This window comes from Streptomyces sp. NPDC048290 (genome assembly GCF_040652095.1).
Taxonomy (GTDB): domain Bacteria; phylum Actinomycetota; class Actinomycetes; order Streptomycetales; family Streptomycetaceae; genus Streptomyces.
On sequence record NZ_JBEZLM010000008.1, the window covers coordinates 262,692 to 320,362 of the forward strand.

The following is a 57,671-nucleotide window of genomic DNA, read 5'->3' on the forward strand; positions in this document are numbered from 1 at the left end:
CGATGCCTTCCTCCGTGAGGTGGCCGGATTCCAGCTGCCCGAGGCCGGAGCGTACGCCGTCGGTATCGCCTTCCTCCCGGAGGCCACCACCGACGCCGCCGTCTCGCATATCGAGACGATCGCCGCCGACGAGGGCCTGACCGTCCTCGGCTGGCGCGAGGTCCCCGTCGCCCCCCAGCTCCTCGGCGCCACCGCCCGCTCCACGATGCCCGTCTTCCGGCAGCTGTTCGTCACCGACGGCTCCTCGACCGGCATCGACCTCGACCGCAAGGCGTTCGTGCTGCGCAAGCGCGCCGAGCGCGAGGCCGATGTGTACTTCCCGTCGCTGTCCGCGCGGACCATCGTCTACAAGGGCATGCTGACCACCGGCCAGCTGGAGCCCTTCTTCCCGGACCTGTCCGACCGGCGCTTCGCCTCCGCCATCGCCCTGGTCCACTCCCGGTTCTCCACCAACACCTTCCCGTCCTGGCCGCTCGCCCACCCGTACCGGTTCGTCGCCCACAACGGTGAGATCAACACCGTCATGGGCAACCGCAACTGGATGCGCGCCCGTGAGTCCCAGCTCGTCTCCGACCTGTTCGGCGACCGCGCGCTGGAGCGGATCTTCCCCGTCTGCACCCCCGCCGCCTCCGACTCCGCGTCCTTCGACGAGGTCCTGGAACTGCTCCACCTCGGCGGACGCTCCCTGCCCCACTCGGTGCTGATGATGATCCCGGAGGCATGGGAGAACCATGACTCCATGGACCCGGCCCGCCGCGCCTTCTACCAGTTCCACGCCACCCTGATGGAGCCCTGGGACGGCCCGGCCTGCGTCACCTTCACCGACGGCACCCAGGTCGGCGCGGTCCTCGACCGCAACGGACTGCGCCCCGGCCGCTACTGGGTCACCGACGACGGACTCGTCGTCCTCGGCTCCGAGGTCGGCGTCCTCGACATCGACCCCGCCAAGGTGGTCCGCAAGGGCCGCCTCCAGCCCGGCCGCATGTTCCTCGTCGACACCGCCGAGCACCGCATCATCGAGGACGACGAGATCAAGGCCGCCCTCGCCGCCGACCAGCCCTACGCCGAGTGGCTGGACGCCGGGGAGATCGAGCTGGGCGACCTGCCCGAGCGCGAGCACATCGTGCACACCCACGCCTCCGTGACCCGCCGTCAGCAGACCTTCGGCTACACCGAGGAGGAACTGCGGGTCATCCTCGCCCCGATGGCGAAGGCCGGCGCCGAACCCATCGGCTCCATGGGCACCGACTCGCCGATCGCCGCCCTCTCCGAGCGCCCCCGGCTGCTGTTCGACTACTTCACCCAGCTGTTCGCGCAGGTCACCAACCCGCCCCTGGACGCCATCCGGGAAGAGCTGGTCACCTCGCTGCGCTCCCCGCTGGGCCCCTCCGCCAACCTCCTCGACCTGACGTCCGCGTCCTGTCGCACGGTCACCCTGCCCTTCCCGGTGATCGACAACGACGAGCTGGCCAAGCTCATCCACATCAACGCCGACGGCGACATGCCCGGCTTCAAGGCCGCCACCCTCTCCGGCCTCTACCGGGTGCACGGCGGCGGCGACGCCCTCGCCGCCCGGATCGAGGAGATCTGCGCCGAGGCCGACGCCGCCATCGAGAACGGCGCCCGGCTCATCGTGCTCTCCGACCGGCACTCCGACGCCGAGCACGCCCCGATGCCGTCGCTGCTGCTCACCGCCGCCGTCCACCACCACCTCATCCGCACCAAGCAGCGCACCCACGTGGGCCTGCTGGTCGAGGCCGGGGACGTCCGCGAGGTCCACCACGTCGCCCTGCTCATCGGCTACGGCGCCGCCGCCGTCAACCCGTATCTGGCCATGGAGTCCGTCGAGGACCTGGTCCGCGCCGGGACCTTCCTGCCCGGCATGGAGCCCGAGCAGGCCATCCGCAATCTGATCTACGCGCTTGGCAAGGGCGTCCTCAAGGTGATGTCCAAGATGGGCATCTCCACCGTCGCCTCCTACCGGGGCGCCCAGGTCTTCGAGGCCGTCGGGCTCGAAGCGGCCCTGGTCGAGAAGTACTTCAACGGCACCACCTCCAAGATCGGCGGCATCGGACTCGGCGTCGTCGCCCAGGAGGTCGCCGCCCGGCACGCCAAGGCGTACCCCGCCTCCGGTATCGCGCCCGCGCACCGCGCCCTGGAGATAGGGGGCGAGTACCAGTGGCGCCGCGAGGGCGAGCCGCACCTCTTCGACCCCGAGACGGTCTTCCGCCTCCAGCACTCCACCCGCACCGCCCGCTACGACATCTTCAAGAAGTACACCGAGCGCGTGAACGAGCAGTCCGAGCGGCTGATGACACTGCGCGGCCTCTTCGGCTTCACCTCCGACCGCCCCGCCATCCCGGTGGACGAGGTCGAGCCGGTCTCCGAGATCGTCAAGCGGTTCTCCACCGGAGCCATGTCCTACGGCTCCATCTCCCGCGAGGCCCACGAGACCCTCGCCATCGCCATGAACCAGCTCGGCGGCAAGTCCAACACCGGCGAGGGCGGCGAGGACCCGGAGCGGCTCTACGACCCCGCCCGCCGCTCCGCCATCAAGCAGGTCGCCTCCGGCCGCTTCGGCGTCACCTCCGAGTACCTGGTCAACGCCGACGACATCCAGATCAAGATGGCCCAGGGCGCCAAGCCCGGCGAGGGCGGCCAGCTCCCCGGCCACAAGGTCTACCCCTGGGTCGCCAAGACCCGGCACTCCACGCCCGGCGTCGGCCTCATCTCGCCGCCCCCGCACCACGACATCTACTCCATCGAAGACCTCGCCCAGCTGATCCACGACCTGAAGAACGCCAACCCGACGGCGCGCATCCACGTCAAGCTGGTCTCCGAGGTCGGTGTCGGCACCGTCGCCGCCGGAGTCTCCAAGGCGCACGCCGACGTCGTCCTGATCTCCGGGCACGACGGCGGCACCGGCGCCTCCCCGCTCACCTCCCTCAAGCACGCGGGCGGCCCCTGGGAACTCGGCCTCGCCGAGACCCAGCAGACCCTGCTGCTCAACGGCCTGCGCGACCGGATCGTCGTCCAGACCGACGGCCAGCTCAAGACCGGCCGGGACGTCGTCATCGCCGCGCTGCTCGGCGCCGAGGAGTTCGGCTTCGCCACCGCGCCGCTCGTGGTGTCCGGCTGCGTCATGATGCGCGTCTGCCACCTGGACACCTGCCCGGTCGGCATCGCCACCCAGAACCCGGTGCTGCGCGACCGGTTCGCAGGCAAGGCCGAGCACGTCGTCAACTTCTTCACCTTCATCGCCGAAGAGGTCCGCGAACTCCTCGCCGAACTCGGCTTCCGCACCATCGAGGAGGCCGTCGGCCACGCCGAGGTCCTCGACGTCACCCGGGCCGTCGACCACTGGAAGGCCCAGGGCCTGGAACTCGCCCCGCTGTTCCACGTCCCCGACCTGCCCGAGGGCGCCGTCCGCCATCAGCTGATCGAGCAGGACCACGGCCTCGCCAAGGCCCTCGACAACGAGCTGATCAAGCTCGCCGCCGACGCGCTGGCCGCCGACTCGGCCGCCGACGCCCAGCCGGTGCGCGCCCAGGTCGCCATCCGCAACATCAACCGCACGGTCGGCACCATGCTCGGCCACGAGGTCACCAAGAAGTTCGGCGGCGCCGGACTCCCCGACGACACCGTCGACATCACCTTCACCGGCAGCGCGGGCCAGTCCTTCGGCGCCTTCCTGCCCCGCGGAGTCACCCTGCGCCTCGAGGGCGACGCCAACGACTACGTCGGCAAGGGCCTGTCCGGCGGCCGGGTCATCGTCCGCCCCGACCGGGGCGCCGACCACCTCGCCGAGTACTCCACCATCGCGGGCAACACCCTCGCCTACGGCGCCACCGGCGGTGAGCTGTTCCTGCGCGGCAAGGTCGGCGAACGCTTCTGCGTCCGCAACTCCGGCGCGCTGGTGGTCTCCGAGGGCGTCGGCGACCACGGCTGCGAGTACATGACCGGCGGCCACGCCGTCGTCCTCGGCGAGACCGGCCGCAACTTCGCGGCGGGCATGTCCGGCGGCGTCGCCTACGTCATCGACCTCGACCGGGACAACGTCAACACCGGCAACCAGGCCGCCGTCGAAGCCCTCACCGACGACGACCGGGACTGGCTGCACGACGTGGTGCGCCGCCACGCCGAGGAGACCGGCTCCACCGTCGCCGGGAAGCTGCTCGCCGACTGGCCGGCCGCCGCCGCCCGGTTCAGCAAGATCATCCCCAGTACGTACAAGGCAGTGCTCGCCGCCAAGGACGCCGCCGAGCGAGCGGGTCTCTCCGAGACCGAGATCACCGAGAAGATGATGGAGGCGGCGACCCATGGCTGACCCGAAGGGCTTCCTGAACCACGGCCGTGAGACCGCCACCTCCCGCCCGGTCGACGTCCGGCTGCGGGACTGGAACGAGGTCTACGTCCCCGGCTCCCTGCTGCCGATCATCAGCAAGCAGGCCGGGCGCTGCATGGACTGCGGCATCCCGTTCTGCCACAACGGCTGTCCGCTCGGGAACCTGATCCCCGAGTGGAACGACTACGCCTACCGCGAGGACTGGGCGGCGGCCTCCGAGCGGCTGCACGCCACCAACAACTTCCCCGAGTTCACCGGCCGTCTGTGCCCGGCGCCCTGCGAGTCGGCGTGCGTCCTCGGCATCAACCAGCCCGCCGTCACCATCAAGAACGTCGAGGTCTCCATCATCGACAAGGCGTGGGAGACCGGCGAGGTCGCCCCGCAGATCCCCGAGCGGCTGTCCGGCAAGACCGTCGCCGTGATCGGCTCGGGCCCGGCCGGACTCGCCGCCGCCCAGCAGCTCACCCGGGCCGGGCACACGGTCGCCGTCTACGAGCGCGCCGACCGCGTCGGCGGCCTGCTGCGCTACGGCATCCCCGAGTTCAAGATGGAGAAGCGGCACATCAACCGCCGTATCGAGCAGATGCGCGCGGAGGGCACCCGGTTCCGCACCGGCGTCGAGATCGGCCGCGACCTGAAGGCCGGCGACCTGAAGAAGCGCTACGACGCCGTCGTCCTCGCCGTCGGCGCCACCACCGCCCGTGACCTGCCCGTCCCCGGCCGCGAGCTGACCGGCATCCACCAGGCCATGGAGTACCTGCCGCTCGCCAACAAGGTCCAGGAGGGCGACTACGTCGCCCCGCCGATCACCGCCGCCGGCAAGCACGTCGTCGTCATCGGCGGCGGCGACACCGGCGCCGACTGCGTGGGCACCGCCCACCGGCAGGGCGCCGCGTCGGTGACCCAGCTGGAGATCATGCCCCGCCCCAACGACGACCGGCACCCGGTCTCCCAGCCCTGGCCCACCTTCCCGCTCCTCTACAAGGTCACCTCCGCGCACGAGGAGGGCGGCGAGCGGGTCTACTCCGTCTCCACCACCCACTTCGAGGGCGACGAGGACGGGAACGTGCAGTGGCTGCATCTGGCCGAGGTCGAGTTCGTGGACGGCGGGCTCACCCAGAAGCCGGGCACCGAGCGGAAGATCCCGGCCCAGCTGGTCACCCTCGCCATGGGCTTCACCGGCACCGACACGGAGAACGGGCTGGTCGAGCAGTTCGGTCTTGACCTCGACGCGCGGGGGAACATCGCGCGGGACGGGGAGTACCAGACCACTGTGCCGGGTGTCTTCGTCGCCGGGGACGCCGGGCGGGGGCAGTCGCTCATCGTGTGGGCGATCGCCGAGGGGCGGTCGGCCGCGCGGGGGGTGGATCGGTTCCTCACGGGGGTGAGTGAGCTGCCCGCGCCTGTTCGGCCTACGGATCGGGCGTTGGTGGTGTGACGCCGGTGACTTGGGCGACTCTGGGTGACCGGGGGCCCAAGTGGTCCGGGGTGACCTGGGTGGCCTTGGGCGCCAGGGTGACCCGAACGACTCGAATGACCTGAGTGGTCTGAGGACAGGGCCTGCGGGTCCGTCCTGAGCCTCCTTCAGACCTCCCGTACAACGGCGTACGGGCGGGATGTCCGGGGGACGTTCCTGGGGCGCTCCAGGGATGTCCCCCCGACCACCCGCAGACGGCGTCTGCCTCGTCCCCGACCGGACTAGGGGCAGGCGCCGCTTTGTTGTCCCTGGTCCGGGCCGTGCCCGCCGCCGTGCCCGTCGCCGTGCCCGTCCAGTACCGCCGTCACGCACTCCTCGGGCGTCCCCCACGCCCCCCGCAGCGCCCGTGCCTTCAGCAGCCACAGCGACAGGTCGTACTCCGCCGTGTAGCCCAGCGCGCCATGCAGATGCAGCGCCGTACGGGCCGTCGTGTACGCCGCCTCGCAGGCTCTCGCCTTGGCGGCGGCGAGGTCGGCCGGTGCCATGGTGAGGGCGGCGCCGAGGACGAGCGGGGCGGCGAAGTCCAGGGCGATCCGCGCGTCCGCCAGCCGGTGCTTGACGCTCTGGAAGGAACCGATCGGCACCCCGAACTGGCGGCGCGCCTTGACTTGTTCGACCGTGCGGTCCAGCAGGGCGAGGCCGACACCGAGGGCCTGGGCGGCGGTGGCGAGCCGGGCCCAGGACACGGCCGTGGCCAGCGGCGGGTCGGCGGCGAGCAGTTCACCGCCGGGCAGCAGCGGGGTGCGGCGCCGGGCCGGGTCCAGGGACGGGCTGACCGGGCCGTGACCGGGCGCCGCGCGCAGGGCGTCCGGCGAGAGCGCGAGACGCAGATCGGCCGCGTCCCCGTCGAGGGCGTACCCCGACCCGGGCGGTGCGAGCGTCGCCAGGGTCTCGCCCCGGGCCAGCGCGGGCAGCAGCCGCCCGGCGGGGCCGGGATCGGGCAGCGCGGTCAGCAGCGCGGCGGCGGCGACCGTCTCCACCAGCGGCCCCGGTACGGCGTGGCGGCCCAGTTCGGTGAAGGCGACGGCCAGATCGGCGGGCCGGGCGCCGAGACCGCCGTACGCCTCCGGGACGGCCAGCGCGAACACGCCCGCGTCGGCGATACGGGACCACAGGGCGCGTCCGCGCGGGTGCGCGCCCCGGCTCCACTCCCGGATCACGGCGGGCGTGTCGGCCTTGGTCAGCAGGGTGCCGAGGGAGGCGGCGAAGGCACGCTGCTCGGGGTCCGGGCGCAGACGCATCAGCGGCGTCCCCTCTCCAGGCCGAGCAGCCGCTCGGCGACGATGTCCCGCTGGATCTCGTTGGTGCCCGCGTAGATCGGCCCGGCCAGCGCGAAGACGTACCGCTCCGCCCAGTCCGTGGCGGCGGACTCGCCGTCCTCGCCGAGCAGATCGAGGGCCGTCTCGGTGAGCGCGATATCCAGCTCCGACCAGAACACCTTGTTCAGGCTGGACTCCGGGCCGAACGGCTCGCCGTCCAGGAACCGGGTCGCGGCGGCGTAGGTGAACAGTTGGTACGCGCGGGCGCCGGTCAGCGCTTCGGCCACCCGCGCGCGGTGCACGGCGGGGCTGCCCCGCGCCCGCCAGAGCGCGGCCAGCCGGTCGGCCGCGGCGAGGAAGCGGCCGGGGGAGCGCAGGGTCAGTCCGCGCTCGTTGGCGGCGGTGGACATGGCGATCCGCCAGCCCTGGCCGGGCTCGCCGATCACCTCCTCGTCCGGGACGAAGACCTCGTCGAGGAAGATCTCGGCGAACGCCGGGCGGCCGTCCAGCCGGGCGATCGGACGGACCGTGACGCCCGGCGCCCGCAGGTCGAACATCACATAGGTCAGGCCCTGATGGGGTTTCGGCGTGTCGGGGTCACTGCGGAACAGGCCGAACGCGCGATCGGCGAAGGCCGCGCGGGACGACCAGGTCTTGTGCCCGGACAGCAGCCAGCCGCCGTCCGTACGGCGGGCCCGCGCGCGCAGCGCCGCCAGGTCCGAGCCCGCGTCCGGCTCGGACCACGCCTGCGCCCACACCACCTCGCCGGTCGCCATCGGGGGCAGTACCCGCGCGCGCTGCTGCGGTGTGCCGTGGTCGAGCAGGGTCGGGGCGAGCAGCGCGATCCCGTTCTGCCCGACCCGGCCCGGGGCGTCCGCCGCCCAGTACTCCTCCTCGAACACCAGCCAGCGCATCAGACCGGCGTCCCGTCCGCCGTACTCGACCGGCCAGGACACCACCGACCAGCGGTCGGCGGCGAGTTCGGCCTCCCACGCGCGGTGCGCCGCGAAGCCGTCGGCGGTCTCCAGGGAGGGCAGCGGGGCGCGGGGCACGTGGGCGCGGAGCCAGGCGCGGGCTTCGGCGCGGAACGCTTCGTCGGCGGGGGAGTGGGTGAGATCCACGGAGGTCCTTCCCTAACAAGTGTTTGGTAGATTACCGTGGGGCTATGACAGACGTCGAGAGTCCCGCCTACGTCCCAGGTCACGGCCTGCTGGCCGGTCGTACGGCGGTGGTGACGGCGGCGGCCGGGGCCGGAATCGGCGGGGCGACCGCCCGGCGGCTGCTGGAGGAGGGCGCCCGGGTCGTCGTCAGCGACGCCCACGCGCGGCGCCTCAAGGACCACGAGGCCGAGCTGGCGGCCGAGTTCGGCACCGCGGTCACCGCCGTACGCTGCGATGTCACCGACGACGCCGAGGTGCGGGCGCTGTTCGACGCGGTCGTGGAGACGCACGGGCGGCTGGACGTGGTGGTCAACAACGCCGGCCTCGGCGGTACGGCGGAGCTGGCCGACATGACCGACGACCAGTGGTCCCGCGTCCTGGACGTCACCCTGAACGGCACCTTCCGCTGTCTGCGCGCCGCCCTGCGGATCTTCCGCGCCACCGGCACCGGCGGGGTCGTCGTCAACAACGCCTCGGTCCTCGGCTGGCGCGCCCAGGCCGGACAGGCGCACTACGCCGCCGCCAAGGCCGGGGTGATGGCCCTGACCCGATGCGCCGCGATCGAGGCGGTGGAACACGGCGTCCGGGTCAACGCCGTCGCCCCGAGCCTCGCCCTGCACCCGCATCTCGCCAAGGTCACCAGCCCCGAACTCCTCGCCGACCTCACCGCACGCGAGGCGTTCGGCCGCCACGCCGAACCCTGGGAGGTCGCCAATGTGATCGTCTTCCTGGCCTCCGGCTACTCCTCGTACCTCACCGGCGAGGTCGTCTCCGTCAGCAGCAGACACCCCTGACCCCTCGAGACGCCCCGGCCCCGTCGGCCCCGTCATGTGCAGGACCACAATGTGTATGTGCCGAACAAGAAGAAGCCCCAGGTGACCGCCGCCCCCGAGCGGCGCCGCGAGCTGCTCCGCACCGCCGCCGAGGTGTTCGCCGAGCAGGGCTACAACGCCACGACCGTACGCAAGATCGCCGACGAGGCCGGGATGCTCGCGGGCAGCCTCTACTACCACTTCGACTCCAAGGAATCGATGCTGGAGGAGATCCTGCGCAGCTTCCTCGACGAGCTGTGGGACGGCTACGACGGTGTACTGGGCGCCACGCTCGGTCCCCGCGAGACGCTGGAGGCGCTGGTCACCGAGTCGTTCCGGGAGATCGACCGGCATCGCGCCGCCGTCGCCATCTACCAGAAGGAGTCCCGCCAACTCGCCGCCCAGGAACGGTTCGAGTTCCTCGCCGAGTCCCAGCGCAAGTTCGAACGCACCTGGCTGTCCACGCTGGAGCGGGGCGTCGCCGACCGGGTCTTCCGCGCCGACCTCGACATCCGGCTCACCTACCGGTTCGTCCGGGACACCGTCTGGGTCGCCGCCTCCTGGTACCGGCCCGGCGGACAGCACAGCCCCGAGGAGATCGCCCGCCAGTATCTGTCGATGGTGCTGGACGGGATCGCCGTACGCGAGTGACCCCGCCCCGGGGTCGCCGACTGTCCCACCGCACGGGGGGACGTGAGGGAGCCGACATGGCCGAGGCATACATCGTCGAAGCGGTCCGTACACCCGTCGGGCGGCGCGGAGGAGGACTCAGCGCGGTCCACCCGGCCGACCTGGGCGCGCGGGTGCTCAAGGAACTGATGGACCGGGCCGGGGTGGACCCGGCGGCCGTCGAGGACGTCGTCTTCGGCTGCCTGGACACCGTCGGACCCCAGGCCGGGGACATCGCCCGCACCTGCTGGCTGGCCGCCGGACTTCCCGAGGAGGTGCCTGGCGTCACCGTCGACCGCCAGTGCGGGTCCTCCCAGCAGGCCCTGCACTTCGCCGCCCAGGGCGTGCTGTCCGGCACCCAGGACCTGGTGGTCGCCGGGGGCGTGCAGAACATGTCGCAGATCCCCATCGCCTACGCCACCCGCCAGGCCGCCGCCCCGCTCGGCTTCACCGAGGGACCCTTCGCCGGAAGCGAGGGCTGGCGCGCCCGCTACGGCGACCGGCCCGTCAACCAGTTCGCCGGTGCCGAGATGATCGCCGCGAAATGGGGTATCAGCCGCGTGGACCAGGAGGAGTTCGCGCTGCGCTCCCATCAGCGGGCGGTCCGCGCCATCGACGAGGGCCGCTTCGCCCGCGAGACCGTCCCCTGCGGGGAGTGCGTCACCGACGAAGGGCCCCGCCGGGACACCTCCCTCGCGAAGATGGCCGCGCTCAAGCCGGTCATCGACGGCGGCACCGTCACCGCCGCCTGCTCCTCCCAGGTCTCCGACGGCGCCGCGGCCCTGCTGCTCGCCTCGGAACGGGCCGTCCGCGAACACGGGTTGCGGCCCCGCGCGCGGGTCCACCACCTCTCCGTCCGCGGCGAGGACCCGATCCGGATGCTCAGCGCGCCCATACCGGCGACGGCCCACGCCCTGAAGAAGACCGGCCTGGGCATCGACGACATCGATCTGGTCGAGATCAACGAGGCGTTCGCGCCGGTGGTGCTGGCCTGGCTGAAGGAGACCGGCGCGGACGCGGAACGGGTGAATGTGAACGGCGGCGCGATCGCACTCGGCCATCCCCTGGGGGCGACCGGAGCGAAGCTGATGACGACGCTGGTACACGAGCTGGAGCGGACGGGGGGTCGGTACGGGTTGCAGACGATGTGCGAGGGGGGCGGACAGGCGAACGTGACGATCGTGGAGCGCATCTGAGGGACGGCGGTTCGGGGGGCCGCGGGCGCGGGCGCGGGGGTTTGGGGCGCGGTCGGGGGTGGGGGGGGGGTGCGGGTTCTGTGGCGGGTGCGGGTGGGAGGTGGCCGATCGCGCAGTTCCCCGCGCCCCTAGGGGGTGCGCCTGACCGGCACGGGGAAGGTCGCCCCCCAGGGGCGCGGGGAACTGCGCGACCAGCCCCCACCGGACCGGTACCCGTACGACACCTTTGCCGCCCCCCACGTCGTACGAGAGAGTGCGCTTGGCCCGCATGGGGAGGGTCACCCCCCCAGGGGCGCGGGGAACTGCGCGATCAGCCCCCACCGGACCGGCAGCCGTACGACAACCTCCGCCGACCCCCACGTCCTACGCGAGGGTGCCTGGCCGGTGCCAAGGGGCGCGGGGAACTGCGCGATCGGCCCCCACCGCCCGGCAGCCGTACGACAACCTCCGCCGCCCCCACGTCGTACGCGAGGGTGCCAGGCCGGTGCCAAGGGGCGCGGGGAACTGCGCGATCGGCCCCCACCGCCCGGTAGCCGTACGACAACCTCCGCCGACCCCCACGTCGTACGCGAGGGTGCCAGGCCGGTGCCAAGGGGCGCGGGGAACTGCGCGATCGGCCCCCACCGCCCGGCAGCCGTACGACAACCTCCGCCGCCCCCACGTCGTACGACACCCCACCCCTAAGGACGTTGGGGCGTGCGGAGTTCAGGGGATGTCAGGGTCGTCAGGATGGCGTCGGCCTCCTCGATGACGCGGGTGATCAGGGCCTCGCAGGACGGCAGGTCGGCTATCAGACCGGCCACCTGGCCCGAGGCCATCACCCCCGCGTCCGGATCGCCGTCCACCATGGACGCCTTGAGCAGCATCGGCGTGCTGGCGGCCAGCAGCACCTGCGCCCAGGTGAGGTCCTTGCCGTGCCGCAGGGCCCGCCCGTCGTGCAGCAGCGCCCGCGGCCCGAGACCGGAGACCCGGCGGAAGGCCGCCGCGTGACGCAGCGCGCGGAGCAGGGCCCGCACCCGGCCCGCGCGCTCCAGATCCCGCACCAGGTCCGTGCGGAGCATCCGATGGGGGAGACCGTCCACCGCACGCGTGACCGTGACATCCCCGACCCCCGCCGACAGATACCGTGCCTTGACCGCGTCCGGGACCGTCGAGTCCGAGGTGAGCAGGAAGCGCGTGCCCATCGCGATCCCCGCCGCCCCGTACGCCAGCGCCGCCACCAGCCCCCGCCCGTCGCAGAACCCCCCGGCCGCCACCACCGGTATCCCCACCGCGTCCACCACCTGCGGCAGCAGGACCGTCGTCGCCACCTCCCCGGTGTGCCCACCGCCCTCCGCGCCCTGCACGATCACCGCGTCCGCACCCCACGCCGCCACCTTCTCGGCGTGCCGCCGCGCCCCCACGGTGGGCACCACGACCACCCCCGCCTCCTTCAGCGTGGCGATCAGCCCGGGTGACGGGGCCAGCGCGAAGGACGCCACCCGCACGCCCTCCTCCACGATGATCCGCACCCGCTCCGCCGCGTCCGCCGCGTCCGCCCGCAGATTGACCCCGAACGGCGCCGACGTCCGCGACCGCACCTCCCGCACCGCCGCCCGCAGCCGGTCCGGCGTCATCGTCGCCGACGCCAGGACGCCCAGCGCGCCCGCGTTCGCCGTGGCCGACACCAGCCGGGGGCCCGCGACCCAGCCCATCCCCGTCTGGACCACCGGATGCCGGACCCCCACCAGCCGGGTCAGCGCCGTGTCCAGCGTCCGCGTCACCGCCCCACCTCCCGCTCCCGCGTGTTCGCCGGGTCGATCACCGCACGGATCAACCGCAGCTCCTCCGCCGTCGGGTCACGCGTGTACGGCACCTCGTCCGGGATCGTCAGGGCGAAGCCCGTCGCCGCCACGATCTCCGCCACCGCCACCCCCGGATGCCGGGCCGCCAGCCGCATCGAGCGGTCCGGCGTGGCGAAGTCGAACACCCCCAGGTTCGACACCACCCGGGGCAGCCGGTGGAACCGGGCACCGGCCGCCCGGTCGTACCCCACCCCGCACACCAGGTCCACCCGCTCCACGAACACCCGCCGGGAGTGCCGGGGTATCCAGTAACTCGTCGGATTGTTCAGCGTGTTGACCGGCGCGCCCCGCACCCCCAGCAACTGGCGGTCCGGCCGGTGCCAGTCACCGATGCACGCGATGTTCTGATTGCCGAAGCGGTCGATCTGGCTCGCGCCCATCATCACGTGCCGCCGCCCGCCCGCGACCAGCTCCAGATGCTGCCGGTACGGCAACCAGCCCGCCACACTCCCGTCCGCCTCGACCAGCAGCGCCTCACCGTCCGTCAGCAGCAGCTCCGGCGCGAACGTGGCCCGCGCCAGCCGGGCACCCACCGACGGGATCAGCCCCATCGGACTCGCCAGGATCTCGCCCGCACCCCGCCACGCCTCCGCGCAGGCCACGACGCAGTACTCGGCGCGCGTCACCGCCGCCGCCCCGTCACCGGGCCCGTCGCCCCGGTCCGCCAGGCCCCCCACACCGGCCCCCTCTCCACCGTCGGCCGTCACCGCGCCCGCTCCCCGTGCCACACCCGCACCGCCTCCCGGTACGCCGCCTCGTCGCCGCCCAGGAACCGTTCCTGGAACTCCCCCCACCGCGCCCCCGCGTACGCCCGCTGTATCTCCTCGTCCCGCCCGTAGTCCGGCGGGCAGGACGTGAAATGCGCGCCCGACGGGGCCTCGACCACCCCTGTCACCGTGTGCCGCTTGATCAGCAGAGCCTGCGGCGGCGCCTGCTCGGTCAGCTCGGCCGTGTCCACGATCCGCTCGCACGACACATACGCCGTGTCCGCCGCCGCGCAGAACAGGTCGTCGAAGTACGGGTCGGGCCCCAGATACGCGCCGCTGCCCCGCCGGTCCGCGCGGTGGACATGGACCAGCGCCGCGTCCAGCCGCAGCGCGGGCATCGCCACGAACGTCTCGCCGTCGTCGTACGGTGATGTCACCGTTCTCAGCGCGGGGTTGACCCGCATCACGTCCGAGCCGATGCCCGCCCGCACCGGCAGGAACGGCAGCCGGTTCGCCGCCGCGCGCAGCCCCCACATGAACATCGCCTCGTCGATCTCCATCAGCTCGAACGCGCCCCGCTCACGCGCCGCCCGGTAGTGCGGCTCCAGCGGGATCGAGTCGAGAGTGACGAACGCCGCGACCAGCTTCCGCACCCGCCCCGCGGCGGCCAGCATCCCCACGTCCGGGCCGCCGTAGGAGACCACCGTCAGGTCCCTGACGTCCGTCCGCAGCAACGCCCGGATCAGGGCCATCGGTTTGCGACGCGAACCCCAGCCGCCGATACCGACGGTCATCCCGCTGGCCAGCCGGGCGACCGCCTCGTCCGCCGTCATCGTCTTGTCCGTCATCGCCCCCCACCACCTTCGGCTCCGCCGCCGGTCCGCCCGACCTCCGCCGCTCCCGCCGCGCCCGCCGCGCGCTCCGTCCCACCGACCGTGCCCGTGCCCCCGCCGACCGCGCCCGTGCCCCCGTCGAACGTGTTCCGCACCCGGTCCGCCACCCCGCTCACGCTCGCCTCGTATGTGAAGCCCTGCTCGAAGCGGTAGCTGCGCCGGACGTCCACCGGGTCGATGCCGTTGATCGCCGCCTTCGCCAGCCGCAGCAGCTCCCCGTCCTTCGCGGCCACCTCGCCCGCCAGCTCCAGCGCCGCCGCCCGCAGCTCCGCGCGGTCCACCACCCGCCACACCGAGCCGTGTCCGCGCAGCTCGGCCGCGCTCACCGTGCGCGAGGTGTAGTACAGGGCGCGCATCAGATGCTGGGGGACCAGCCGGGACAGATGCGTGGCCGCGCCCAGCGCGCCCCGGTCCAGCTCGGGCAGCCCGAAGCGGGCGTCCTCGCTCGCCACCACCACATCGGCGTTGCCCGCCAGACCCACGCCCCCGCCCAGACAGTGGCCCTGCACCGCCGCCACCACCGGCACCTCGCACTCGTACACCGCCGCGAAGGCCGCGAAACAGCCCCGGTTGGCGCCGGTCAGGGCGGCCGGACCGCGCCGCTGTATCTCCTTGATGTCCACCCCCGCGTTGAACCCCCGCCCCTCGGCCGCCAGCACCACACACCGGACCTCCGGGTCGCGGCCCGCCCCGCGCACCGCGTCGGCCAGCGCGAACCAGCCGTCCACCGGCAGCGCGTTCACCGGCGGGTAGTCGACCGTGACCAGCGCGACGCCCTTTTCCGGGGACGAGGTGGAGACACCCATCGACGCATCAGCTACCTTCACACTCGACGCCATTCCACCAAACATTTGTTAGGTGTGACGCTTCGAAGCTAGCAGCAGCCGCGACCCGGCGGGAGGCCCTGTGGAAAACCCGGCACCCAGCCCTGTGGAAAACTCCCCGACCCCCACCCCCATCCCGACCCCCACCCCACCTCTGCACCACCGCCTCGCCGTCGTCACCGGCGGCACCCGAGGCGTCGGCGCCGGGATCGCCCGAGCCCTCGCCGCAGCCGGAGCCCACGTCGTGATCTGCGCCCGCCGCCCACCCGAGACACCGCTCCCCGGCACCGAGTTCCACCCGCTCGACCTGCGCGACCCCGACGCCGTACAGGACTTCTTCACCGCACTGCCCCGACTCGACGTCCTCGTCAACAACGCGGGCGGCACCCCCTTCCGCCGCCTCACCGACACCGGCACCGACGCCACCCGGCACACCCGGGTCGTCGAACTGAACCTGATCGCCCCACTGACCGCCTCCCTCGCCGCCTACCAGCAGCTACGGCGCACCCGCGGCTCGATCGTGATGATCGGCAGCGTCAGCGGCACCCGCCCCTCACCCGGCACCGCCGCCTACGGCGCCGCCAAAGCCGGACTGGAGAACCTCGCCCGGTCCATGGCCGTCGAATGGGCCCCGGAGGTCCGCGTCAACACCCTCGTCGCCGGCATGGTCCGCACCGAACTCACCCACCTCCACTACGGCGGCCCCGACGGCGTCGCCGCCGTCGCCGGGACCGTCCCCCTCGGCCGGCTCGCGGAACCCGCCGACATCGGCGCCGCCGCCGTCTTCCTCGCCTCCGACGCCGCCGCCTACATCACCGGCGCGAGCCTGCTGGTGCACGGCGGCGGCGAACGCCCCGCGTTCCTCGACGCCGCCACGGCCAACACCGACACCACCACCGCCACCGACCAAGTGCCCGTCACCCCCAAGGAGCCCTGACATGACCGGAATCTGCGCCGAACGCGTCGTCGTCGTCACCGGCGCGGGACGGGGCCTGGGCCGCGCCCACGCCCTGGCCTTCGCCGCCGAGGGCGCCCACGTCGTCGTCAACGACCTCGGCGTCGGCCTGGACGGCGCCCCCTCCACCGACAGCCCCGCCACCCAGGTCGCCGCCGAGATCCGCGCGGCGGGCGGCGAGGCCGTCCCCCACACCGGTGACATCGCCACCACCGACGGCGCCGCCTCCCTCGTACGGACCGCCCTGGACACCTACGGACGGCTCGACACCCTCGTCAACAACGCCGGGTTCCTGCGCGACCGGATGCTCGTCAACCTGGACGAGGACGCCTGGGACGCCGTCCTGCGCGTCCACCTCACCGGACACTTCCTGCCCCTCAAACACGCCGCCGCGCACTGGCGCGCCGAGACCAAGGCCGGGCGCACCCCCACCGCGCGGATCATCAACACCAGCAGCGGCGCCGGACTGCTCGGCTCCCTGGGACAGGGCAACTACAGCGCCGCCAAGGCCGGCATCATCGGCCTCACCCTGGTCGCCGCCGCCGAACTCGCCCGCTACGGCGTCCAGGTCAACGCCATCGCGCCCGCCGCGCGCACCCGGATGACCGAGCACACCTTCGCCGCGACCATGGCCGCACCAGGCACCGGATTCGACGCCATGGCCCCCGAGAACGTCTCCCCGCTGGTCGTCTGGCTCGGCTCCGCCGCCAGCGACGGCGTCACCGGCCGCGTCTTCGAGACGGAGGGCGGCCGGATCACCGTCATGGAGGGCTGGCACCCCGGCCCCACCACCGACAAAGGCACCCGCTGGACCCCGGCCCAGGCGGGCGCGGCCACCCGCACCCTCCTCACCCGCGCCACACCACCCGCCCCCGTCTACGGCACCCCATAGACCCCGGCCCCGGATCCCCGCGCCCGCCCCACATGTCGCGCCCCCACGCGCGTCGCGCCGCCCCCTCCACGCCGCCCCCTACGTGTCGCACTCCAGCACCGTCCTGCACAACCCGCACCGCGCCCGCACCCGCCCCTTGACCGGCACCCGGATGCGCTGAAGGCACGTCGGGCACGGGAACGACACCCGCAACGGCTCAGGACCGTCCGAGAACACGTACGACACACCGGCCGCCGCCACCAGGGCACGGTCCTCGGCGTGCCGCCGGTCACGCGCGTAGCGCCGCCGCCCCACCCACCCGGCCGCCGTCAGCGGCGGCTGCTCCCGGTCCCGGCGCGCCCGCGCCATGCCCTTGCCGTACGCGGTGTACGCCTGCGCGCTGGTGAACCACGGCGACGGGTCCTCACCGAACAGCAGCGCACGCTTGGCCAGCACGTACCCGAACTCCTCGGGCGTCAGATAGCCCAGCTTCTGCGAGGACGCCCCGTCCTCACGGTAGGCGTCCAGCAGCAGCCAGCCCGCGCCCAGATAGGCCGCGGCCGTGTCCGTGAGGATCTCGTTGTCCCGGGTCCCCGCGAACGACAGCCCCAGGCGGTGCAGATAGGCGTGCATCGCCTCGTGCGCCAACGCCGCCCCTATGTCCCGCCGATGCGTCCGGAACCGGTCGTTCAGCTCCACGAAGTACTCCGGACCCGCCGCCAGCTCGATGTTCGCCGCGTGCTCCATCGCCCGGAACGCGACGATCAGCCGGGCGTCCGGCAACCGGTAGTGCCGTACGATCTCGCGCGCCACACGCTGGGCGCCCAGATACAGGTCGTCCGTGTCGGCGAACGCCACATCGGCCGGAACCACACTGGTCGAGAACGTCTGGATCGTGTCGTAGGACATCCTCCTGTACAGCGCGGTGATGGCCGCCCGCACCGTCTGAAGATGCGGGAATCCATGCTCGACCGGTCCGTCGTTCGCCACGCCCGTACCCCCATGACGCCGTGAACCACCCGATTCCACTGTACGGCGGGGAAAACCGGATGCCCGGCGGCGGCCCCCCGGCTACGGTCGGCCCCGTGACCCCCGAAACCCCCCACGACCAGCCCCTCACACCACCCGGCGACCCCGTCCTGCGGGTCGGCGGACCCGACGACGACCTCCAGCAGTGGCTGGACGACGAGCTGACCGCGTTCAACGACCGGGCCGCCGCCGTCCCCCCGCCCGAGGACTTCTCCGTCGCCCTCACCGGCCCCGACGGCGAGCGCGTCGGCGGCCTCACCGGCTGGTTCTGGGGCGGTCTGTGCGCCGTGGAGATGCTCTGGGTCCGCGAGGACCACCGGGGACAGGGCCTGGGAACCCGGCTCATGCGGGCCGCCGAAGCGGAGGCCGTCCGGCGCGGCTGCACCGACCTGACCGTCTCCACGTACACTTTCCAGGCTCCGCACTTCTACCCGGCGCTCGGCTTCCAGGAGCGCGGCCGGACCGACGGCGTACCGGGCGGCCACCAGGACGTGTACTTCCACAAGACCATCGCCCCCACCACGGACCCCACCGCCGACGACTGACAGCCCCGCCGCCCCCACCGGGCCCGCCCCTGAGCACCGCTCCCGGTTCGGCCCGCCACCATCGGGTCCGCCCCCTGAGCACCCCTCCCGCGCGGGCCCGCTCCCACCGGCCCACTCCCCTGAGCGCCCCTCCCGCGCGGGCCCGCTCCCACCGTTCCGCCCCGCAAAACGCCCCGCCCCCACCGGGCCCGCCCCGCAGCCCCCCGGCCCGCCCTGTCCGCCCCCTGGGACGATCCCCGCCCCGCCCACCCCCGGGCCACCCCGCCCCATAGGCTGTTCCGTCATGACCACCAGCAACACCGGTACCGGAGACGTCGACCCCGCCGTGCGCGAGGAACTCGCCCGGCTGCGCGACAGCATCGACAACATCGACGCCGCGGTCGTCCACATGCTCGCCGAACGCTTCAAGGCCACCCAGCAGGTGGGCCACCTCAAGGCCATCCACCAGCTGCCACCCGCCGACCCGGACCGCGAGGCCCGGCAGATCGAACGGCTCAGAGCCCTCGCCGAGAACGCCAAACTCGACCCGGCGTTCGCTGAGAAATTCCTCAATTTCATCATCGCCGAAGTGATCCGCCACCATGAGCGGATCGCCGAGGACACCGTCGCCCACCACCCGGCCCCGCCCCGCTGACCTCCCACGACGACCGGCCCCCGCGCGGCGCGCCCCCCACGGGCACGGAACACCCGCGCGAGGGGTTTCTCTCATCGAGCACTCCTCGTCAACGGACGAGCACTCCCCGTAGGCTTGGGCCGCATAAGGTGGGGGTCCAGGTGGGAGGGGAGGACCGGCCATGGAGTCGGAAGCCAGCATCCTCATCGTCGACGACCACAACGACACGCTGTACGCACTGGAGAGCGCACTCGCCCCGCTCGGCCGCCCACTCGTCCGGGCCACCACCGGCGACGAAGCACTCAAGCAGGCACTGCGCGGCGGCATCGCCCTTCTGCTCCTCGACGTACGCACCCCAGGCGACAGCGGCCTGGACGTCGTCCGCTATCTCCGCAGACTCGAACAGACCCAGCACATCCCGGTCATCCTGCTCACCGGCCTCGACCCCGACCAGGAACTCACCACCGCCGCCTACGACCTGGGCGTCGCCGACCTCCTGGTCAAACCCCTCGACCCCTGGGCACTACGCACCAAAGTCCGCTACCTGTACGAAGCCCACGAACGCCACCGCGCACTGGAGCGCGAAATACGCGAACTACGCGCCCCACGCCCCCGCCCCGGCACCCTCCACGACCGCGCACGGCCCAGCCGCGTCCCCGCCCCCCGCGACCTCCCACGCGCCACCTCCGCCTGACCACTCAGACCGCGCCCACACCGCGCCCCCGCCGCGACCCGCCCCCACCGGCCGCCCCGCGCACCCAAGGCACCCAGGTCGCGATCCGAGCACGAACCGGACCGCCCCTGTGCGATGTCAGTGCCATCGGGCAGCATGGCACGCATGTCCGTTCTCACGCGCGACGAAGCGCAGACCCGTGCACAGCTCCTCGACGTCCAGCGGTACACGATCGACCTCGATCTCACCACCGGGGACGACACCTTCGACTCCCGTACCGTGATCAACTTCACCGTCCGCACGGACACGGACACGGACACCTTCGTAGAGCTGAAGCCCGCACACCTGCGCACCGCGACCCTCGACGGACACCCCCTCGACCCGGACACCCTCGACGGCAACCGCCTCCCCCTGCCCCACCTCACCCCGGGCCCCCACGAACTGCACATCGACGCCGCCATGCGCTACTCCCGCACCGGCGAAGGCATGCACCGCTTCACCGACCCCAGCGACGACGAGACCTACGTCTACACCCAACTCTTCCTCGACGACGTACAACGCGTCTTCGCCGCCTTCGACCAACCCGACCTCAAAGCCGTCGTCGACCTCACCGTCACCGCCCCCGAAGACTGGACCGTCCTCGCCAACGGAATCACCGAACGACACGACGACGGCCGCTGGCACGCCGCCACCACCCCACCCATCTCCACCTACCTCGTCGCCGTCGCCGCCGGCCCCTGGCACTCCGTACGCACCGAACACCGCGGACTGCCCTTCGGCCTCCACTGCCGCCGCTCCCTCGGCCCCTACCTCGACACCGACGCCGACGAACTACTGGAGATCACCCGCCAGTGCTTCGACCGCTACCACGAGAAATTCGAGGAGCCCTACCCCTTCGACTCCTACGACCAGGCATTCGTCCCCGAATTCAACGCCGGCGCCATGGAGAACCCCGGCCTCGTCACCTTCCGCGACGAATACGTCTACCGCTCCGCCGTCACCGACACCGAACGCCAGACCCGCGCCATGGTCATCGCCCACGAAATGGCCCACATGTGGTTCGGCGACCTCGTCACCCTCGCCTGGTGGGACGACATCTGGCTCAACGAGTCCTTCGCCGAATACATGGGCTACCAGACCCTCGTCGAAGCCACCCGCTTCACCGACACCTGGACCGACTTCGGAGTCGTCCGCAAAGGCTGGGGCTACGACGCCGACCAACGCCCCTCCACCCACCCCGTAGCCCCCGACACCGTCCCCGACACCGCCTCCGCCCTCCTCAACTTCGACGGCATCTCCTACGCCAAAGGCGCCTCCGCCCTCCGCCAACTCGTCACCTGGCTCGGCGAAAAAGACTTCCTCGCCGGCATCAACACCCACTTCCACCGCCATAAATTCGCCAACGCCACCCTCGCCGACTTCATCGACTCCCTCGCCCACACCACCGACCGCGACGTCCACGCCTGGGCCGACGCCTGGCTGCGCACCACCGGCGTCGACACCCTCGCCCCCCACATCACCCGCGGCGACAACGGCGTATGCACCCTCCACATCGACCGCACGGGCAGCCGCCCCCACCGCATCGCCGTCGGCCTCTACGACCTCGACCCCGCCGACGACCACGGCCGCCTCGTCCTACGCGACCGCCGCGAACTCGACCTCCCCCAGACCACACCCGAACCCATCGGCAAACGCCCCGCACTGCTCCTGCTCAACGACAGCGACCTCACCTACGCCAAAGTCCGCTTCGACCCCCACTCCTTCACCACCGTCCGCGAACACCTCTCCGGCCTCCCCCTGCCCCTCACCCGCGCGGTCGTCTGGAACGCCCTGCGCGACGCCGTCCGCGACGGCGAACTCCCCCCCACCGCCTACCTCGACACCGCCCGCACCCACCTCCCCCGCGAAACCGACCTCGCCCTCGTCCAAGGCGTCCTCGCCTTCGCCACCACCCAGATCGCCGCCCGCCACCTCACCCCCGAACACCGCCCCGCCGCCCTCACCACCCTCGGCGCCCTCTGCCGCGACCTCGTCCGCCGCACCGAGGACGGCTCCCACCCCGGCCTGCGCCTCATCGCCGTACGCCACCTCATCGACGTCGCCACCCGCCCCGACCAGATCGCCGCCTGGCTCGCCGACGGCACCGTCCCCGGCGGACCCGAACTCGACCCCGACCTGCGCTGGCGCATCCTCGCCCGACTCGCCGTCCTCGGCGCCACCGACGAACCCACCATCGCCGCCGAACTCGACCGCGACCCCAGCGCCACCGGCCAGGAAGGCGCCGCCCGCTGCCGCGCCGCCCTGCCCGACCCCGACACCAAAGCCGCCACCTGGGCCGCCCTCTTCCACACCGACGACCTCTCCACCTACCTGTTCACCGCCACCGCCCAAGGCTTCTGGCAACCCGAACAGGCCGACCTGGTCGCCCCATACGTCCCCCGCTTCTACGAGGACGCCACCGCCCTCGCCGCCCGCCGCGGCCCCGCCATCGCCGAAGCCGCCGCCCGCTGGGCCTTCCCCACCCACGCCGTCGACCCCGAGACCCTCCGCCTCGGCCACACCTGCCTGGAAACCCCCGACCTCCTCCCCGCCCTGCACCGAAGGCTCGCCGACCAACTCGACGACCTGGCCCGAGCCCTCCACGTCCGCACGGCCACCCCACAGGAGTGACGGCGACAACCACACGAGCCTGACCGCGCCGCCCCAACACCCCCGCCCGCACCCCCGGGTCCCCCCAGCCCACCACCCCCGCCCCTACCCCCTTTCGGGTCCCATCCCGCGCTTTCCGGGCGCGGCAGCACACACCACGTCCAAGCTGGTACCCCGCTGCCCGCCCGGAGGCCCCCCATGCCTCCACCACCCTCACCGGCGGCCCCACAACCCGGCGGCCCCCCTGCAACCGGTGGAAGGACACACCCCCGCATGACCCCCCAACACCCCCACCCCCACACCACACCCCACAACCCCACCCCGCCCCCCGAACACACCCCCCGCGACCTCGTCGGCATCGGCATCGGCCCCTCCAACCTCTCCCTCGCCGCCCTCGCCCACCCCCTCACCGAACTAGACGCCGTCTTCTACGACCAGCGCCCCGCCTTCCACTGGCACCCCGGACTCCTCATCGACGGCACCACCGTCCAAGTCCCCTTCCTCGCCGACCTCGTCACCCTCGCCGACCCCGCCAACCCCTGGACCTTCCTCAACTACCTCCACGCCCGCGACCGCCTCTACCCCTTCTACGCCGCCGAACGCCTCCACATCCACCGCGCCGAATACGACGACTACTGCCGCTGGGTCGCCGACAACCTCCCCGGACTCCACTTCCGCCACCAGATCGACGCCGTCCGCTGGAACCCCGAACGCGACCTCTTCGAAGTCGACCACACCCAACTCGACACCGACGGCGAAGCCGAAGCCCTCGGCCGCACCTACACCCGCAACATCGTCCTCGGCATCGGCACCGAGCCCTACATCCCCGACCCGCTACGCCCCCTCGCCGACGCCCCCGCCGTACCCGTCCTCCACGCCGCCGACTACCTCCACCACCGCGACACCCTGCTCACCGCCGGACACGTCACCATCGTCGGCACCGGCCAATCAGGCGCCGAAGTCTTCCTCGACCTGCTCCGCCACCGCCCCACCGGCCGCGAACAACTCCACTGGCTCGGCCGCACCGAAGCATTCGCCCCCCGAACACACTCCACACTCGGCCTCGAACACCTCACCCCCGACCACACCCGCTACTTCCACGCCCTCACCGAACCCGTCCGCGACCGCCTCATCACCACCCAAGAACACCTCCACAAAGGCATCCACCCCGACACCCTCGCCGCCATCCACGACGAGCTGTACCGCCGCACCCTCCACGGCGGCTGGCCCGACGCCGTCCTCACCCCCGGCGTCCGCGTCCGCACCGCCGGACGCATCGCCACCACCAAAGTCGAACTCCACCTCGAACACATCCAACAAGGCAGCCGCACCCGCCTCACCACCGACGCCGTCGTCCTCGCCACCGGCTACCGCGAACGCCCCCTCGACCACATCCTCGCCGGACTCGACCCCTACCTACGCCGCGACAGCCGCGACCGCCCCCGCATCGACCCCGACCACCGCCTCGTCCTCGACCCCTCCATCACCGGCTCCCTCCACATCCAGAACGCCGAAACCCACACCCACGGCATCGGCACCCCCGACCTCGGACTCACCGCCTGGCGCAGCGCCACCATCCTCAACGCCCTCACCGGCAAAGACACCTACCCCCTGCCCCGCCGCACCGCCTTCACCACCTTCGGCCTCGAACCCCCACAGCACCGCATCCCCTCCGCCCGCACCCCCCGCACCCTCACCCCACTCACCGACGCAATCCGCCCCCACCCACCCACCCCGATGACACAGTGACCCCATGACCCCACCCACACCCCTCCCCTACGGCACCCCCGACACCCCCCACATCACCGTCACCGGCGAAGCCCACCTCGACACCGCCCCCGACACCGCCCACCTCACCCTCACCCTCACCGCCCGAGGCCGCGACCGCCACACCACCCTCAACAACCTCACCCACCGCAACACCACCACCCTCAACCTCCTCCACACCTACGACACCGCCATCGAACACATCGAAACCAGCACCCTCACCCTCACCCCCCAACCCACCAAAGGCCGCGGCGAACACATCCGCGCCCACCAAGGCACCCTCCACCTCACCGCCCACCTCACCGACTTCACCCCCCTCGGCGAACTCACCACCCGCCTCGCCGACCACGAACACACCCACATCGACGGCATCACCTGGACCCTCCGCCCCGACTCACCCGCCCACCGCCAAGCCCGCCACCAAGCCGTCCACAACGCCATCCAACGCGCCCGCGCCTACGCCGAAGCCCTCGGCACCACCCTCACCGCACTCACCGAACTCACCGACACCGAAATCCCCCAGCCCTACCCACCCACCACCCTCCGCACCGCCACCCACACCACCGAGGCCACCCACACCCCACCCCTCGACCTCGAACCCCAACGCCAACACCTCTACGCCACCATCACCGCCCGCTTCACCATGAACCCCCCCACCCTCTGACCAACCCCCCCACCCAAAAAACACCCACGAAATGCTCATCAGAGCAACCCCATGCACAATTCAATACTTGTCAACACCCCTTCACCCAAAGGTTGTTGAGTAGTCACGCCCCACCAAATCTCTACCCACCGGTAAGCAATAGGCTCCAAACATGCGCCGAGCAAAAATCGTCTGCACCCTGGGACCCGCCACCGACTCCTACGACCAGATCAAAGCCCTGGTCGAAGCCGGAATGGACATCGCCCGCTTCAACCTCAGCCACGGCACCCACGCCGACCACGAAGAACGCCACCGGCGCGTACGCAAAGCCGCCGACGAAACCGGACGCAACGTCGGCCTCCTCGCCGACCTACAAGGCCCGAAGATCCGACTCGGCCGATTCACCGAAGGCCCCGTACTCCTCGAACACGGCGACACCTTCACCCTCACCACCGACCCCCACACCCAAGGCGACCGCAACCACTGCGGCACCACCTACCAAAACCTCACCACCGACGTCACCCCCGGCGAACACATCCTCATCGACGACGGCAAAGTCACCCTCCAAGTCACCGCCATCGACGGCCCCCACATCCACACCACCGTCCTCGAAGGCGGCATGATCTCCGACCACAAAGGACTCAACCTCCCCGGCGTCGCCGTCTCCGTCCCCGCCCTCTCCCACAAAGACGAAACCGACCTCCGCTGGGCCCTCCGCACCGGCTTCGACATCATCGCCCTCTCCTTCGTCCGCAACGGACACGACGCCCACGACGTCCACCGCATCATGAAAGAAGAAGGACGCCGACTCCCCGTCATCGCCAAAATCGAAAAACCCCAAGCCGTCAACGCCATAGACGACATCGTCGCCGCCTTCGACGGCATCATGATCGCCCGCGGCGACCTCGGCGTCGAAATCCCCCTCGAAAACGTCCCCATCATCCAAAAACGCGCCATCAAACTCGCCAAACGCAACGCCAAACCCGTCATCGTCGCCACCCAAATGCTCGACTCGATGATCGACAACTCCCGCCCCACCCGCGCCGAAGCCAGCGACGTCGCCAACGCCGTCATCGACGGCACCGACGCCGTCATGCTCTCCGGCGAAACCAGCGTCGGCAAATACCCCATCGAAACCGTCCGCACCATGGCAAAAATCGTAGAAGCCGCCGAAGAAGACCTCCCCACCAACGGACTCCCACCCCTCACCCACACCAACAAACCCCGCACCCAAGGCGGCGCCATCGCCCGCGCCGCCGCCGAAATGGGCGACTTCCTCGGCGCCAAATACCTCATCGCCTTCACCCAGTCCGGCGACACCGCCCGCCGCCTCTCCCGCTACCGCTCACCCATCCCCCTCCTCGCCTTCACCCCCGACCCCGCCACCCGCGCCCAACTCAGCCTCACCTGGGGCACCGAAACCCTCCTCGGCCCCCACGTCGACACCACCGACGCCATGGTCGACCAGGTCGACGAACTCCTCACCCGCCACGGCCACTGCGCCCCCGGCGACACGGTCGTCATCACGGCGGGCTCCCCTCCGGGCGAAGCGGGCACGACCAACCTGGTCCGCGTCCACCACATCGGGGAGCCGACGCACTGAGGGTCAGTACTTCGCCCCGACATGAGCGTCCATGAGAGCGACGGAGGCTTTGCGGGCGATGGAGATGTTGAAGGGGTCGCTGCCACGGGCGAGGGTGGTCCACTCGACGCCCACCAGGTCGAGAGCGTCGGTGAAGAGCCGCCGGATGTCGTCCGACTTGTTGCTGAAGAAGTAGCGGGGGTACTCGTAGCGCTTGGGTACCCCGGCGACGAGACGGCTGGTCCAGTTGATGATCCGGCAGCCGTCGGAGTGGATCAGGCCACGGATGAACTCCCAGGGGTGCGCACGGACGATCTCCTGCTGCCAGGGTTCGAGGGCTATGCGGCGGTTGTGCTTCTTGCCGGGGCCGTGCTGAGGGAACAGGCAGGGCCAGTGCTTGCTCGTGGAACTGACGGCATAGGCGCCTTGTTTCCGTACACGGAAGACGCTGTTCGTCGGCCGTACCGCGCGGAGCGCGGCCTCGCAGGCGTCGATGACACCGGGCCACGCCTGGTCCAGCACGATCCGCATGTAGTAGACGCCCCGGTGGTGCGCGCTGATACAGCCGTCTCCCAGGTAGAGACCTAAGAGATAGGCGTACGCGGACGCGTTCTCTGGTGGGCGTGCCGGGATGTCGCACCGGGGGCATGGGGCGGTGGCGCGCTTCGGTGGGCTGGTCTGCCAGCTGCGGAGGGTGGACCGGGAGATACCGGTCTCCTGACTGACACTGTTGAGGCTGCGCCCCTGTCCCACCAGATTCAGGGCTCGCTCGCGCGTTCGAAGGTCGTACATGGGGTCATGGTGGGGGAGTGATCGCCACGCCACGCGGGAAAGCCCGGATGTTCACGAGAACGTGGACTTCCGCTTAGTGGGCTCAACCTTGGAACTGTAGGAAAAGTGCCCCAGGTGGGATTCGAACCCACACTGTCCGCTGTTTGAGAGCGGCCTCTCTAACCAGTTGGAGTACTGGGGCTTAAGAAACGAAGGTGACACTCAACCCCTCGGGGACCCACCTTACCGCAGCTAGGTACGCTCTTGTCAGCAGTACCCCCCGTCCCTGAACGAGGAGCCCGAGTGACCTCCCCCGAGTCGCCCCAGCCCGCAGACCTGTCCGATGACGACAAGTCGCACGTGCCTCCGCTGACGACCCGTGTCGTCATCGCCGAGGACGAGGCCCTGATCCGGCTCGATCTCAAAGAGATGCTGGAGGAGGAGGGCTACACGGTCGTCGGCGAGGCCGGGGACGGTGAGCAGGCCGTGGAGCTGGCCCGTGAGCACCGTCCGGATCTGGTGATCCTCGATGTGAAGATGCCCAAGCTCGACGGCATCTCGGCGGCGGAGAGGATCGGTGAGGAGTCGATCGCGCCGGTGCTGATGCTGACCGCGTTCTCGCAGCGTGACCTGGTGGAGCGGGCGCGTGACGCGGGGGCGATGGCGTATCTGGTGAAGCCGTTCAGCAAGAGTGATGTCGTTCCGGCGATCGAGATGGCTGTTTCGCGGTATACGCAGTTGAAGGAGTTGGAGAAGGAGGTCGCGGATCTGGCGCAGCGGCTGGAGACGCGGAAGTTGGTGGATCGGGCGAAGTCGATTCTTCAGACGGAGTATGGGTTGAGTGAGCCGGCGGCGTTTCGTTGGATTCAGAAGACGTCGATGGATCGGCGGATGTCGATGCAGCAGGTGGCGGAGGCTGTGATTGAGGATGCGGCGGAGAAGCGGGCGGCGAAGGGGAGTGGCGGCGTGTAGGTCGTCGCGTGTGTGAGGCCCGTGTTCCCTGGTGGGGGCACGGGCCTCTTTGTGTGTGTGTGGGGGGTGGGTCAGTCTTCGCCGAGGTATGCCTTGCGGACGGATTCGTCGTGGAGGAGGTCTTGTCCGGTTCCGGAGAGGACGATGCTGCCGACTTCCATGACGTGGCCGTGGTCTGCGAGGGAGAGGGCGGCTTGGGCGTTCTGTTCGACCAGGAGAATGGTGGTGCCTTGGGCTTTGAGTTCGGCGATGGTGGACATGATTTTCTGCATCATGATCGGGGAGAGTCCCATGGAGGGTTCGTCGAGCATGAGGAGTTTGGGTTGGGACATGAGTGCGCGGCCCATGGCGAGCATTTGTTGTTCGCCGCCTGAGAGGGTGCCGGCGGCTTGTTTGCGGCGTTCTCCGAGGATGGGGAAGAGGTCGTAGGCGCGTTGGATGTCTTTTTCGATGCTGGGTTTGTCGGTGCGGAGGAAGGCGCCGAGGCGGAGGTTGTCTTCGATGGTCATGCGGGGGAATATGTGGCGGCCTTCGGGGGAGTGGGCGAGGCCGAGGGAGACTATTTGGTGTGCTGGGGTTTTTTTGAGTGATTTGCCGTTGAAGCGTATGTGTCCGCTGGCGGGTTTGAGGAGTCCGGAGAGGGTGCGGAGGGTGGTGGTTTTTCCGGCTCCGTTGGTGCCGATGAGGGTGAGGACTTCGCCGGCTTGGACGGTGAAGGAGATGCCTTTGACGGCTTCGATTTTGCCGTAGGCGACGCGGAGGTCTTCGACTTCGAGGAGGGCGGTCATCGGTCGTTCTCCTTGGCCGGCGGGGTGTCGGCGGGGGTGTCCGCGGTGTCGGCCTGGTTTTCTGCGGCGGCTTCGGCGGCGGCTTCGGCGGCTTCTACTTCGGCGAGTTCGGCGGCGCCGGGGGCGTTTTCGAAGGGTTCGCCGAGGTAGGCGGCGATGACGCGTTCGTCGCCTTGGACGGTGGCGCTGTCGCCTTCGATGAGTTTTTCGCCTTGGACGAGGACGGCGACGCGGTCGCAGAGGTTGAAGATGAAGCGCATGTCGTGCTCGATGACGAGGACGGCGATGCCTTTGTCGCGGATGGCGAAGACGAGTTCTTCGGTGGTGCGGGTCTCCTGGGGGTTCATTCCGGCGGTGGGTTCGTCGAGGAGGAGGAGGCCGGGTTCGCTGGCGAGGGCGCGGGCGATTTCGAGTTTGCGTTGTTCGCCGTAGGGGAGGTTGCGGGCGAGGTGGTCGGCTTTGGGGGCGAGGCCGACGAATTCGAGGAGTTCCATGGCGCGGGCGCGTGAGGTGGCTTCGGCGCGGTGGAATCCGGGGCCGCGGAGGAGGGCGGACCAGAGTCCTTCTTTGGTGCGGGTGTGGCGGCCGACGAGGACGTTTTCCAGGACGGTCATGTTGGCGAAGAGCCGGATGTTCTGGAAGGTGCGGGCGATTCCTGCGGCGGTGACTTTGAAGGATTTGGGGGGGAGGATGGTGCCTTTGTAGCGGACTTCGCCTTCGGTGGGGATGTAGAGGCCGGTGAGGCAGTTGAAGAAGGTGGTTTTGCCTGCGCCGTTGGGTCCGATGAGGCCGACGATTTCTCCGGTGTTGACTTGGAGGTCGACGGAGCGTACGGCGGTGAGGCCGCCGAAGCGCATGGTGACGCCGCGGGCGTCGAGGACGGCCTGCCCGGTGGTGGTGGGCTGGGTGGTGGTTGTCATGGGTCAGGCCCCTGCCTTGCCGAGGACTGTGGGTGCTTCGGTCTCTTCGTGGAATTCCAGTTGGCGGCGCCGGTTGGGGATGAGTCCCTCGGGGCGGAAGCGCATGAGGAGGACGAGGGCGAGTCCGAAGGCGAAGAGCTGGAGGTCGTCCAGGAATTGGAGCTTGGCGGGGATGAGGTAGAGGAGGGCGGCGCCGACGAGGGGTCCGCTGATGGTTCCCATGCCGCCGAGGACGACGGCGGCGAGGAGGAATGCGGAGTTGGGGGGGACGACGTGGGCGAATTGGTATTGCTCGGGTGTGACGGTGTAGGTGACGTGGGCTTGGACGGTGCCGGCGAGTCCGGCGAGGGCGGCGCCGAGGGCGAAGGCGATGAGTTTGACGCGGAAGCCGTTGATGCCCATGGCGAGGGCGGCGGTTTCGTCTTCGCGGATGGCGATCCAGGCGCGGCCGATGCGGCTGTCGCTGCTGCGTTGGAAGACGATCACCACGACGAGGGTGATCAGCAGCATGAGGAGGAAGTAGTTGGCGAAGCGGGCGATGGTGAAGCCGGCGATGGTGTGTTCTTCGCCGAAGTCGAATCCGAGGATGTTGAGGTTGGGGATGGAGGAGATGCCGTTGGAGCCGTTGGTGATGTCGGGTCCTGAGGTGCCGTCCATGTTGAGGACGGCGAGGCGGAAGATCTCTCCGAAGCCGAGGGTGACGATGGCGAGGTAGTCGCCGCGGAGGCGGAGGGTGGGGGCGCCGATGATGACGCCGAAGACCATGGCGACGGCGGCGCCGAGGAGGGCGGAGAGCCAGAAGGGGAGGTGGAGGTCGAAGGGGGAGGAGGGTGATCCGGAGACCATGGCGGCGGTGTAGGCGCCGACGCCGAGGAAGGCGACGTAGCCGAGGTCGAGGAGGCCGGCGAGGCCGACGACGATGTTCAGTCCGAGGGCGACGGTGGCGAAGATGAGGATGTAGACGCCGATGGTGGCGTATTGGTCGTCGGACTGGGTGAAGGGGAAGGCTGCGGCGGCGACGAAGGCGCCGATCATGGTGACGGTGCGGTGTTTGGTGGTGACGGTGGTGATGCGGGCGATGAGTCCGGCTTTGGCGGTGGCGCTGATGCCGAAGCCTGCGGTGATGAGGAAGCCGATGAAGAGTTCGTCGTATTCGGTGCCGATGCCGTAGGTGAAGATGGTGAGGCCGGCGGCGAGGGCGGCGACGATGATGAGGATTTCGGCGTAGCCGGGGAGGGTTTTGGCGGGGGTGCTGGGGCCGGTGGTGAAGGCGGCTTTGACGATGGACCAGTTGCCCCGGAGGTGGTGGGCGATTTGTTCGCGGTTGGTGTCTTCGGGGTCCGCGGGTTCGCGGTCGGGCCAGGTGAAGGGGAGGGAGAGGGCGCCGAGGGCGGCGGTGAGGGTGGCGAGGGCGGCTAGGTAGGCGCCGGGTTCGAGGTTGACGAGTCCGCCGAGTTGGGTGGTGATGGCGATGATCGTGAACCAGGTGGTGCCGAAGGCGCCGAGTGCGGCGAGTTTGAGGGCGCTGTCGGCTCCGGCGGGGGTGAGGGCGCGGAGGCCTTTGGTGCCGTAGGAGGCGAGGCCGAAGAGGGTGGTGAGGGCGCCGCTGATGAGGGTGAGGACTTGGAGTCCGCCGGGGTAGCCGTAGACGGTGAGGTCGCCGGGGAAGTCGGCGGTCCAGGTCCAGGCGAGGAGGGTGGAGAGGAGGGTGAGGGCGCCGCCGCCGGTGGCGAGGGCGCGGCCGAGGGCGGGGGGGAGGCCGATGAGTCCGGCGTGTTTGCCGTGGGTCGGCTGGGCCGGGGTTTCGGGTGCGGTGGTCTGTGTGGTCATCGGGGGATCACGCCCTGTCCGCGACGCGCTCGCCGAGCAGGCCTTGGGGCCTGAACAGGAGGACGAGGATGAGGAGTACGAAGGCCCAGACGTTGGCCCAGGACTGGCTGCCGAACTGTTCCATGCCGGGGATGTCGGCGATGTAGGCGGTGGAGAGGGCTTCGGCGACGCCGAGGACGAGTCCGCCGAGCATGGCGCCGTAGATGTTGCCGATGCCGCCGAGGACGGCTGCGGTGAAGGCTTTGAGGCCGAGGATGAAGCCCATGCGGAATTGGACTTCGCCGTATTTGAGGCCGTAGGCGAGGGCTCCGACGGCGGCGAAGGCGGCGCCGAGGGCGAAGGCGACCACGATGATGCGGTCGGTGTTGATGCCCATGAGTTTGGCGGTGTCGGGGTCTTGGGCGGTGGCTTGCATGCCGCGGCCGGTGCGGGTCTTCATGACGAAGTAGGCGAGGATCGCCATGCTGATGGGGGCGGCGGCGATGAGGAAGACGTCGCCGGTCTGGATGGTGACGTTGCCTATTTCGAAGGGGCCGCCGTCGATCTGGGGGAAGGTGATCGCGGAGCGGGCGTCGGGGTACCAGGCCCAGATGGCTTGCTGGAGGGCGAGGGAGAGTCCGATGGCGGTGATGAGGGGGGCGAGGCGTGGTGCGCCGCGTAGGGGGCGGTAGGCGAACCGTTCCGCCCCGATGGCGACGAGTACGGCGGTGATGATGCCGCCGACCAGCATGAGTGGTAGGGCCACCCACATGGTGGTGCCGTCGGGCAGGGCGTACAGGTAGACGGTGAGGGCGCCGAAGCCGCCCACCATGAAGATCTCGCCGTGGGCGAAGTTGATGAGCTGGACGATGCCATAGACCATCGTGTAGCCGATGGCGACCAGGCCGTACATGGCTCCCAGTAGCAGGCCGTTGACCAGCTGCTGCGGCAGTTCGTTCACCGCATTTCCTCCGAGAGGGTCGGGTGTGGGTGGGTGACCGGAGAGGATGTGCCCGGATGCGAGTGCGCGCGGGGCGCCTTGTGGTGCGGCGCCCCGCGCGGCTCGTGGTGGAGTGTGGGGTTGGGTTAGCCCTCGTAGGTGCCCGACTTGACGGCGGCCCAGTCGCCGTCCTTGACGGAGTAGACGGTGAGCTGCTTGTTGGTGGCGTCGCCGTATTCGTCGAAGGAGACCTTGCCGGTCACGCCGTCGAAGGTGACGTTCTGCATGGCGGCGGTGACCTTGGCGCGGGCGTCGTCGGGGAGGCTGCCGTCGTTGTCTTCGACGACCTTCTTGACGGCTTCGATGATTGCCCAGGCGGAGTCGTAGGAGTAGCCGCCGTAGGCCTCGTAGGCCTCCTTGTAGCCTTCGGCCTTGTAGTTGGCGACGAAGTCCTTGGCGGAGGGGAGTTCTTCGACGGGGGCGCCGACGGAGGTGGCGAAGTCTCCGGCGCCGCCGGCTCCGGCGAGCTTGATGAAGTCGGCGCTGTAGATGCCGTCGCCGCCGATGAGGGGGATCTTGGCGCCTGCGGCCTTGATCTGCTTGCTGAGGGGGCCGGCCTGGGGGTATTCGCCGCCGTAGTAGACGACGTCGGCGCCGGAGGTCTTGACCTTGGTGGCGACCGCGGAGAAGTCCTTGGTCTCGGGGTCGATGTGCTCGGTGCCGGCGATCTCGCCGCCGAGCTTCTCGAATTCGGCGGCGAAGGTGGCGGCGAGTCCGGCGCCGTAGGTCTTCTTGTCGTCGATGACGAAGACCTTCTTCTTGCCGCCTTCGTTGAAGAGGTACTGGGCGGCGAACGGGCCCTGGATGGCGTCCGTGGTCGCGGTCCGGAAGTACGACTTGTAGGGGCGCGCCTTGGTGGTCTGCCAGTCGGTGCCCTGGGTGAGGGCGGGGTTGGTGTTGGCGGGGGAGACCTCGACCAGTCCGGCGTCGTCGAAGACCTTCTGCATGGATTCGGCGACGGAGGAGTTCAGGGGGCCGACGACGCCGAGGACGTCCTTGTTGGCGACGAGCTTGGTGGCGTTCTGCTGGCCGGAGGAGGGCTGTGCCTGGTCGTCGAGGGCTTCGATCTTGAAGGTGACGCCTTCGACGTATTTGTCCTTGTTGGCCGTCTTGATGGCGAGGTCGACGGAGTTCTTGATGCCCAGACCCAGGGCGGACAGGTCGCCGGTCAGCGGGGCGTCGACGCCGATGACGACGGTCGTGCCGCCCGAGTCCGAGCTGCTGCCACCCTCGTCGCGCGAGCCGCAGGCGGTGAGGGTGAGCGCTCCCGCCGCCAGTGCGGCGGTTATGGCGATGAGCGAACGTTGACGCACGGTCAGTCCTTTCCCCTGGCGCGGATCTTCCCGGTGGAAGAAGCCGAGTCGAGCGCTGGGTCCCAAGCGGACGCCGAATGGCGTCGAATCCCGATGGCGCGGTGACTGGCGGTGACTCTAAGCGTGTGTGGGGAACGTGGAGGAGAGTCTGACCAATGCTGTGACTCTCTTGTTATGACACGACGTAATGCAGAGCGGTACTGGCCGGGCGGAAGCGCGGAATTCCGGCCGATTCGCCCCGTCCGCATGGTGAGACTTGCAGGACCAGGCGGCTGCTATCAGGAGTGTTCTAGTCATTTGGTGATGTCGCTGATCCGTTGCCGCAGGCTACTTGGAGGCCGTCCGAGAGGTCCTGCGCATAGCGCTCACCGAGGATGAAACTGTGTGCTTCCATTGCGCGCGTATTACGTAGAGTTACGTCCAGGAAAGGGAGTCCGACGTTCCGTGGCACTTTTCCGCAATCGGTTGCCTTGAAGGTAATCGTGATCTTGCGTGGCATTCCGGGGCTTGTGCGGAAAGGGGTCCGGGGATTCGTGGTGACGGAAAGGCCCGGATACGGCTGATCCAACGCGGTCACGGTCACGTCGGGGCCGGTACGCACGGTGACGACGATGGAGAAGCGGAAGGTGTGGGGGGTTTGGGGGGTCTCGGGTGGCTCCGGTGCGTCCGGTGCGTCCGGTGCGTCCGGTGGCTCGGGGGGCCCGGGGGTCTCAGGTGCCTCGGGGGGCTCGGGGGTGAGGTAGGCGAGGTCGGTGACCTGGGAGGGGTAGGGCGGGTCCGTGGGGGGTGGGTGTGGGGGCGGTGCGGGTGTGGGCGCGGGGGTCGGGGGGTCGTCGGGGCGGGTGAGGTGGAGGAGGCCGGCGGCGGTGAGGAGGGCGAGGGCGCAGAGGGCGGCGAGGAGGGGGCGGCGCGGGCGGCGGGGGAGGTGGCGGGGCGGCTGGCGGGGGGCCGGTGTGGGTGCGGGGGTGTCGGGCGGGGCGGAGGTGCGGGGTCCGGTGTCGGGCGGTGGCTCCCAGGCGTAGGTGCCGTCGCCGGGTTCGACCGGGCCCGTGCCGGTCATGTCCAGGGCTCCGCGGTCGGGGTGCCGTCGCGGTACCGGGCGGCGCAGCGCGTCCCGGCCTCCCGGTCGATCAGCTGCTCGGCGGCGGCCCGGCCGTCCCGCTTCAGCACCGGACGGGCCGCGTCCACCACGTCCTGGAGGAGGGCGTACTGGCCGTTGGACAGCCCCATCGACTGGTAGTCGCCGTAGGTGCCGGTGTCGAGGACCTCCCGGGCCCAGTGGGTGACGAGGCGGGCGCAGAGGGCGGCGGGCGGGGTGGGGGGTGCCTCGGGGGTGGTCGAGGCGGGGGGAGCGGCGGGTGCGGCGGGTGCGGCGCAGGCGGTGAGGAGGGCCAGCAGGGGGAGCAGGGTCGGCAGGAGTGCGAGGGAGGTGAGGAGGCGTGGGGGAGTGCGCGGGTGTGAGGGGGCCGTCGGTAGGCGCGTCCGTCGCGGCGCCGTGCGGTGGTGCGCCGTCGTCGTCGTCCGGTCCCGCCCCGTCGCCATGCACCGAAGCTAAGGGGCGGGGTGCGTGGGGGCAACGGGGCTGCGGGCTCGGGGTGTTCCGGGGCTGCGAAGGGGTGCGGCCCCGGGGCGGGATCGGCTGGGGCGAGGACATGGTGCGAAGTGTCGGCCCGGGGGCCGGGGTCAGCTGCCGGTGTGGGCGCGCTCCTCGTCGCTGGGGTTCACGTCGCGCAGCAGACAGGTGAGCCGGGCCGAGCAGACCCGGCGGTCCTGCTCGTCCGTGATCACGATCTCGTACGTCGCTGTCGAGCGGCCCCGGTGGACGGGGGTGGCGACGCCGGTCACCAGGCCGGAGCGGGCGCCCCGGTGGTGGGTGCAGTTCAGGTCGACGCCGACGGCGATCTTGCGGCTGCCGCCGTGCAGCATCGCGCCGACCGAGCCGAGGGTCTCGGCGAGCACCGCGGACGCCCCGCCGTGCAGCAGTCCGTACGGCTGGGTGTTGCCCTCGACCGGCATGGTGCCGACCACCCGGTCCACCGACGCCTCCACGATCTGGACGCCCATGCGCTGCCCGAGGTGTCCCGCGGAGAACAACGCGGGCAGGTCGACTCCGAGCGCCGCGTACTCGTCGATGACGTCCTGCGGGAACTTCACGTGATGCTGCTCGCCCATGGGGCCCGACTCCGTTCGTCGATGCGGTCCAGCGCCCGCGTTCCGCCGCGGGCCCACTGAGCAAACGCTCAGTCGGTTGCCGATTGTTCCAGACGGACCACCACGGACTTGCTGGCCGGGGTGTTGCTGGTGTCGGCGGTGGCGTCCAGCGGGACCAGCACATTGGTCTCCGGGTAGTAGGCGGCGGCGCAGCCCGGTGCCGTCGGGTAGTGGACGACGCGGAAGCCGGGCGCCCGCCGCTCGACACCGTCCTTCCACTCGCCGACCAGATCGACGTACGTCCCGTCGGCGACCCCGAGCCGTCGGCCGTCCTCCGGGTTGACGAGCACCACCCGGCGGCCGTGCCGGATGCCGCGGTAGCGGTCGTCCAGGCCGTAGATCGTGGTGTTGTACTGGTCGTGCGAGCGGAGCGTCTGGAGCAGCAGCCGTCCCTCGGGCAGCTCCGGGTACTCCACGGGTGCCGCCGTGAAGTTCGCCTTGCCGGTGGCGGTCGGGAAGCGCCGTTCGTCGCGTGGGGCGTGCGGCAGGGCGAAGCCGCCGGGGTGGCGCTCCAGCCGGGCGTTGAAGTCCTCGAAGCCGGGCACGACACGGGCGATGCGGTCGCGGATCGTGGCGTAGTCCTTCTCGAACTCCTCCCACGGTGTGCGGGAGGCGGAGCCGAGGACGCGGCGGGCGAGGCGGCTCACGATGGCCGGTTCGGACAGCAGATGGCGGCTCGCGGGCTCCAGCCTGCCGCGGGAGGCGTGCACCATGCCCATGGAGTCCTCCACGGTCACGAACTGCTCGCCGCCGCCCTGGAGATCGCGTTCGGTGCGGCCGAGGGTGGGCAGGATCAGCGCCCGCGCGCCGGTGACCGCGTGGCTGCGGTTCAGCTTGGTCGAGACATGGACGGTCAGCCGGGCCCGGCGCATGGCGGCCTCGGTGACCTCGGTGTCGGGGGAGGCGGAGACGAAGTTGCCGCCCATCGCGAAGAACACCTTGGCCTCGCCGTCCCGCATCGCGCGGATGGCCCGGACGACGTCGAGGCCGTGCGCGCGGGGCGGGGCGAAGCCGAACTCCCGCTCCAGGGCGTCCAGGAAGGCGGGCGCGGGGCGTTCGAAGATGCCCATCGTGCGGTCGCCCTGCACGTTGGAGTGGCCGCGGACCGGGCACACGCCCGCGCCCGGCCGGCCGATGTTGCCGCGCAGCAGCAGGAAGTTGACGACCTCGCGGATGGTGGGCACCGCGTGTTTGTGCTGGGTCAGGCCCATGGCCCAGCACACGATGGTGCGCCGCGAGGCGAGGACCATCTCCAGGGCCCGGTCGATGTCCGCGCGGGACAGGCCGGTCGCGGTGAGCGTCTCGTCCCAGTCGGCCGCGCGGGCCGCCGCCGCGAACTCCTCGTATCCGTGGGTGTGCTCGCGGACGAACGCGTGATCGACCACGTCCCCGGTGTCGGCGTCGGCCTCCAGGAGGAGCCGGTTCAGGAGGCGGAAGAGGGCCTGGTCGCCGCCGATGCGGATCTGGAGGAACAGATCGGTGAGCGCGGCGCCCGCGGTGAGGCCCTTGGGGGTCTGCGGGTTCTTGAACCGCTCCAGGCCCGCCTCGGGCAGCGGATTGACGCTGATGATCTGCGCGCCGCCCGCTTTGGCCTTCTCCAGCGCGGACAGCATCCGCGGATGGTTGGTGCCCGGGTTCTGCCCGGAGACGATGATCAGGTCCGCCTGGTACAGGTCGTCCAGCAGGACGCTGCCCTTGCCGACGCCGAGGGTCTCGGTCAGCGCGGAACCGGACGATTCGTGGCACATGTTGGAGCAGTCCGGCAGATTGTTCGTGCCGTACTCGCGGGCGAAGAGCTGGTAGAGGAACGCGGCCTCGTTGCTGGTGCGGCCCGAGGTGTAGAAGAGGGCCTCGTCGGGGGAGCCGAGCGCGGTCAGTTCCTCGGCGACGATGGCGAAGGCGCGGTCCCAGGACACCGGCTCGTAGTGCGTGCCGTCCTCCGGCAGATACATGGGGTGGGTGAGACGGCCCTGCTGGCCGAGCCAGTAGCCGCTGCGGCGGGCGAGGTCGGACACCGGGTGCGCGGCGAAGAACTCCGGGGTGACCCGGCGCAGGGTGGCCTCCTCGGCGACCGCCTTCGCCCCGTTCTCACAGAACTCCGCCGCGTGCCGGTGGTCCGGCTCGGGCCAGGCGCAGCCCGGACAGTCGAAGCCGTCCTTCTGGTTGACCCGCAGCAGCGTCAGCGCTGTGCGCCGCACGCCCATCTGCTGTTGGGCGATCCGCAGGGTGTGCCCGATCGCGGGCAGACCGGCCGCCGCGTGCTGCGGCCCGTCGACCTGCGGCGCGTCCTGCACGGGGTCGGCCTTCGGCGGCTTCGTCGCCATCGGGGGGCCTCCTTACGACTGCGGGCGCACGGCGGCGTCCGCACGGCGTGGATTCGGTGGACCGGGTATGCCCTCGATCCTCCCACGCGGCACTGACAGCGCCGGGGGTCGGGCGGCACGGGTTCCCTGCCGGGGGTGGGGTGGGGTGGGGGTGCGGGTGTCGGCTGGGGTGGGGGAGGCGGGAGGGGATGGGGGTGCGGGTATCGACGGGGGTGGGCGATGGGTGGGGCGGGCGATGGGGGGTGGGGGACGGCGCCGGGTGGGGCGGGCGGAGGTTGGTGGCGGGGAGCGGGGCGGCATGGGTCTCGCCTGGGATGGGGGACGGTCCGTGCGGACGCCGGACGCCGGACGCCGGACGCCGGACGCCGGACGCCGGACGCCGGTCGCGGACGGGGACGGGGAGCGGGGCGCCATGGGTCTCGCCTGGGGTGGGGGACGGTTCGCGCGGAGCCGGTCGGGGACGGGGCGGGGAGGGGGGCGCCAAGGGTCTCGCCTGGGATGGGGGACGGTCCGTGCGGACGCCGGTCGCGGACGGGGAGGGGGCGCCAAGGGTCCCGACCCGGACGGGAAACCGTCCGCGCGGAAGCCGGTCGAGGATGGGGAGCGGGGCGCCAAGGGTCTTGCCCCGGATACGGGAATGGGTCCGCGCGGACGCCGGTCGCGGACGGGGAACATACGGCACGCCTTCCGCCGGGGACGACGGGGGACGGGCGGCATTGATCCTGGCCCTGTTCCCGGTCCCGGTCCCGGTCGGCGGCGGGGAAGGCGCCGCGCGGATGCGGGTCGGGAACGGGACCGGATGGCACGCTTCCCGCCCGCCCCCACGGACGGGCGGCACGGGTCTCCGTCCGGGAAGGGACGCGCGCCGGGCGGTGGGGCCCGGACTGTCAGTGGGGCGTGGCAGGATCGGGGGCGTGGCAGAAAAAGCATCGAAGAAGACCGAGACCACCCCCGGCGGGAGCCGTCCGCGGCTGATGCTCATGGACGGGCACTCGCTGGCCTACCGCGCGTTCTTCGCGCTGCCCGCGGAGAATTTCACCACCGCCACGGGCCAGCCGACGAACGCGATCTACGGCTTCGCGTCGATGCTCGCGAACACATTGCGTGACGAGGAGCCCACGCACTTCGCGGTGGCCTTCGACGTGTCCCGCAAGACGTGGCGCTCCCAGGAGTTCAGCGACTACAAGGCGAACCGCTCCAAGACCCCGGACGAGTTCAAGGGCCAGGTCGAGCTGATCGGTGAGCTGCTCGACGCCATGCGGGCGCCCCGGTTCGCGGTCGACGGCTTCGAGGCGGACGACGTGATCGCCACGCTCGCCACCCAGGCCGAGGCCGAGGGCTTCGACGTCCTGATCGTCACCGGTGACCGCGACTCCTTCCAGTTGGTCAGCGAGCACACCACGGTGCTGTATCCGACGAAGGGCGTGTCCGAGCTGACCCGCTTCACCCCGGAGAAGGTTGTCGAGAAGTACGGCTTGACGCCCGCCCAGTACCCCGACTTCGCCGCGCTGCGCGGGGACCCCTCCGACAATCTGCCCGGCATCCCGGGCGTCGGTGAGAAGACCGCCGCCAAGTGGATCAACCAGTTCGGTTCCTTCGCCGAGCTGGTGGACCGGGTCGACGAGGTCAAGGGCAAGGCCGGGCAGAACCTGCGCGACCACCTGGAGTCCGTGAAGCTCAACCGGCGCCTCACGGAGCTGGAGCGCGCCGTGGAGCTGGACCGCGCGGTGCCCGACCTGGCCCGCGAGCCGTACGACCGCAAGGCCGTCGCCCTGGTGCTGGACACCCTGGAGATCCGCAACCCGTCCCTGCGGGAGCGGCTGTTCGCGGTCGACCCGGGCGCGGAGGAGGCCGAGGTCACGCCGATCGTCGAGGGCGGCGTGGAGCTGGACGGCGCGGTGCTGGGCACCGGCGAGCTGGCCCCCTGGCTGGCCGAGCACGCCACCGAGCCCCTCGGTGTGGCCACGGTCGACACCTGGGCGCTGGGCACCGGCTCGGTCGCCGAGGTCGCCCTGGCCACGGCGGGCGGACCGGCGGGCTGGTTCGACCCGGCCCAGTTGGACGAGACGGACGAGCAGGCGTGGACGGCGTGGCTGGCCGACGCGGACCGTCCCAAGGTGTTCCACAACGCCAAGGGCGCCATGCGGGTCTTCGCCGAGCACGGCTGGAGCGTCGCCGGTGTCGCCATGGACACCGCGCTCGCCGCCTACCTGGTCAAGCCGGGCCGCCGCTCGTTCGACCTGGACGCGCTGTCCCTGGAGTATCTGCACCGCGAGCTGGCTCCCGCCGCCGCGGCCGACGGACAGCTCGCCTTCGGCGCCGACGAGGGCGCCGAGGCCGAGGTGCTCATGGTGCAGGCCCGCGCGGTCCTCGATCTGGGGGACGCGTTCGAGGGCCGTCTCGCCGAGGTCGGCGCCGGGGATCTGCTGCGCGAGGTGGAGCTGCCGACGTCCGTGCTGCTGGCCCGGATGGAGCGGCACGGCATCGCGGCCGACCGCGCGCATCTGGAGCACATGGAGCAGATGTTCGCCGGGGCCGTCCAGCAGGCCGTGAAGGAGGCACATGCGGCGGCGGGGCACGAGTTCAACCTCGGTTCGCCCAAGCAGCTCCAGGAGGTCCTCTTCGGTGAGCTGGCCCTGCCGAAGACGAAGAAGACCAAGACCGGCTACACCACGGACGCCGACGCGCTCGCCTGGCTCGCCACCCAGACGGACAACGACCTGCCCGTCATCATGCTCCGCCACCGTGAGCAGGCCAAGCTGCGGGTCACCGTCGAGGGCCTGATCAAGACCGTCGCCGCCGACGGCCGGATCCACACCACGTTCAACCAGACGGTCGCCGCCACCGGCCGTCTCTCCTCCGTCGACCCGAACCTCCAGAACATCCCGGTCCGTACCGACGAGGGCCGGGCCATCCGCCGCGGCTTCGTCGTCGGCGACGGCTTCGAGTCGCTGATGACGGCCGACTACAGCCAGATCGAGCTGCGCGTGATGGCCCATCTCTCCGAGGACGAGGGCCTGATCCGGGCGTTCACCTCCGGTGAGGACCTGCACACCACCGCCGCCTCCCAGGTCTTCGGCGTCGAGCCCACCGCCGTCGACGCCGAGATGCGCCGCAAGATCAAGGCCATGTCCTACGGCCTGGCGTACGGACTGTCCGCGTTCGGCCTCTCCCAGCAGCTGAACATCGACGCCGGGGAGGCCCGCGCGCTGATGGACGCCTACTTCGAGCGGTTCGGCGGCGTACGGGACTATCTGCGCCGCGCGGTCGACGAGGCCCGCGCGACCGGCTACACGGCGACCCTCTTCGGCCGCCGCCGCTACCTCCCCGACCTCAACAGCGACAACCGGCAGCGCCGCGAGGCCGCCGAGCGGATGGCTCTCAACGCGCCCATCCAGGGCACGGCCGCCGACATCGTGAAGATCGCGATGCTGAAGGTGGACAAGGCCCTGCGCGAGGCCGGTCTCACCTCCCGGATGCTGCTCCAGGTCCATGACGAAATCGTCCTGGAGATCGCCCCGGGCGAACGCGCCGCGACGGAGGACATCGTCCGCCGCGAGATGGCCGACGCCGTCCATCTGAGAGCCCCGCTGGATGTCTCGGTGGGCGTCGGCGCGAACTGGGAGTCGGCGGCCCACTGAGCGCGGGCGCGGCGCCTCGGGGGGCGACGGGTCGGGTGCGCGGAGGGCCGCGGGGCGTCGAGGGGGGCGGTGCGTCGAGGGGGCGGCGCCGCCGCCCGGTGTCGGCGGCGGGTTCGCTGGCGCGCCCGGCCAGGGTCCGCCTTCCTGCGGCGCGCCCGGCCTGGGTCCGCCCTCCGCAGTGCGCCCGGCACCGATCCACCCTCCCACGGCAAAGGGCCCTTCCAGCCCGCCCCGTCACCCCCTTGGCCCCCGAGGAAACGCCCCCGGCCGCCGCGCCCGTCAGGATGCCGCCATGGGTATACGCAGGCTCCACCGCCGGCCGGCGCCCGGTGCGCCGCTCCCGCAGGTGCCGGTCGTCGCGGCCGACGCGAGCACCGCCCGCCTCGTCCTCGGCCCCGCAAGGGCCCTGCGCCACCGGGCGAGGGACCTCCGGCGCCGGTGCACGCCGTCGAGGAAGCCGGTCCCGGCCCGCCCCGGCGCCGACCCACCGGTCTGGCGGCTGTGGGGCGAGCTGACCCGCGGCTATGCGGCCCTGCTCCTCACGTTGCTGCCCCGCACCCGCAGAACCCCCACCCTGACCGTGTTCACCGCCCCGGCCCTGACCGCGCCCGCGCCCCGCCCACCCCGGCCCCGCTGAACAGCGAGCCCCCGGCCGCGCCCCAGGTCACCGCACCGCCCGCGCCCGCGCCGCCTCCCGCTTGTCCCCGCCGAGCCGCGCGTACCGCCGTACCCGGACCGTCACCGCGTACCAGACCACCCCGACCAGCAACCCGGCGCCGCCGCCGAAGCAGAGGGTCGGGATCAGCTCCCACGGCTCGGCGACCGCGCTCCACCGCTGCCACCAGCTGACGGCCCGCTCGACGGCGGCCAGCGCCGCGATCCCGGCGATCACCAGCCAGGCCAGCACCCGGTCACGCCCCGACAACACCGGCACCCCGGCCGGAACCCAGCTCCCCGCAGCCCCCGCCCCTGGAACCCCGTTCCCCGCAGCGCGCTCCCTTGGAATCCCGCTCCCCGCAGCCCCCGCCCGTGGAACCTCGCTCCCCGCAGCCCCCGCCCCTGGAACCCCGTTCCCCGCAGCCCCCGCCCCTGGAACCCCGCTCCTCGTGACCCCCACCCCCGGAACCCCGCTCCCCGCGACCCCCACCCCCGGAACCGCGTTCCCCCCAACCCCCGCCCCCGGAACCCTCCGCAGCGCCCGCCCCAGGAACACCGCGATGACGACCGCCGCGACCGCCGACCCCCCGTACTGGAGATACCAGTACAGCGGCGACCCCGCGATCTCCTCGCCCAGCACCGGGAAGACCCGCATACCCCAGCGGTCGAGGTGGGTGAACGCGTCCCACACCACATGCGTCAGCGAGCCCAGCACCGCCGACACGTACCACCACAGCGCCGTCGAGGGCCGGACCCGCGCGCGGGGCGCCCCGCAGCGCAGCAGCGCGGCCACCCGGTGCTGCCCGGCGGGCGGCAGCAGGGCCACCAGCGGTTCGCGCACCACCAGCCACAGCCCCACCAGGGCCCAGGCCACCACCACGTCGACGGTGAGGACGCCCGGGAAGGAGTGGGTCACCTCGCCGAACGCCATCGCCCCGGGCAGCACACTCCCCGCGTAGTAGGTCATGTCGGGCGCGAAGGTGCCCGCGACGAGCACGGCGGGGACCAGCCGGCCGCGTCCGGTCCCGTCGGTGCGGATCGCGGGCAGCACGGCCGCCGCATGGCTCAGCGTGAACGGCAAGACGGACTCCAGGCGTCGGCGAAAGGATTCTCTGAGAACGGTTCCGTCGTCACAGACGTGCACCGGGCGGCCCCGGTTCGCCCCCGCGCGGTGCGGCCCCCCGGGCGTCCCGGAGGACCGGCCCGCGCGGTACGCCCCCCGGCGTCCCCCGACGTTCCGGAGCACCACCCGACGCCCCCCGACGCCACCGGCACTGACCGGGCGCGGTCTTCAGTATCCGCGACGCCCATGGAACGCTGGGCTCCGCGCCCACAGCGGCGGGGGACCGGCGCGACCACAAGCGGCCAACGGTGTATGGCCAAGTGGTGAAAACCGGGCGGGAGCGGGTGCCCGCGCAAAGGAAGTTGTCGTAGGGTCACGTGGGTTGACGCGGGGCACGACGCCCCGCGCGGCACGATCCAGACGTTCGCGTCGTACGGGGACGGCACGGGCGATCAGGGCGACTTAGGGCATCGAGGGCAGAAGGGCGGGCGCTCGGGCGTCCAGGGGAGGGGTTCCGTACATGGCGGCGCATTTCGGCAGTCGGCTGCGCAAGGGAGCGGCGACCACCGCCGTGGCCGCGGCGGCGGTCGCGGCATTGTCCGCGTCCCAGGCTCCCGGGGTCACCTCCGGTGATCAGGGCAGACAGAGCACCGCCGACTCCCTCCCCGTACCCGACGCGGCCTCGGCCGACAGCGCGACCGGCAACTCGCCGTACTACACGGACCTGCCGCCGCTGACCACGCCGACGCCCGCGCCGACCGCCGCGACCGGCGGTACCGCGGTCGCCCAGGGCGCCGCCGAGGCGGGGATACCCGCGACCGTCCTGGACGCCTACCAGCAGGCCGCCGCCGCACTCGGCACCGCCAAGCCGAACTGCAACCTCCCCTGGGAACTCCTGGCCGCCATCGGCAAGGTGGAGTCCGGGCAGGCCCGCGGCGGCAATGTGGACGCCGACGGGACCACGATCACCCCGATCCTGGGCCCGCAGCTCGACGGCAACGGCTTCGCCCTCATCCGGGACACCGACAACGGCGAGTTCGACGGCAACGCCGAGTACGACCAGGCTGTCGGCCCCATGCAGTTCATCCCGTCCACCTGGGCGTGGGCGGGCCGCGACGGCAACGGCGACGGGGTCGAGGACCCCAACAACATCTACGACGCCGCCCTCGCCGCCGGTCACTACCTGTGCCGCTTCGACTGGGACCTGTCCACGCCGACGGACCTGAAGAGCGCGATCCTCAGCTACAACAACTCCACCGAGTACTACAACACGGTGCTGTCGTGGCTGGAGTACTACCGCAAGGGCACCCACGAGGTCCCGGACGGCACCGGCACCCTCCCGGCCGACCGCAGCGACGACGACCGCCCGGCCGCCACCCCGCCGCCCGCCACCGGCTCGCCGACCCCGCCGCCCCGGCCCACCCCGCCCGCGAAGCCGACCCCGCCCGTCAGGCCGACGCCGCCGACCACCCCACCGCCCACCACCACCCCGCCCACCCAGACGGACAAGGTCCACCACCTGGAGAACGCGGGCACGCCCGCGCTCACGGCGATGGCGGGCGACGCGTTCCCGGCCAAGCCGACCGCCCGCGCCGAGGACAAGGACGGCAAGGGCGTCGAGAAGGTCCGGGTCCGCTTCACCATCCTCGGTGACACCGACGCCGTCTTCAGCGGCGGCGAGAAGGTCGCCGTGGCCCTCACGGACAGCACCGGCAGGGCGGTCGCCCCGACCCTCCAGGCGGGCGAGCGGACCGGCGGCTTCACCGTCCGCGCCACCCTCGTCGGCCGCACCCTGGCCGCCCTGGACCACAAGGCCACCGTGACCGACCGCGCCGCCGACGCCCTCACCACGGTCGGCGAGCCCGCCCTGACCTGTGTGGCGGGCGGCGAGTTCGCCGACGAGTTCACGTTCGAGGCGACCTACCGGGGCGCCGCGGCCGACGGTGTCGCCGCCACGGCGACGCTCATCACGTCCGCCGACGACCCGACCGTCAACGACAAGGGCCCCTACTTCAAGGACGCCGAGGGCGAGCCGGTCCGTACCCTGACCGGTCTGACCACGGACGCCGACGGACAGCTGAAGCTGCCCAGGCTCTACGCCGACGACACCGAGGGCACCTACCTCCTGCGGGTCACCACCACCGGAGGCGCCACGCTCACCCTGGAGCTGACGGTCACCCCGAAGCTCATCCCCACGCCGACGCCGATCCCCTCGGCCTCGCAGAGCGCCTCCCCGAGCACTTCCCCCGGCGCCTCGCCGTCCGCCTGACCCGGCCCGGCCCGCGGCACCCAGGGTGCCCCTCCGCCACCGCGCGGACGGGCGCCCTCGCCATGTGCCCCCCCCGCGTACGGCCGACATAGGCCCGCCGTACGGCCGCCGTCGTACATGTTCCCCTCTCACGCGCGCGTTGCTACGGTGCCCGACCTGACGGGGTATCAGTTCCGCCGACGCCGGGAGGTCCGTATGCGTGCCCTGATCGCCGCCGCGACCGGTCTCGCCCTCGCGTTCGCCCTGATCCTCGCCCTCACCGCACTCGGCTCCCCGGCCAGTGAGACATCCCCCGAGCCCCTGCTCACCACGGTCCCCAGCCACCCCTGACCCGGACCGACACGCCCGACCGAACCCCGACGGAACCCCTTGAGCCGCCCCCTGCCCCCGCCCCCCGTACCCACCCCAGAGGGAGCCCGAGATGCGCCGCACGGCAGGTCTGATCCTCCTCGCCCTCGCCGTGTTCTTCGCGGCCCTCGCGCCCCTGACACGCTGGTACGCCTTCCCCCGCCTGGCCAAGATCCCGCCCGGCCAGTACCAGACGATGGTCCTGGAGGCGAAGGACGCCACCCTCCTCGACTACGGCACCATGCAGGCCCGTACGGTCCCGAAGGTCACCATCGTGCAGACCCTCAAGGGCAACGTGGAGGAGTCCGAGAAGATCGAGAGGACCGCCGGCCGGGACGTCGTCGTCTGGGACAGCCTCTCCTATGTCCAGGGTCCCGACGGAGAGATGGTCTCCAAGATCCCCGAGCGGTACATCTTCGACGCCCACACCCAGGAACCCGTGCACGCCACCGGCGAGATGGTCGACGGCGACCCGGTCCGCCGCGACGGCATCGAGTTCAAATGGCCCTTCCTCACCGAGAAGCGCGACTACGCGTACTTCGACGCCCAGGCCCGCGTCACCGCCCCCATCCACTACAAGGGCACCCAGGACTTCCGCGGCGTCGAGGTCTACTACTTCGAGCAGACCATCCCCTGGACCGAGGTGCCCTTCCCCAAGGAGATGCCCGTCGAGGGCGTCACCCCCGAGACCGTCGCCACCACCGGCACCACCCGCTGGTACACCACGGTCCGCAAGTTCTGGGTCGAACCCCTCACCGGAGCCCCCGTCTACGGCGAGGAGATCCACAAGGAGGAACTGCGCGGCGGCACCCTCCTGGGCGGCCGGGACAAGGTCACCGCGTTCTCCGGGCACGTCAAGATGCGCGAGGACTACATCGAGGACACCGTCGACCTGGTCACGTCCAACCGCACCCTGGTCCTGCTGCTCACCGCGTACCTGCCCTGGGGCTTCCTCGCCCTCGGCGTCCTGCTGGCCGCCCTCGCCCTCTGGCTGGAGGCCCGCAGTCGCCGCCCCGGCGACCCCGCCCCCGCCCGGCCCGCCGAACCCGAGCCGGTCACCGTCTGAGCCGGGCGTTGGTGTGCCGGGTCGGCTCGGCCCCCGCCGGGTCCTCGGGCCACGGATGCTTCGGATAGCGCCCACGCAGCTCCGCCCGCACCCCCTGGTAGCCGTCCCGCCAGAACGACGCCAGGTCCGCCGTCACGGCCACCGGACGCCCCGCCGGGGACAGCAGATGCACCACCACCGGCAGCCCCGCCACGGACGGCGACTCCTGGAGCCCGAACATCTCCTGGAGCTTCACCGCGAGCACCGGCCGCTCCGGCTCCGCGTAGTCGACCCGCACCCGCGACCCGCTCGGCACGGTGATCCGCTCCGGCGCCAGCTCGTCCAGCCGCACCGCGTCCCCCGACGCCCACGGCAGCAGCCGTACGAGCCCCTGTCCGGCGTCGATCCGCGCCAGGTCCGCCCGCCGCCGCGCCCGGCCCAGCTCCGGCTCCAGCCACTCCGCGACCCGCGCGTGCAGGGCCTCGTCCGCCACATCGGGCCAGGGCTCCCCGAGCCGCCACCGCAGGAACGCCAGCCGCTGGCGCAGCACCCGCGCGTCCGGCCCCCACCGCAGCAGCCCGAACCCCTCCCGCCGCAACCCCTCCAGCAGCGCCTCCCGCACCAGCCCCGGATCGGGCGCCTCGAGCGGCCGTACCGCCAGCTCGATCGCGCCCAGCCGCTCCACCCGGCGCGCCACCACGTCTCCGTCGGCCCAGCGGACCTCCTCGCCCGTAGTGCGCCACGCCCCGGCCGCGCCCCGCGCCACCGCCTCGTCCACCTCGAAACCGAGCCGTACGCGCGCGTGCCCCCGCCCCAGGGGACGGTCCGCGACGGCGACCGCGATCCATCGCGCGCCCCGCAGCCCCGACCCGTCCGCGAGATCGGCCCGCGTACCGGACACCATCAGGAAGGAACCGCCGTCCGCGCGGGCGACCCGCTCGGGATGGGCGAGCGCGGCGACCAGCCCCTGGGCGTCCCCGCGCAGATCCAGCCCGTCGAACACGGGATCGGGAGCGGCCGGTCCGGACGGGACGGCGGCCCGCAGCGCCCGCGTCGCCGCCGGATCGTCGGTCAGCGCGGCCACCGCCTCCACCGCCCGGTCGACCCCGACCAGCGGTACGGCGTCCAGCAGCGCCCGCCCCAGCCGCGGATGCACCCCGAGCCGCGACAGCCGTACGCCCCGCGCGGTCGCCCGGCCGGCCGGGTCCACCGCGCCGATCCCGGCCAGCACCTCCCGGGCCGCCGCCATCGCCCCCGCGGGCGGCCGGTCCAGCAGCGCCAGCCCGGCGGCGTCCGGATCGCCCCAGCAGGCCGCCTGGAGGGCGAACGCCGTCAGATCGGCCACCTTGATCTCCGGCGCCGGGAAACGCGGGAGACGCCCGTCCTCGGCCTCCGCCCAGCACCGGTACACCACACCCGGCGCCTCCCGCCCGGCCCGGCCCGCCCGCTGCCGCCCGGACGCCTGCGAGGCCCGTACCGTCGTCAGCGCGCTCAGCCCCCGGGCGTGATCCACCCGCGGCTCCCGCGCCAGCCCCGCGTCCACCACCACCCGCACCCCGGGCACCGTCAGCGACGACTCCGCGACCGACGTGGCCAGCACCACCCGCCGCCCCCGGCCCGGCGCCAGCACCGCGTCCTGCACCGCCGCCGGAGCCCGCCCGTGCACCTGGAGCACCTCCACCGGACCGAGGTCCCCCAGCAGCCCCGCCACCCGGGAGATCTCCCCGACCCCCGGCAGGAAACACAGCACGTCCCCGGACCGCTCGCCCAGCGCCCGCCGCACCACCGCCGCCACATGCGCCAGCAGCGCCGGATCGACCCGCATCCCGTGCGGAGGCCGCACCCCGCGCGCGGGAGGCGCCCACACCGTCTCCACCGCATGGGACACGCCTTCGGCGGCCACCACCGGCGCGTCGCCCAGCAGCCGCGCCCAGCCCTCCGCGTCCGTCGTCGCCGACGCCGCCACCAGCCGCAGCTCCGGCCGCAGCGCCTGCCGCACGTCCCACAGGAACGCGGCGGCCGTGTCGGCGTCCAGATGCCGCTCATGGCACTCGTCCAGCACCACCACGTCGACGCCGGGCAGCTCAGGGTCCCGCTGGAGCCGCTGGAGCAGCACCCCCGTCGTCACGACCTCCACCCGTGGGTCCGACCCCACCACCCGCTCACCGCGCACGGTGTAGCCGACCCGGCCGCCGACCCGCTCGCCCAGCAGCCACGCCATCCGGCGCGCCGCCGCGCGGGCCGCGATCCTGCGCGGCTCGGCCACGACCACCCGCCGCGCGGACGCGTCCCCGTCCAGCAGTCCGGCGAGCGCCAGCGGCACCAGGGTCGTCTTCCCGGTCCCCGGCGGCGCCACCAGCACCGCCGCCCCCGGCCCCTCCATGGCCCCGGTCAGCGTGGGCAGCACCGCGCGGACCGGCAGCGCGTCCAGCGCCTCCCGCCGGATCACCCGCTCAGTCCCGTACGCACACGAAGATCGCCGTGCCCGGGATCAGGTTCCCGCGCAGCGGCGACCAGCCGCCCCACTCCGAGGTGTTCCACGACGGCCACTGCGGCTCGCACACGTCCACCAGCCGCAGCCCCGCCGCCACGATGTCCCGCACCCGGTCGCCCAGCGTCCGGTGATGCTCCACGTACACCGCGCGGCCCGTCCCGTCCTGCTCCACGTACGGCGTCCGGTCGAAGTACGACGACGCCACGCGCAGCCCCTCCGGGCCCGGCTCGTCCGGGAACGCCCAGCGGATCGGATGGGTCACCGAGAACACGAACCGCCCGCCCGGCCGCAGCACCCGCCGCACCTCGGTCAGCACCCGCACCGGATCGGCGATGAACGGCAGCGCCCCGTACGCCGAGCACGCCAGGTCGAAGGAGCCGTCCGCGAACGGCAGCGCGCCCGCGTCGGCCTCCACCAGCGGGAAGGGCGCCCCGATCCGCAGCGCGTGCTGGAGCTGGCGGTGGGACAGGTCCAGGGCCACCGGACGGGCCCCCTGCGCGGCCAGCCAGCGCGAGCACTGGGCGGCGCCCGCGCCGATCTCCAGGACGTCCTTGCCCCTCAGCTCCCCGGCCGGGCCCAGCAGCTCGGCCTCCACCTCGTCCAGGCCCTCGGGGCTCCAGACGAAGCGGTCGTCCCCGAGGAACGCGCCGTGCTCGTTCTGGTAGTCGTCCGCGTTGCGGTCCCACCAGCTCCGGTTGGCGCGGGAACTCTCCGTCGCCCCGGCGTCGCGGCGGGTGGCCTCCGGCTCCTCGGAGGGCGATGGCGGCGGGGGCGATACGTGCTCTTGGATGATGGGCTCCCTCGTCGTACTCTTCGCTCCAGCCGGCCTCGGGCGGCGACACGGAAGAGGTCCCCTCGGGCCCACGTGGCCTCCTGGGACGGTTCTTGTGCCGGGTATGCGGCGATCCGCCCCGGGTGTGCGCCTTCGCGCATTGACCCTGCCCGGCTGCCCCCGTATGCTACAAGTTGCGCTGCGGGCCTGCGCTCCTCAGACGTAGCAGGCTGCGCTCGCATCTGTTGTATGTCCCCTCGGTTGTCGAGGCGCCACCGGTTGTTTCGGGTGGCGCTTCCTAAGCTGTCCGGCTTCTTCAGAGCGAAACAGGCTCCCGGCGTGAGCAGTGCCTACGACTTCAATGTCCGTACCGGAGCCCTTTCCCACATGACGAGCAGCACCGAGACCACCGCCACCACCCCGCAGGTAGCGGTCAACGACATCGGTAACGAGGAAGCCTTCCTCGCCGCGATCGACGAGACGATCAAGTACTTCAACGACGGCGACATCGTCGACGGCGTCATCGTGAAGGTCGACCGGGACGAGGTCCTGCTCGACATCGGTTACAAGACCGAAGGTGTCATCCCGAGCCGCGAGCTCTCGATCAAGCACGACGTCGACCCCAACGAGGTCGTCGCCGTCGGTGACGAGATCGAGGCCCTCGTCCTCCAGAAGGAGGACAAGGAAGGCCGCCTGATCCTCTCGAAGAAGCGCGCCCAGTACGAGCGTGCCTGGGGGACCATCGAGAAGATCAAGGAAGAGGACGGCATCGTCACCGGTACCGTCATCGAGGTCGTCAAGGGTGGTCTCATCCTCGACATCGGCCTCCGCGGCTTCCTGCCGGCCTCCCTCGTCGAGATGCGCCGTGTCCGCGACCTCCAGCCGTACGTCGGCAAGGAGCTGGAAGCCAAGATCATCGAGCTGGACAAGAACCGCAACAACGTGGTCCTGTCCCGCCGTGCCTGGCTGGAGCAGACCCAGTCCGAGGTCCGTCAGACCTTCCTCACCACCCTCCAGAAGGGCCAGGTGCGGTCGGGCGTCGTGTCCTCGATCGTCAACTTCGGTGCCTTCGTGGACCTGGGTGGCGTCGACGGTCTGGTCCACGTCTCCGAGCTGTCCTGGAAGCACATCGACCACCCCTCCGAGGTCGTCGAGGTCGGCCAGGAGGTCACGGTCGAGGTCCTCGACGTCGACATGGACCGCGAGCGTGTCTCCCTGTCGCTGAAGGCGACCCAGGAAGACCCGTGGCAGCAGTTCGCCCGTACCCACCAGATCGGCCAGGTCGTGCCCGGCAAGGTCACGAAGCTGGTTCCGTTCGGTGCGTTCGTCCGCGTGGACGAGGGCATCGAGGGTCTGGTCCACATCTCCGAGCTGGCCGAGCGCCACGTGGAGATCCCGGAGCAGGTCGTCCAGGTCAACGACGAGATCTTCGTCAAGGTCATCGACATCGACCTGGAGCGTCGCCGGATCTCGCTGTCCCTCAAGCAGGCCAACGAGTCCTTCGGTGCCGACCCGGCGTCGGTCGAGTTCGACCCGACCCTGTACGGCATGGCCGCGTCCTACGACGACCAGGGCAACTACATCTACCCCGAGGGCTTCGACCCCGAGACCAACGACTGGCTCGAGGGGTACGAGAAGCAGCGCGAGGAGTGGGAGCGCCAGTACGCCGAGGCGCAGACCCGCTTCGAGCAGCACCAGCAGCAGGTCATCAAGTCCCGCGAGGCCGACGAGGCCGCTGCGGCCGAGGGCGGCGACGCGGCGGGTGCGGCTCCGGCCGCGTCCGGTGGCGGTTCGTACTCCTCCGAGGGCCCGGACAACTCCGGTGCGCTGGCCTCGGACGAGGCGCTGGCCGCGCTGCGCGAGAAGCTGGCCGGTGGGCAGAGCTGACCGCTCCGCTGAGAGTTAGCTGAACGAAGGGCCCGTACCCCGAGGGGTACGGGCCCTTCGCTGTGCGGTGCGGCCGTGGGGGGTCCGCGCACCGCCCCTCGGTGGCCCCGCTACGGCGTCACGGTGACGTTGGTCAGGCCCCTGCCGCCGGTGACCGTGTTGGAGCTGTGGACCGTGGTCTTGCAGCTCGCGCTGCTGTTGGTGACGTTGATGGCGAGCTGGGTCGAGCCGGTGGCGCCGGTCAGGGTCGAGCGGTTGTTCCTGAAGACCGTGCCGCAGCCCCACCCGGACTGCTGGGTGTGCGTCTGGAAGCCGTCGTTGGTGGTGTTCTTGCCGGTGTTGCCGTCGACCAGGACGTTGTTGCCCTTCACATCCACCCAGGAGTCGTCGTAGTTGGCGCCGGTCAGACCGCGGCCGTCGAAGGTGTTCCCGACGATCTGCGCGCCCGTGGTGCCCTCCTTGATGTCGATGCCCTCGCCGCCGACGTCCGGGCCGATGGTGTTGTTGCGGATCTGGACGCGGTCGCTCTTGTCGGAGAGGGTGTTCGCCGTGCCGACGTAGACGCCCTCGCCCATGCCCCGGCCGTCGTTGCCGGTGTCGTAGATCCGTGAGTTCTTGATCAGGCCGTCCGTGCTCGACTTGCGGAAGTGGACGCCCTCCATGTCCAGGCCGTGGACCGTCACACCGTCCACGACGACGCCGGTCGCGGTGTCGATCATGATGCCTTTCTGTCCGCCCGTGACGGTCAGCCCGCTGACCGTCCAGTAGGAGGCGCCGTTCAGATGGAGGCCGTAGCCGCCGCCCGCGGTCAGGACGGCCCGCGCGGAACCGGTGAGGGTGATCCGGGCACTCGCGGTGGCCGCGGTGGTGGCCTTGAAGTTGCCGGTGTAGGTGCCGTCCGCGAGGCGGATCGTGTCGCCCGGACGGGCCGCTGTCAGGGCCGACTTGAGCTGGGCGGCCGTCGAGACGTCGAGGACGGCGGCCGTCCCGGCGGGGGCGGCGGTGACAGCGGGGACGGCCGTGGCCAGCAGGCCGCCGGTCGTGAGGGCGAGGGCGAGCAGGGAGGTGAGCGGCGTACGGATGCGCATGAGGGACCTTCCTGTCGGTCGGGTGATCAGTTGCGAGTTCATATGCATGAACTGTGGGTGGGGATGTGAACGGCTGGTCTTCGGCACCGTAAGGGCGGGGTGACGGGGCGTCAAGAGGAGCGGGATGCTGGCGGGAATGCCCGTGCTCCGCATCACGTTGTGGCAGAGGAACACGAGGAGGAGCGGTCACCGTGCTTGATCCGCAGGGTTTGTACACGTGGGAGCCGAAGGGCCTGGCCGTCGTCGACATGGCGCTCGCCCAGGAGTCGGCCGGCCTTGTCATGCTCTACCACTTCGACGGATACATCGACGCGGGCGAGACCGGCGACCAGATCGTCGACCGGGTCCTCGACTCGCTGCCGCACCAGGTCGTGGCCCGCTTCGATCACGACCGGCTGGTGGACTACCGCGCCCGCAGGCCCCTGCTGACGTTCCGCCGAGACCGCTGGACGGGCTACGAAGTGCCCGCCATCGAGGTCCGGATCGTCCAGGACGCCACCGGTGCGCCCTTCCTGCTGCTGTCCGGACCCGAACCGGACGTCGAATGGGAACTCTTCGCCGCGGCCGTCCGCCAGGTCGTGGAACGGCTCGGCGTACGCCTGTCGGTCAACTTCCACGGCATCCCCATGGGCGTCCCGCACACCCGCCCCGTCGGTCTGACCCCGCACGGCAACCGCGCCGACCTGGTCCCCGGCCAGCCCAGCCCCTTCGAGGAGGCCCAGGTCCCCGGCAGCGCCGAAGCACTGCTGGAGTACCGGCTGATGGAGGCCGGCCATGACGTCCTCGGGGTCGCCGCGCACGTACCGCACTACATCGCGCGCTCCCCGTACCCCGACGCGGCGCTCACCGCGCTGGAGGCCATCACTGGCGCCACCGGACTGGTCCTGCCCGGTATCGCCCACGCCCTGCGCACCGAGGCCCACCGCACCCAGACCGAGATCGACCGGCAGATCCAGGAGGGCGACGAGGAACTGACCGCGCTCGTCCAGGGACTTGAGCACCAGTACGACGCCGTCGCGGGCGCCGAGACCCGGGGCAATATGCTCGCCGAGCCGGTGGAGATCCCGTCCGCCGACGAGATCGGGCTGGAGTTCGAACGGTTCCTGGCGGAGCGGGAGGGGGACAGCTGAGCGGGGGAGAGCCAGCGGTCCCGTCCCGGCGCCGGACGCGCTGTCAGTGGCAGGGCCTAAGCTGCGAGACATGCTGAAAGTTGGTCTGACCGGCGGCATCGGCGCCGGCAAGAGCGAGGTGTCGCGGCTGCTCGTGGAGTGCGGTGCCGTACTGATCGACGCGGACCGTATCGCACGCGAGGTCGTGGCGCCGGGCACACCCGGACTCGCGGCGGTGGTCGAGGCGTTCGGTCCGGACGTCCTCGCCGCCGACGGCAGCCTGGACCGGCCCCGCCTCGGCTCCCTCGTCTTCACCGACCCCGCCCGGCTGGCCGTGCTGAACGCGATCGTGCACCCGCTCGTCGGCGCCCGCTCCAGAGAGCTGGAATCGGCCGCCGCCGGGGACGCCGTCGTCGTCCATGACGTCCCCCTCCTCACCGAGAACGGACTGGCCCCGCTGTACGACGTGATCGTCGTCGTCGACGTGGCCCCGGCCACCCAGCTCGACCGGCTGGTGCGGCTGCGCGGGATGACCGAGGACGACGCCCGCGCCCGGATGGCGGCCCAGACCGACCGTGAACAGCGGCTCCGGATCGCCGACATCGTGATCGACAACGATGTGCCGCTGGACCGGCTGCGCGTCCGGGTCCAGGAGGTCTGGGCGGAGCTGGAGCGCAGAGCGCGGCCCGTCCCGGGAGCCATGGCGGAATAGCGACGCCCCGGGCGGGCGTTGAACTCCCCCGACGAGGGAAGGATTCAGCCGTGCCCGAGACCAGCGGATCGACCGGACGTACCCCGGAGACGTATGTCATCGACTTCCGCGCCGCCGAGCAGCTGCTCACCGCGCGGGACCCCCGGGGTGCGGTGAAGCTGCTGGACCGGGTCATCGCCGCACACCCCGAGAACACCGCCGCCCGGCTGCTGCGCGCGCGGGCCTTCTTCGCCGCCGCGCAACTGCGCCCCGCCGAACTGGAGTTCACGGTCGTCCTGGAGCGCGAGCCGGACAACGCCTACGCGCACTTCGCCCTCGCCCGTACCTTTGAGCGTCAGGGGCGTCCCGACCAGGCCATACGTCACTTCCGGCTGGCCGCGGCGCTGGACCCGAACCCGGAGTACCTGAAGGCCGCGCGGTTCGACGCGTAGCGGCGACTGCGACTGCGGCTGCCCAGCGCCGTTGCCGTGTGTGACGTGTCGGGCACGTCTCGTGGGCGGGCGAGAGGGGCGGTCACCTGCCGTGGTGCCTCGGTGGCTCGTACGGGGGGATGTCCGGGCCGGGCTGGTAGTGCGGGCCCTGGTGGATGTGGTGGAGGATCATGGTCATGTCGACAGTGACCACCAGCCACAGTACGGCGCACGCCGCGGCCCAGCCGGGATGCCCGGTCAGAATGAACACGGCCGTCCCGAAGATGGCCCAGAACATCCCCCACACACTCAGCCAGAAACGGGCCCGCAGCGCGCTGCGCGCCGTCCGTGGCTCATTGCCCGTACGCATCGGCATCAGGATCACCGCTCCTGCTTGCAACGTACTCTTCGGCGGGGGGTCCGCGCATGCTGCCGGACGCTGACGACCTTCCCGAGACACTGCTCGACCTCGGCGTACCCCACGAGGACATCAGCGAACTGATCGCCCGGCACCGCACCCTCACCCAGGACGCCGCGGCCATGCGGCTGCTGGAGGAGGCCGTCGAGGAGATCGTGCGGGGCATGGGACTCGTCGGCGGCGACCAGCCCGAGCCCGGCGCGGGCGGCGGATTCCTGCCCCGGGTCCAGGAGGCGCCGCCGGAACTGGGCGGCCTCTTCGCGGTGTACGCGTTCATCGCCGCGCTGCCGCACACCCGCGCCTACCACCGGTCCCGTGGCGTCCCCGACGACGTCTCCCGGCGCACCCTCGCCGACCTGGGACGCAACCTCGCCGTCCACCGGCGCCGGTACGGACACACCGGGCTGCACGCCCCCCAATGGGTCCGGCACCACTTCTGCGGCGAGCTGTACCAGCTCGGACGGCTCCAGTTCGAGCGGGCGCGGCTGCTCGACGTCACCGCGCGGGCACTGAACGACGCCGGGATCGAGGCCACGCCCGGTGCGCTGTACCTCAGCATCCACATCCCCGACTTCAGCGGGCCGCTCTCCCCGGCCGGCTGCGACCGTTCCCTCGCCCGAGCCCGTGCCTTCTTCGCCCGGCACTATCCGGAGGAGCGGTATGTCGGCGCGCTCTGCCACTCCTGGCTGCTCGACCGGCAACTGCGGGAGTACCTTCCGGCCGGCTCCAACATCATCCGCTTCCAGGAACGTTTCACCCTGGGCCCGGAGGACACCGAGCCCTCCGATGTGCACCCCGTGCAGTTCGTCTTCGGCGACCCTCGGCTGTCCCCCGCGGACCTGCCCCGGCGCACCTCGCTGGAACGGGCCGTCGGGGACCATCTGCGGGCGGGCGGACACTGGTACACGGGGCATGGCTGGATGCGGTGGTGAGACGTGAGATGACCGGGGTGGCACCGATGAGTTCGGGGTGCGGGCGGGGTCTACCTGTGTGACGCAAGAACGGATCGCTTCACGTTGCACAGGGGAGAGACAGATGTCCAAGTCCACCGGTTCCACCGCCTCCGTGGCCTCCGCCGCCTCGGGCCGTACCGCTGCCCGGACGGCGCTGCGGGCGCTCCAGATCCTGCTCGCGCTG

The 57,671-nt window shown here is 71.5% G+C and carries 46 protein-coding genes, 1 tRNA gene and 1 pseudogene (2 of these 48 cut by a window edge); 26 read left to right on the forward strand and 22 right to left on the reverse strand.

Translation table 11 applies throughout. The features are described from left to right. Together gltB and AB0D49_RS16505 are read left to right on the forward strand one after the other, a co-directional pair. Window positions 1-4,327, forward strand: the 3' portion of a protein-coding gene (gene gltB, locus AB0D49_RS16500) for a glutamate synthase large subunit (protein ID WP_362757763.1). It extends 266 nt beyond the left edge of the window; only the last 4,327 of its 4,593 coding nucleotides appear in the window; its start codon lies beyond the left edge, outside the window; its stop codon occupies window positions 4,325-4,327. Further along, complete coding sequence (locus tag AB0D49_RS16505) at window positions 4,320-5,783, forward strand: glutamate synthase subunit beta (protein WP_362757541.1); 1,464 nt, start codon at window positions 4,320-4,322, stop codon at window positions 5,781-5,783. Before gltB ends, AB0D49_RS16505 begins: the two co-directional genes overlap by 8 nt. Before the next feature lie 260 nt (window positions 5,784-6,043). On the opposite strand, the gene AB0D49_RS16510 is transcribed toward AB0D49_RS16505, so the two are convergent. Both AB0D49_RS16510 and AB0D49_RS16515 read right to left on the reverse strand, forming a co-directional pair. Further along, window positions 6,044-7,063: an acyl-CoA dehydrogenase family protein gene (locus AB0D49_RS16510; protein ID WP_362757543.1), complete on the reverse strand. Its 1,020-nt coding sequence runs from the start codon at window positions 7,061-7,063 to the stop codon at window positions 6,044-6,046. Further along, window positions 7,063-8,202, reverse strand: a complete 1,140-nt coding sequence (locus AB0D49_RS16515; RefSeq protein WP_362757545.1) for an acyl-CoA dehydrogenase family protein — start codon at window positions 8,200-8,202, stop codon at window positions 7,063-7,065. The genes AB0D49_RS16510 and AB0D49_RS16515 overlap by 1 nt, the downstream gene beginning before the upstream one ends. Window positions 8,203-8,246: 44 nt before the next feature. Here AB0D49_RS16515 and AB0D49_RS16520 point away from each other — a divergent pair, with 44 nt between their 5' ends. From AB0D49_RS16520 to AB0D49_RS16530, 3 genes are read left to right on the forward strand one after another with little or no spacing between them, the layout of a single operon-like run. Beyond that, on the forward strand, window positions 8,247-9,035 hold the full coding sequence (locus AB0D49_RS16520) for an SDR family oxidoreductase (protein ID WP_362757547.1): 789 nt from the start codon (window positions 8,247-8,249) through the stop codon (window positions 9,033-9,035). A gap of 57 nt (window positions 9,036-9,092) precedes the next feature. Beyond that, entirely contained in the window at window positions 9,093-9,704 is a 612-nt protein-coding gene (locus AB0D49_RS16525; RefSeq protein ID WP_362757549.1) for a TetR/AcrR family transcriptional regulator, read from the forward strand. A gap of 56 nt (window positions 9,705-9,760) precedes the next feature. Beyond that, window positions 9,761-10,918 carry an acetyl-CoA C-acetyltransferase gene (locus AB0D49_RS16530; RefSeq protein ID WP_362757551.1) on the forward strand — a complete coding sequence of 386 codons (1,158 nt, stop codon included), beginning with the start codon at window positions 9,761-9,763 and terminating at the stop codon, window positions 10,916-10,918. A gap of 680 nt (window positions 10,919-11,598) precedes the next feature. Here AB0D49_RS16530 and AB0D49_RS16535 read toward each other — a convergent pair. The 4 genes from AB0D49_RS16535 to AB0D49_RS16550 form a co-directional block, all read right to left on the reverse strand. Continuing rightward, window positions 11,599-12,669: a nitronate monooxygenase gene (locus tag AB0D49_RS16535; RefSeq protein WP_362757764.1), complete on the reverse strand. Its 1,071-nt coding sequence runs from the start codon at window positions 12,667-12,669 to the stop codon at window positions 11,599-11,601. An 8-nt stretch (window positions 12,670-12,677) separates the two neighbouring features. After that, complete coding sequence (locus AB0D49_RS16540) at window positions 12,678-13,388, reverse strand: CoA-transferase (protein ID WP_362757766.1); 711 nt, start codon at window positions 13,386-13,388, stop codon at window positions 12,678-12,680. A gap of 77 nt (window positions 13,389-13,465) precedes the next feature. After that, complete coding sequence (locus tag AB0D49_RS16545) at window positions 13,466-14,317, reverse strand: CoA-transferase (protein WP_362757553.1); 852 nt, start codon at window positions 14,315-14,317, stop codon at window positions 13,466-13,468. Next, window positions 14,314-15,168 carry an enoyl-CoA hydratase family protein gene (locus AB0D49_RS16550; RefSeq protein ID WP_362757555.1) on the reverse strand — a complete coding sequence of 285 codons (855 nt, stop codon included), beginning with the start codon at window positions 15,166-15,168 and terminating at the stop codon, window positions 14,314-14,316. The genes AB0D49_RS16545 and AB0D49_RS16550 overlap by 4 nt, the downstream gene beginning before the upstream one ends. A 172-nt stretch (window positions 15,169-15,340) precedes the next feature. Here AB0D49_RS16550 and AB0D49_RS16555 point away from each other — a divergent pair, with 172 nt between their 5' ends. Then, on the forward strand, window positions 15,341-16,123 hold the full coding sequence (locus AB0D49_RS16555; RefSeq protein WP_362757768.1) for an SDR family oxidoreductase: 783 nt from the start codon (window positions 15,341-15,343) through the stop codon (window positions 16,121-16,123). Window position 16,124: 1 nt separating this feature from the next. Beyond that, window positions 16,125-17,033, forward strand: coding sequence for an SDR family oxidoreductase (locus AB0D49_RS16560; protein WP_362757557.1), 909 nt, complete (start codon window positions 16,125-16,127; stop codon window positions 17,031-17,033). Between the two features lie 78 nt (window positions 17,034-17,111). On the opposite strand, the gene AB0D49_RS16565 is transcribed toward AB0D49_RS16560, so the two are convergent. After that, window positions 17,112-18,002 carry a hypothetical protein gene (locus AB0D49_RS16565; protein ID WP_362757559.1) on the reverse strand — a complete coding sequence of 297 codons (891 nt, stop codon included), beginning with the start codon at window positions 18,000-18,002 and terminating at the stop codon, window positions 17,112-17,114. Window positions 18,003-18,097: 95 nt separating this feature from the next. Here AB0D49_RS16565 and AB0D49_RS16570 point away from each other — a divergent pair, with 95 nt between their 5' ends. The 7 genes from AB0D49_RS16570 (at window position 18,098) to pyk (ending at window position 26,534) form a co-directional block, all read left to right on the forward strand. Further along, window positions 18,098-18,586, forward strand: a complete 489-nt coding sequence (locus AB0D49_RS16570) for a GNAT family N-acetyltransferase (protein ID WP_362757561.1) — start codon at window positions 18,098-18,100, stop codon at window positions 18,584-18,586. A gap of 283 nt (window positions 18,587-18,869) precedes the next feature. Beyond that, a complete protein-coding gene (locus AB0D49_RS16575; RefSeq protein ID WP_362757563.1) occupies window positions 18,870-19,220 on the forward strand; it encodes a chorismate mutase in 351 nt (116 codons plus the stop codon). Window positions 19,221-19,380: 160 nt separating this feature from the next. Then, window positions 19,381-19,893, forward strand: a complete 513-nt coding sequence (locus tag AB0D49_RS16580; RefSeq protein WP_362757566.1) for a response regulator — start codon at window positions 19,381-19,383, stop codon at window positions 19,891-19,893. Window positions 19,894-20,028: 135 nt separating this feature from the next. Further along, window positions 20,029-22,542, forward strand: a complete 2,514-nt coding sequence (pepN, locus tag AB0D49_RS16585; RefSeq protein WP_362757568.1) for an aminopeptidase N — start codon at window positions 20,029-20,031, stop codon at window positions 22,540-22,542. 252 nt (window positions 22,543-22,794) lie between these two features. Beyond that, complete coding sequence (locus AB0D49_RS16590; RefSeq protein WP_362757570.1) at window positions 22,795-24,270, forward strand: SidA/IucD/PvdA family monooxygenase; 1,476 nt, start codon at window positions 22,795-22,797, stop codon at window positions 24,268-24,270. 4 nt (window positions 24,271-24,274) lie between these two features. Continuing rightward, on the forward strand, window positions 24,275-24,952 hold the full coding sequence (locus tag AB0D49_RS16595; RefSeq protein ID WP_362757573.1) for an SIMPL domain-containing protein: 678 nt from the start codon (window positions 24,275-24,277) through the stop codon (window positions 24,950-24,952). A 151-nt stretch (window positions 24,953-25,103) separates the two neighbouring features. Further along, a complete protein-coding gene (pyk, locus tag AB0D49_RS16600; protein ID WP_362757575.1) occupies window positions 25,104-26,534 on the forward strand; it encodes a pyruvate kinase in 1,431 nt (476 codons plus the stop codon). A 3-nt stretch (window positions 26,535-26,537) separates the two neighbouring features. Here pyk and AB0D49_RS16605 read toward each other — a convergent pair whose 3' ends face one another. Continuing rightward, the gene (locus AB0D49_RS16605) at window positions 26,538-27,305 is read right to left on the reverse strand and encodes a transcriptional regulator (protein ID WP_362757577.1); all 768 of its coding nucleotides are present in this window, start codon (window positions 27,303-27,305) and stop codon (window positions 26,538-26,540) included. 106 nt (window positions 27,306-27,411) lie between these two features. After that, window positions 27,412-27,486, reverse strand: a tRNA-Leu gene (locus tag AB0D49_RS16610). 101 nt (window positions 27,487-27,587) lie between these two features. Between AB0D49_RS16610 and AB0D49_RS16615 the strand changes: the two genes are divergently transcribed. Then, on the forward strand, window positions 27,588-28,256 hold the full coding sequence (locus AB0D49_RS16615; protein ID WP_362757579.1) for a response regulator: 669 nt from the start codon (window positions 27,588-27,590) through the stop codon (window positions 28,254-28,256). A 71-nt stretch (window positions 28,257-28,327) separates the two neighbouring features. On the opposite strand, the gene AB0D49_RS16620 is transcribed toward AB0D49_RS16615, so the two are convergent. The 8 genes from AB0D49_RS16620 to AB0D49_RS16655 form a co-directional block, all read right to left on the reverse strand. Beyond that, window positions 28,328-29,044, reverse strand: a complete 717-nt coding sequence (locus tag AB0D49_RS16620) for an ABC transporter ATP-binding protein (RefSeq protein WP_362757581.1) — start codon at window positions 29,042-29,044, stop codon at window positions 28,328-28,330. Beyond that, window positions 29,041-29,964: an ABC transporter ATP-binding protein gene (locus AB0D49_RS16625; protein ID WP_362757583.1), complete on the reverse strand. Its 924-nt coding sequence runs from the start codon at window positions 29,962-29,964 to the stop codon at window positions 29,041-29,043. The genes AB0D49_RS16620 and AB0D49_RS16625 overlap by 4 nt, the downstream gene beginning before the upstream one ends. Before the next feature lie 3 nt (window positions 29,965-29,967). Then, on the reverse strand, window positions 29,968-31,794 hold the full coding sequence (locus AB0D49_RS16630) for a branched-chain amino acid ABC transporter permease (RefSeq protein WP_362757585.1): 1,827 nt from the start codon (window positions 31,792-31,794) through the stop codon (window positions 29,968-29,970). Window positions 31,795-31,801: 7 nt separating this feature from the next. Continuing rightward, the gene (locus tag AB0D49_RS16635; protein ID WP_362757587.1) at window positions 31,802-32,734 is read right to left on the reverse strand and encodes a branched-chain amino acid ABC transporter permease; all 933 of its coding nucleotides are present in this window, start codon (window positions 32,732-32,734) and stop codon (window positions 31,802-31,804) included. A 125-nt stretch (window positions 32,735-32,859) separates the two neighbouring features. Further along, window positions 32,860-34,086 carry a branched-chain amino acid ABC transporter substrate-binding protein gene (locus tag AB0D49_RS16640; RefSeq protein WP_362757590.1) on the reverse strand — a complete coding sequence of 409 codons (1,227 nt, stop codon included), beginning with the start codon at window positions 34,084-34,086 and terminating at the stop codon, window positions 32,860-32,862. A gap of 1,056 nt (window positions 34,087-35,142) precedes the next feature. Then, on the reverse strand, window positions 35,143-35,628 hold the full coding sequence (locus AB0D49_RS16645; RefSeq protein WP_362757592.1) for a hypothetical protein: 486 nt from the start codon (window positions 35,626-35,628) through the stop codon (window positions 35,143-35,145). Between the two features lie 141 nt (window positions 35,629-35,769). After that, window positions 35,770-36,258, reverse strand: coding sequence for a hotdog fold thioesterase (locus AB0D49_RS16650; protein WP_362757594.1), 489 nt, complete (start codon window positions 36,256-36,258; stop codon window positions 35,770-35,772). Window positions 36,259-36,326: 68 nt separating this feature from the next. After that, on the reverse strand, window positions 36,327-38,621 hold the full coding sequence (locus AB0D49_RS16655) for an FdhF/YdeP family oxidoreductase (RefSeq protein ID WP_362757596.1): 2,295 nt from the start codon (window positions 38,619-38,621) through the stop codon (window positions 36,327-36,329). 914 nt (window positions 38,622-39,535) lie between these two features. On the opposite strand from AB0D49_RS16655, the gene polA reads away from it, so the two are divergent. Together polA and AB0D49_RS16665 are read left to right on the forward strand one after the other, a co-directional pair. After that, window positions 39,536-42,262, forward strand: a complete 2,727-nt coding sequence (polA, locus tag AB0D49_RS16660) for a DNA polymerase I (RefSeq protein ID WP_362757598.1) — start codon at window positions 39,536-39,538, stop codon at window positions 42,260-42,262. Window positions 42,263-42,554: 292 nt separating this feature from the next. After that, complete coding sequence (locus AB0D49_RS16665) at window positions 42,555-42,899, forward strand: hypothetical protein (protein WP_362757600.1); 345 nt, start codon at window positions 42,555-42,557, stop codon at window positions 42,897-42,899. 549 nt (window positions 42,900-43,448) lie between these two features. On the opposite strand, the pseudogene AB0D49_RS16670 reads toward AB0D49_RS16665, so the two are convergent. Beyond that, window positions 43,449-44,000, reverse strand: a pseudogene (locus tag AB0D49_RS16670) (DUF4184 family protein); the annotation flags it as partial. Window positions 44,001-44,502: 502 nt separating this feature from the next. Between AB0D49_RS16670 and AB0D49_RS16675 the strand changes: the two are divergent. From AB0D49_RS16675 to AB0D49_RS16685, 3 genes are all read left to right on the forward strand, one after another. Beyond that, window positions 44,503-46,251: a lytic transglycosylase domain-containing protein gene (locus AB0D49_RS16675; RefSeq protein WP_362757602.1), complete on the forward strand. Its 1,749-nt coding sequence runs from the start codon at window positions 44,503-44,505 to the stop codon at window positions 46,249-46,251. Window positions 46,252-46,446: 195 nt separating this feature from the next. Further along, the gene (locus AB0D49_RS16680; RefSeq protein WP_362757604.1) at window positions 46,447-46,581 is read left to right on the forward strand and encodes an SPW_0924 family protein; all 135 of its coding nucleotides are present in this window, start codon (window positions 46,447-46,449) and stop codon (window positions 46,579-46,581) included. A 91-nt stretch (window positions 46,582-46,672) separates the two neighbouring features. Then, window positions 46,673-47,665, forward strand: coding sequence for a DUF3068 domain-containing protein (locus AB0D49_RS16685; protein WP_362757606.1), 993 nt, complete (start codon window positions 46,673-46,675; stop codon window positions 47,663-47,665). On the opposite strand, the gene AB0D49_RS16690 is transcribed toward AB0D49_RS16685, so the two are convergent. After that, window positions 47,655-50,093 carry an ATP-dependent helicase C-terminal domain-containing protein gene (locus AB0D49_RS16690; RefSeq protein WP_362757608.1) on the reverse strand — a complete coding sequence of 813 codons (2,439 nt, stop codon included), beginning with the start codon at window positions 50,091-50,093 and terminating at the stop codon, window positions 47,655-47,657. The genes AB0D49_RS16685 and AB0D49_RS16690 overlap by 11 nt on opposite strands. A gap of 4 nt (window positions 50,094-50,097) precedes the next feature. Next, window positions 50,098-51,003: a class I SAM-dependent methyltransferase gene (locus AB0D49_RS16695; protein WP_362757610.1), complete on the reverse strand. Its 906-nt coding sequence runs from the start codon at window positions 51,001-51,003 to the stop codon at window positions 50,098-50,100. A gap of 294 nt (window positions 51,004-51,297) precedes the next feature. Here AB0D49_RS16695 and rpsA point away from each other — a divergent pair, with 294 nt between their 5' ends. Next, window positions 51,298-52,797 carry a 30S ribosomal protein S1 gene (gene rpsA / locus AB0D49_RS16700; RefSeq protein ID WP_362757612.1) on the forward strand — a complete coding sequence of 500 codons (1,500 nt, stop codon included), beginning with the start codon at window positions 51,298-51,300 and terminating at the stop codon, window positions 52,795-52,797. 110 nt (window positions 52,798-52,907) lie between these two features. On the opposite strand, the gene AB0D49_RS16705 is transcribed toward rpsA, so the two are convergent. Beyond that, window positions 52,908-53,885 carry a right-handed parallel beta-helix repeat-containing protein gene (locus AB0D49_RS16705; protein ID WP_362757614.1) on the reverse strand — a complete coding sequence of 326 codons (978 nt, stop codon included), beginning with the start codon at window positions 53,883-53,885 and terminating at the stop codon, window positions 52,908-52,910. 191 nt (window positions 53,886-54,076) lie between these two features. On the opposite strand from AB0D49_RS16705, the gene AB0D49_RS16710 reads away from it, so the two are divergent. The 3 genes from AB0D49_RS16710 (at window position 54,077) to AB0D49_RS16720 (ending at window position 56,137) form a co-directional block, all read left to right on the forward strand. Beyond that, complete coding sequence (locus tag AB0D49_RS16710; protein ID WP_362757616.1) at window positions 54,077-55,015, forward strand: PAC2 family protein; 939 nt, start codon at window positions 54,077-54,079, stop codon at window positions 55,013-55,015. A gap of 70 nt (window positions 55,016-55,085) precedes the next feature. Next, window positions 55,086-55,706 (forward strand): dephospho-CoA kinase, encoded by a 621-nt coding sequence (coaE, locus tag AB0D49_RS16715; protein WP_362757618.1) that lies wholly within the window; start codon window positions 55,086-55,088, stop codon window positions 55,704-55,706. 50 nt (window positions 55,707-55,756) lie between these two features. Then, window positions 55,757-56,137 carry a tetratricopeptide repeat protein gene (locus AB0D49_RS16720; protein WP_362757621.1) on the forward strand — a complete coding sequence of 127 codons (381 nt, stop codon included), beginning with the start codon at window positions 55,757-55,759 and terminating at the stop codon, window positions 56,135-56,137. An 82-nt stretch (window positions 56,138-56,219) separates the two neighbouring features. Here AB0D49_RS16720 and AB0D49_RS16725 read toward each other — a convergent pair whose 3' ends face one another. Continuing rightward, window positions 56,220-56,486 carry a DUF6343 family protein gene (locus tag AB0D49_RS16725; RefSeq protein ID WP_362757770.1) on the reverse strand — a complete coding sequence of 89 codons (267 nt, stop codon included), beginning with the start codon at window positions 56,484-56,486 and terminating at the stop codon, window positions 56,220-56,222. A gap of 56 nt (window positions 56,487-56,542) precedes the next feature. Here AB0D49_RS16725 and AB0D49_RS16730 point away from each other — a divergent pair, with 56 nt between their 5' ends. Together AB0D49_RS16730 and AB0D49_RS16735 are read left to right on the forward strand one after the other, a co-directional pair. After that, entirely contained in the window at window positions 56,543-57,466 is a 924-nt protein-coding gene (locus AB0D49_RS16730; protein WP_362757623.1) for an acyltransferase domain-containing protein, read from the forward strand. A gap of 103 nt (window positions 57,467-57,569) precedes the next feature. Beyond that, a protein-coding gene (locus tag AB0D49_RS16735) for a DoxX family protein (RefSeq protein ID WP_362757624.1) crosses the window boundary here: on the forward strand, window positions 57,570-57,671 show its 5' end (the start). Its footprint extends 336 nt past the window's final position; only the first 102 of its 438 coding nucleotides appear in the window; it begins with the start codon at window positions 57,570-57,572; its stop codon lies off the right edge, out of view.

What these genes read in the sequence shown, in the direction of transcription:
- AB0D49_RS16655 (WP_362757596.1), bottom strand. Translation starts at nt 38,621, where the DNA reads ATGGCGACGAAGCCGCCGAAGGCCGACCCCGTGCAGGACGCGCCGCAG.
- AB0D49_RS16595 (WP_362757573.1), top strand. Translation starts at nt 24,275, where the DNA reads ATGACCCCACCCACACCCCTCCCCTACGGCACCCCCGACACCCCCCAC.
- pyk (WP_362757575.1), top strand. Translation starts at nt 25,104, where the DNA reads ATGCGCCGAGCAAAAATCGTCTGCACCCTGGGACCCGCCACCGACTCC.
- AB0D49_RS16665 (WP_362757600.1), top strand. Translation starts at nt 42,555, where the DNA reads ATGGGTATACGCAGGCTCCACCGCCGGCCGGCGCCCGGTGCGCCGCTC.
- AB0D49_RS16560 (WP_362757557.1), top strand. Translation starts at nt 16,125, where the DNA reads ATGACCGGAATCTGCGCCGAACGCGTCGTCGTCGTCACCGGCGCGGGA.
- AB0D49_RS16705 (WP_362757614.1), bottom strand. Translation starts at nt 53,885, where the DNA reads ATGCGCATCCGTACGCCGCTCACCTCCCTGCTCGCCCTCGCCCTCACG.
- AB0D49_RS16685 (WP_362757606.1), top strand. Translation starts at nt 46,673, where the DNA reads ATGCGCCGCACGGCAGGTCTGATCCTCCTCGCCCTCGCCGTGTTCTTC.
- AB0D49_RS16620 (WP_362757581.1), bottom strand. Translation starts at nt 29,044, where the DNA reads ATGACCGCCCTCCTCGAAGTCGAAGACCTCCGCGTCGCCTACGGCAAA.
- AB0D49_RS16725 (WP_362757770.1), bottom strand. Translation starts at nt 56,486, where the DNA reads ATGCGTACGGGCAATGAGCCACGGACGGCGCGCAGCGCGCTGCGGGCC.
- AB0D49_RS16550 (WP_362757555.1), bottom strand. Translation starts at nt 15,168, where the DNA reads ATGGGTGTCTCCACCTCGTCCCCGGAAAAGGGCGTCGCGCTGGTCACG.
- AB0D49_RS16675 (WP_362757602.1), top strand. Translation starts at nt 44,503, where the DNA reads ATGGCGGCGCATTTCGGCAGTCGGCTGCGCAAGGGAGCGGCGACCACC.
- AB0D49_RS16575 (WP_362757563.1), top strand. Translation starts at nt 18,870, where the DNA reads ATGACCACCAGCAACACCGGTACCGGAGACGTCGACCCCGCCGTGCGC.
- AB0D49_RS16545 (WP_362757553.1), bottom strand. Translation starts at nt 14,317, where the DNA reads ATGACGGACAAGACGATGACGGCGGACGAGGCGGTCGCCCGGCTGGCC.
- AB0D49_RS16650 (WP_362757594.1), bottom strand. Translation starts at nt 36,258, where the DNA reads ATGGGCGAGCAGCATCACGTGAAGTTCCCGCAGGACGTCATCGACGAG.
- AB0D49_RS16590 (WP_362757570.1), top strand. Translation starts at nt 22,795, where the DNA reads ATGACCCCCCAACACCCCCACCCCCACACCACACCCCACAACCCCACC.
- AB0D49_RS16680 (WP_362757604.1), top strand. Translation starts at nt 46,447, where the DNA reads ATGCGTGCCCTGATCGCCGCCGCGACCGGTCTCGCCCTCGCGTTCGCC.
- AB0D49_RS16645 (WP_362757592.1), bottom strand. Translation starts at nt 35,628, where the DNA reads ATGGCGACGGGGCGGGACCGGACGACGACGACGGCGCACCACCGCACG.
- coaE (WP_362757618.1), top strand. Translation starts at nt 55,086, where the DNA reads ATGCTGAAAGTTGGTCTGACCGGCGGCATCGGCGCCGGCAAGAGCGAG.
- AB0D49_RS16580 (WP_362757566.1), top strand. Translation starts at nt 19,381, where the DNA reads ATGGAGTCGGAAGCCAGCATCCTCATCGTCGACGACCACAACGACACG.
- AB0D49_RS16630 (WP_362757585.1), bottom strand. Translation starts at nt 31,794, where the DNA reads ATGACCACACAGACCACCGCACCCGAAACCCCGGCCCAGCCGACCCAC.
- AB0D49_RS16605 (WP_362757577.1), bottom strand. Translation starts at nt 27,305, where the DNA reads ATGTACGACCTTCGAACGCGCGAGCGAGCCCTGAATCTGGTGGGACAG.
- AB0D49_RS16510 (WP_362757543.1), bottom strand. Translation starts at nt 7,063, where the DNA reads ATGCGTCTGCGCCCGGACCCCGAGCAGCGTGCCTTCGCCGCCTCCCTC.
- AB0D49_RS16625 (WP_362757583.1), bottom strand. Translation starts at nt 29,964, where the DNA reads ATGACAACCACCACCCAGCCCACCACCACCGGGCAGGCCGTCCTCGAC.
- AB0D49_RS16730 (WP_362757623.1), top strand. Translation starts at nt 56,543, where the DNA reads ATGCTGCCGGACGCTGACGACCTTCCCGAGACACTGCTCGACCTCGGC.
- rpsA (WP_362757612.1), top strand. Translation starts at nt 51,298, where the DNA reads ATGACGAGCAGCACCGAGACCACCGCCACCACCCCGCAGGTAGCGGTC.
- pepN (WP_362757568.1), top strand. Translation starts at nt 20,029, where the DNA reads ATGGCACGCATGTCCGTTCTCACGCGCGACGAAGCGCAGACCCGTGCA.
- AB0D49_RS16530 (WP_362757551.1), top strand. Translation starts at nt 9,761, where the DNA reads ATGGCCGAGGCATACATCGTCGAAGCGGTCCGTACACCCGTCGGGCGG.
- AB0D49_RS16520 (WP_362757547.1), top strand. Translation starts at nt 8,247, where the DNA reads ATGACAGACGTCGAGAGTCCCGCCTACGTCCCAGGTCACGGCCTGCTG.
- AB0D49_RS16505 (WP_362757541.1), top strand. Translation starts at nt 4,320, where the DNA reads ATGGCTGACCCGAAGGGCTTCCTGAACCACGGCCGTGAGACCGCCACC.